The following is a 54,592-nucleotide window of genomic DNA, read 5'->3' on the forward strand; positions in this document are numbered from 1 at the left end:
GGGGGAGATGTCCGGCAGGACAGAGGGGGGTGCCTGGGCGCCCTGCCTGTCGTGACTACGCCATCGATAAACGTCCTCATCCGCCCCGGCCGCATCGAGGACGTCGAAACCATCCACGCCGCGATCCTGCGGCTTGGCGCGCATACAGGCGCACACCAGGAGATCACCTCTACAGCCAACGATCTGCGCACCTATGGCTTTGGCGAAAACCCTGCCTTCTCGACGCTGATTGCGGAAGTCGGCGGCGAATTCGCTGGCCTGTGCCTGCATTTCCCGATCTTCTCGACCTGGATGGGGCGGCCCGGCGTCTATGTGCAGGACCTCTATGTCGAGGACCGGTTTCGCGGCCGCAGGATCGGCGAACGCCTGCTGCGCCGTGCCGCGCGAGAATGCCGGAAGGACGGCGGCGTCTATCTCAGACTGTCCGTCGACACCGACAATGAAACCGCCAAGGCTTTCTACGAAAGGCTAGGCATTGCCTGGTCGAGCTACGAGCAGGTTCAGAAGATCGTCGGCGACGCGTTCTTTGCCTTCGCCGATGCGCCAGAGGAATGAGGGAAATTATGAAGGCCTTTTATGCCGACGAACAGAAGCGCCACGACCCCAAGGCGTTCCTGTCCAGCGGCGCCCAGAAACCCAATCCGGAAAAGCCGGAACGCGTCGAACGGCTGCTCGCCGGCGCCAAGGCAGCCGGCTGCACGATCGAACGGCCGAGGAATCATGGGCTTGGTCCGGTTGCCGCGGTGCATACGCCCGAATACCTTGATTTTCTCGAGCACATCTTCGCGCGCTGGCAGCGCATCGAAGGCGCTTCGGCGGAAGTGATCCCCAATATCCATCCAATCGCGCGGGACGGCTTCTATCCGGCCTCGGCGGTCGGCCAGGCCGGCTACCACATGGCCGACACCGCTTGCCCGATCTCCGGCGAGACCTGGCAGAGCGCACTGTGGAGCGCCTGGAGCGCGGTCGAGGCCGCCGACGCGGTGATGGCGGGCGCGCCGGCTGGTTATGCGCTGTGCCGCCCGCCCGGCCACCACGCCTTTGCCGATGTCGCCGGCGGCTTCTGCTTCATCAACAATTCGGCGATCGCGGCACAGGTGCTGCGCAAGCAAGCTGCGCGGGTGGCGATCCTCGACGTCGACCTGCATCATGGCAACGGCACGCAAGGCGTTTTCTATGCCCGGTCGGACGTGCTCACCGTCTCGCTGCATGCCGATCCGCTGCGCTTCTATCCGTTCTTCTGGGGTCATGCAGACGAGCGCGGCGAAGGGCCTGGTCTCGGCTACAATTTCAACCTGCCGCTGGTGCGTAAATCCGGCGATGCCGCGTTCCTGGAAGCACTCGACGTGGCGTTCCAGCGCATCCGCGCCTTTGCGCCGGAAGCGCTGGTGGTGGCGCTCGGCCTCGACGCCTTCGAAGGCGATCCGTTCGGCGGACTGTCGGTGACGACACCCGGCTTCTCGCGCATCGGCGAGGCTATCGCGGGCCTTGGCCTGCCGGCTGTCATCGTCCAGGAAGGCGGCTATCTCTGCGACGAACTTGGCGACAATCTTACCGCGTTCCTCACCGGCTTCGGCGGTGGCAGGAGGCGGTGATTTCGGCCGGATGTCGCGTCAGGAACGCTCCTGCCGCAGCATCGCGATGACACGGTGCACGCTCTCCAGCGTCTCATCGATTTCGGCCGCCGTATTGTAGTGGGCGATGCCGATGCGCACGACGCCCTGCTCGGCCGGAATGCCGAGCTGGTGGACGACCTCCCAGGCGTAGTTGTGGCCGGACCACAGGAAGATGTTTTCCGCATTCATCTGCCGCACGATCGTTTCGGGTACGATGCCGTCGATCGTGAACGAGACCGTCGGCACGCGCTCTCCGACACGCGCCGGATCAGTGATCCCATGGATGGTCAGTCCGGAAATAGCCGACAGCCCGTTGATCAACCTTTGCGTCAGCGGATTTTCGTAAGCGGTGGATATTTCGAACGCCTTGGCGATCTTGGCGCGACGCGACGCGTTCTCGCCTGGCGGTCCGCCCAGCTCCGCAAAGTAATCGACCGCTGCCGTCAGTCCCGCCATCAGTTCGATCTGCGGTGTGCCGAGCTCGAATCGTTCCGGCAGAGCATTGGACGAACAGCGGCATTTGTACGGTTTCAGCGCGTCGATGACATCCAGCCTGCCCCACAATATGCCCATATGCGGCCCGAAGAATTTATAGGCCGAGCAGACCAGGAAATCGCAGCCAATGTCCTGCACGTCGATCAGACCGTGCGGTGCGAACTGCACGGCGTCGACATAGACCAGCGCGCCGGCCTGCTTGGCGACGCGGGTCAGCGCCTTCACCCGGTTGATCGAGCCGGTCAGGTTGCTGGCGTAGTTCAAGGCGACCAGCCGCGTCCTGTCGGTGAGCAGCGCAGCAAGCGCCGCCTCCTCGATCTGCCAGCTCTGCTCGTCGAAAGGCAGCCAGCGCACGACAAGACCGAGGTCTTCGGCGAGCTGCAGCCATGGCGACACGTTGCCCTCGTGATCCATGCGGGTGAGAATGATCTCGTCGCCGGGTTTCATCATACGACCGAGGGTGCGCGACATGTGATAGGTCAGTGTCGTCATGTTGGCGCCAATGATGATTTCCTGCGGGCTTGCAGCACCCAGGAAATCGGCCATCGCCGCATGGGCGTCGTCGACGATCTGTTGCGCCGCAATCGTGGTTTCGAAGAAGCCGCCGAGATTGGCGTTTGTGGTCAGCAGGCAGTGCGACACCGCGTCGGCAAGCGCCTGCGGCACCTGTGTGCCGGCAGGGTTGTCGAGATAGATGCGGCGACGGCCCTTGTCGGTCAGCGACAGGGCTGGAAATTTCTCGCGCACGACCTCAATCGGAAAGTTCACTTTTTCTCTCTCTCTGTTGTAATCGTTTAGCAATCGTACCTTGCAGTGCCGGGAAGCAGCTCACGGACACGGGTTGCCGACACGCTGGTGAATTGCATCGACCGCCTTCTGCATGTCTTCGCTCCAGACGACAGCGGCGGAAGACAGCGCCATATCGAGCTGCGGAAGGGTGGTCGCGCCGATGATGCTCGAAGTGACGAAGGGACGGCTTGTGACATAGGCGTTGGCAAACAATGCCGGCTCCATGCCGAAAGAGCGCGCCAGTTCGTTATACTCGAGCTGCGCCTCCGCGGCATTGGGCGTCTCGTAGCGCTGGCCGCGGTTGAAAAGCTGAGAACGCGAGCCTTGCGGCCGCGCGCCATGATCGTATTTGCCGGTCAGGTAGCCCTGCGCCAGCGGCGAATAGGCGAGCAGGGAAACCTGTTCGCGCTCGCAGACCTCGGCAAGGTTCACCTCGAAGCCGCGGTTGACGAAATTATAGGCGTTCTGCAGCGACGCCAGGCGCGGGCCGACGCCTTTGTCGGCTTCGGCGATGAACCGCATGACGCCCCAGGAACTCTCGTTCGACAGGCCGAAATGGCGGATTTTTCCTGCCTTCACCAATTCATCGAAGACGGCAAGCGTTTCGGTGATCGGCGTCTCGCTGTCCGGTGCACCGGCGGAATCGGCCCGCAGCGGCACGGCACCGACGCGGTTCGGATTGGCGCCCCACGGCACGGCGCGCTCCGGCCAGTGGATCTGGTAGAGATCGAGATAGTCGGTATTGAGCCTGGTCAGCGATTTTTCGACGGCATCGAAGATGTCGGCGCGCACCAGCTTCGACGGGCGATCGCCGCGAAACCATGTGTTGGCGGTGCGCCCAACCACTTTCGAGGCGAGGATCACCTGATCGCGGTTGCCCTTTGCCCTCATCCAGCTGCCGATGATCCTCTCGGTCCAGCCTTGCGTCTCTGCCTTGGGCGGGATCGGGTAGAGCTCGGCAGTGTCGATGAAATTGACGCCGCACGAAAATGCCAGATCCATCTGCGCGTGGCCATCCGCTTCGGTGTTCTGCTGGCCCCAGGTCATCGATCCCAGGCAAATCTGGGAAACAAGAAGATCGGTCCGACCGAGGCGGCGTTTTTGCATTGAATTTTCTCCGGCGGGAAGTCTTTTGCGCGGCTGCGCGGGAAGGAAGCCGCAGCATACAGGAATGCGTGGGCTGTCTCCAACCCCGCCGCCCGTGGCCAGCGACACTTTTCCGCGAGACCGAAGCAGGGCGCTCGGCGAAGTCAAAAAATCAGTGCAGCATGGCTGCCATGCAAATGCTGCACTGCACAATTGTCATGATTTGCCTATATTGCGACTCGGGGAGGACCAATCAGGGGCTTCAATCATGGGTTTCCTCACTGAAATGTTCGCCCGTCCGCGTCCGCAGGAACATCTGCGCTACCGCGCGGCTCTGGCGCTGCTTCATTCGATGAACAATGCCGACCGTGCGGACATCGGCATCAAACCAGCCGATTTTCCGCGCGTCGCTCGCGAAATGTCCTCACGCTAATCGGATATCCCGGCTCGACCGGGATATCGCCTTGCCAATTCTTCAACGTGAACCGATGAAAGTCGCCTTGCTCAGCGGCACGCCGTTGTGGCGCAGGATGTCGTAGGCCGTGGTCACGTGGAAATAGAAATTGGGCATGGCGAGATGCAGCAGATACTGCATGCCGGCCATTGAGAATTCGCGCTGGCCAAGCTTCAGCTCGATCATTCTGTCATCGGAGCCGTCCATATCGGCAGCCGAGAATGTCGCCAGAAGGTCGACAGTCTTGGCGATGCGCGCCTGGAGATCGGCAAAGCTCGCCTCGCTGTCTTCGTATTTCGGCACCTCGCGACCGGCAAGCCGCGACGGCGCGCCCTTGGCGTGGTCGGTCGCGATCTGCACCTGTCTGGTCAACGCATACATGTCCGGCGCCAGCCTCGACGCCAAAAACACCTGCGGATCGATCTTGCGGTCGAGCGCATTCTGCTCGGCGATGTTCAGTACGTTGGATAGCGCCTTCAACCTGGCCGAAAACACCGGCACGGACGCTTCATACATCGATATGGTCACGAGACTCTCCTATCCGGCGGGAGCGCCGACGGCGGTGACCTAGCGCCTCCGCCGGCGATTCTTCAAGCGTCACCGCGTCGCCGCAATCGGTATGATAGGATTTCCCATCCGGTGGAGATTCCCGATGAGAAGCGCCCTTTTTGCAGCGACAGCTTTTTTCTCCCTTGCCGTGACAGTCCAACCAGTGCTCGCCGCCGAAGCGCCTTATGTCGACGACAGGTCGGACGCCGAAGCGGTCATCCGCTCGTTCTACAGCGCCATCAACCGGCAAGAATTCGCGCGCGCCTGGGACTATTTCGGCGAAACCAGGCCGGCCAAGGATTTCGACGCCTTCGTCAAGGGCTATGACGGCACCGAAAGGGTCGAGGTCAAAACCGGTGGCGTGTCCGAAGACGGTGCGGCCGGCAGCATCTATTACAATGTTCCGGTCGCCATCCGGGCGACAGCCAAGGACGGCAGCGAAAATGTCTTTGCCGGCTGCTACACGCTGCGCCAGGTCAACGCCTCGATCCAGGAACCGCCATTCCGCCCGATCTTCATCGACAAGGGCGCGCTGAAACCGACCAAGGCCGAATTCGAGGACGCTGTGCCGGAAAGCTGCGGCGACGCACCACCGCCGCCGAAGAAGGATGCGGCGCTGGAGCAGGCCAAGAAGGCGTTTGCGGCCGCCTATGGCGAACAATGCGACGAGGAAATGCCTGGCGGCGAGCCTGTGGCAGAGCCGGACGCCTACTCCCTCCGCTACAAGGACGCGGGCGCCGAGGCCGATCAGCCCGAACGCGAGACGCGGCTGTTTCGCTTCTTCTGTTCGATGGCTGCCTACAATGAGAGTGCCGTCTACTATGTCTACGACGATGTGTCAGGCGTCCGGCAGTTGCAGTTCGCCTCGCCGGAACTCGATATCCACTATGAGAACAACGATAGCGAAGGCAAGGTTGAGGCGATCAACGTCACCGGCTTCCAGACCGACGACCAGCTGGTCAATTCCGAGTATGACGACGCCACCAAGACGATCTCGTCGCTCAACAAGTGGCGCGGTGTCGGCGATGCCTCGTCGGCCGGCACCTATCTGTTTCGCAACGGCAATTTCTCGCTGGTGCAGTACGATGTCGACGCCTCCTACGACGGCGAGATCAACCCGCAGACAGTGGTGGACTATAACACACCGCCTTAAGGGGCCTCCGACAGCATCCAGTTGAGCGTGCCGCGCCAGTCGGTCATGCGGATCGGCGTGCCGTGCGTGCCGGTCTCGAAGCGGACAAAGCGGGTCGGATAGGTTTTCGTTTTGGCCAGGATCGAACGGAAGAAGGCTTCCTGTTTCTCGACTGGAAACACAGGGTCCTTGCTGCCCTGGCCAAAGAAGACCGGAACACGGCGCTTGAAAGCCGGGCTTGAGAAGAAACTTTCATCCCACAGCGAACCGAGCAGCAGCAGCCCGTCGATGCGGCCGCCAGTATCCTTGCGGGCGGCTAGCTTCCAGCACAATGCGCCGCCCATCGAGCCGCAGGCAACGAAGATCTTCGCGCCCGGCGACCGTTCGGCATAGTGGCCGATCAGCGCGGCGATCTGGGCCGCGCCGGTGTCGCCGAAATCAGAAAAGTCCGGCGACAGATAGAGGCCGCCATTGCCGGCCATCAGGTTCTTGATGCGGTTGAAATTGCCGCCGAAGGTGAAGTCGTCAACGCCCTGCTTGCGGCTGCCGCCCTGCCCGTGCAGATAGAGCACGATGATGCCGGCGGCTTGCATGCGGCCGACTGCGATGTGGCGGATATCGCCGGCGCCGCTCTTCAGCAGCAGATCCTGCTGCACCTTGCGTACACCGGTGTCGACATACTGCGCCTGCGCGCGGCGCTCCGGCACTTTGTCGCGGGCGTTGATATCGCGCAGCTCACGGTAGTCGACGACTGTATAGGCGCCCTCGGAAGAGAGGATGGCCGGATAGGCGAACAGGTCGTCCTTGAAGGGCTTTAGCGTGAGAACGTCGGCGTAAGCGGCGCGAGAAAACAAGAAAAATATTGAAGTCAGAAGGGCGCATAGGACGGTACGAACAGCCATCCCTCAGGCATGCGTTTTTCGGCCCCGGTTTGTCAATCCTGCAGCACGCCGCCGGCGCCTTCCAGCGCCTCGGGGGTGTCGACATCGATGGACGCTGCCTCGCCGATCTCGACATCGACGACATCGAGCCCTTCGGCCTCGACCAGATGGCGCGCGCCGGTATCGCCTTCGAGATGAGCGATCGCCGCAAACAGTGAGCGCGGCAACAGCACCGGGTTGCCTCGCTTTCCTTCATGCGAGGCGCGCACGACCGATCGGCCCTCGGATTTGCGGAATGCATCAATCAGCCTGTCGAGATCGGCTGACGCGATGCCAGGCATGTCGCCAAGCACGATCATGGCGCCGGCAGCATTGCCAGCAACCCGCGCGATGCCGGCCTTCAGCGATGAAGACAGGCCCTCAGCGAAATCCGGATTATCGGCGAAAGTTACATCCAGTCCCGACAACGCAGCGCGTACACGCTCACGCTGATGGCCGGTGACGACAATGGTATCAGAAGCTTTAGAGCCGAGCGCTCGTTGGGCGCTGCGGCGCACCAGCGGTTTGCCATCGAACAGCGCCAGCAGCTTGTTCGGGCCGCCCATTCGGCTGGAGCGACCGGCGGCCAGCAGCACGATATCGACCTTCAACTCGGCACTCAACGACTTTGGCGCCGGCAGCGGCTCGCGCGGCTGCGGCCGGGTCGGGATTTCCATCAACAGACCGCCGACACCCATGCCGGCAATATCCCTGGCCGTCACGTCCAGGCCGGCGATCAACCGGTCGAGAACCCAGTCGAAGCCGTTCTCCTTGGGGCTGCGGGCGCAGCCCGGTGCGCCGATGACGCGCTTGCCGGCAAGCGTGCCGAGCACCAGGAGATTGCCGGGATCGACAGGCATGCCGGCGCGGATGACGATGCCGCCGGCCTTCTCGATCGCCGCCGGGACGACGTCGCCAAAATCGCTCATCGCCGAGGCGCCGAAGATCACCACAATGTCGTTGTCACGCGCCAGCGAGGCCGCAGCCTCCGCAACGGCGCCAATTTCGTGCGGCGTGCGGCGCTCGGCCGTCAGCCGGCCACCTGAGCGCGCCAGACGGGCTTCGGTGACCCGCAACGTCTTGTCGAGCACACTCGTCTTGATGCCGGGCAGAACTGTCTGGATGACACCGACACGCACCGGCTGATAGGCATTGACGGCAAAGATCTCGCCGCTGGCGCAGATCCTTGCCACCGCATCGACCAGGGCGGAACCCACGGCGAAGGGAATGATCTTCACGGTTGCGACCATTTGGCCTTTTTCGACCGGTGCATGCTGCGCCAGCGTGGCGATGGTGATCGTCGGATCGACAGCGTTGATGGCGTCGACCATCGCTGCATCGACCGTGAAAATGCCGGCGGCCTGGGCGTGCAGGTTCACCCGGCCGGTCGCGGCGGGCTTCGCCTCGACGTTGCGGTGGATCATGCTTTCGGCGATTTTTTCGGCGGCAGCGTCCTCGCTGAGATCATCCGAAGCCAAGACAGCGGCAACTACCTCCGAAAACCCCGCCGCCTTGAGCAAAGACACATCGTCGGCGCTCAGCCTGTGTGCCTTGCGCAAGCGCCGTTCTCCGGCCGTGGTGGCGTGCGCCAGCACCGCGCCTTCGGCTGTGTCGATGGGGATTGGCCCAAACTTCACGCCGCCGCGTCCGTAGAGCGCCGCGCGTCCTTTTGGACGCGCAAAGGACGCTCTACCACTTTGAATCTACGCATCGTGCTTCTCCAAAATCGATTCCGATTTTCGGGCCGATGCGGTAGATTCGAGGCCACGCAAACGAAAGGCCTGGATCGCCTGCGCTAGAATAGCGACCGCGATCTCGGCCGGGCTCGCGGCGCCAATGTCCAAGCCGATCGGCGCGTGGATGCGCGCGATCTGGTCGGCTGTCGCGCCCAAAGCCAGCAGGCGCTCAACCCGCTTCGCATGAGTCTTGCGGCTGCCGAGCGCCCCGACATAAAAGCAGTTGGCGTCGAGCGCCGCCTTGAGCGCGAAATCGTCGATCTTCGGATCATGGGTGACGGCTGCCAACGCCGTATAGCTGTCGAGCGGCTGGCGCTTCAGGATATCCTCCGGCCATTCAGCATGCAGCGCGACATCGGGAAAGCGGTCTGCGGTGGCAAAGGCCGTGCGCGGATCGACGATTTCGACGGGATAGCCAGCGATCTTGGCCATCGGCGCCAGTGCCTGGCTGATATGGACTGCGCCAATCACCACCAGGCGCGGCTGCGGCAGATAGGCGTTGAGGAAGAAGGTTCGCCCTTCAGCCTCGACCGACCCGGAATTGCCTGATCGAAACGCCTTGGCGATCGCAGCACCCAATTCGCCGGCGACCTGATCGCCCTCCCGCACGATACGATCGCGGCCATCGCCGAGATCGGTGACCAGGATTACCGCGCGGCGGGCGCGGCGTTCGGCGTTCAGCGTCTTCAGCGCGTAGGGATCCATCGAAATATCTCTTGCTTAAGCATGATTCTTGTCCGCAAACCGGTTCCCACTTTGCGGGATCATGCTTCTAACCCAACCGCTCGACATAGACCTTGATGCGGCCACCGCAGGACAGGCCGACCTGCCAGGCGGTCTCGTCGGCGACGCCGAATTCCAGCATCTTGGCCTTGCCGCTGTCGATGACGTCGACTGCCTCGGTGACCACCGCGCCTTCCACGCAGCCACCAGAGACGGAGCCGTGGAAATTGCCTTCCGCGTCGATGACCAGGTGGCTGCCGACCGGGCGCGGCGCCGAGCCCCAGGTCTCGACCACGGTGGCAATGGCGACATCCTTGCCGTCTTTCATCCAGCCTTCCGCAATGATCAGCGGATCGCGCGCCTCATCGAGATAAATGCTGTTTTCCATCACCGTTTCTCCCGGAGAAAACATATGGCTATGCGGCGCTTCTCGCGCCACCCTCAATCCACCTGCGTGGGTCGACCGAGCGCGCCGAAGTCTTGTCCAGCGACGCGCACAGATCGGCGAGCGCCTCGAGATTGTGCACCGAGCGGAACTCGTCGACATGCGGCAGCATCGCCTTGACGCCGCGGGCGCGTGCTTCGAAGCCGTCGAAGCGCAGCAGCGGGTTCAGCCAGATCAGCCGCCGGCAGGATTTGCGCAGGCGCTCCATTTCCTTCGACAGGCCGGCAACGTCGTCGCGCTCCAGCCCGTCCGTGATCAGGAGAACCACCGCACCCTGCCCCAGCACACGCCGCGACCACAGCCGGTTGAATTGCGCCATCGTATCGCCGATGCGGGTGCCGCCCGACCAGTCCATCACCGCCGCCGAACAATCGGCGAGTGCCGCGTCTGGATCGCGATGGCGCATCTGCCGCGTCAGATTTGTCAGCCTGGTGCCGAAAACGAAAGCGTGCACGCGCCGGCGCTTTTCGGTCAGCGCATGCAGGAAATGCAGGAAGATGCGCGTGTACTGGCTCATCGAACCGGAAATATCGGCAAGCACGACCAGCGGCGGGTGAACCTCGCGGGCTGAACGGAATTTTGGCAGGATCAGTTCTCCGCCTGTTCGCGCGGCCGAGCGCATCATGGCGCGCGGATCGATGCGACGGCCATGCGCATTGGATTTGAAGCGCCGTGTCCTGACCATGTCGAAGGGCAGCCGCAACCCGGCGATCGCCTTCTTGGCGTCGGCCATCTCGGCGGCGTTCATTTGGGCAAAATCCTTGCCCCTCAGCACCTCGTGGCCGGAAAATGTGAAGCGGGCGTCGACCTCGATCTCGGGGATTTCCTGCGCCGGCTGGTTCTTCTGGTGGCCCTCGAACATCGCCTGGCTGACGCGGTTTTCCGCAGCGCGCGGCTTTTGCTTCTCTCTGAAATCAGGCGCAACTGGCGAAAACATCGCCAGCATCTTTTCGATCAGCTCGTGCGATTTCCAGAACAGCCGGAAAGTCTCGTCGAAGGTGGGGTGGTCCTCGTGCCGCGACACCAGCACGGCGTGCAGCGTCCAGTAGAAATCGTCGCGGGAACCGATGCCGGCGGCCAGCACCGCCTCGATGGCATCCTTGACCGAGGCCGGGCCGATCCGCATGCCGGCCTTGCGCAAGGTGCGGGCGAAATAGACGATGTTGTCGGCGATCCGCCCATCCGGCGTGGCCTCTTTCGGTTCGGGACGCGGCGTGGCCATCGCCTACTCCGCCGCCGAAAGCTCGGCCTTCACCTCGTTGAGGATGCGCCGGCCTTCGCCCTGTTCGATACGGGCAATGTCGTCCTGGTATTTCAACAGCACGCCGATCGTGTCGGAAACGGTTTCCGGATCGAGCGCCACCTTGTCGAGTTCGGTCAGCGCGCCGGCCCAGTCGATGGTCTCGGCAACACCCGGCACCTTGAACAGCTCGATCTGGCGCAACTTCTGGATGAACGAAACCACCTCGGCCGACAGCCGGCTGTTAGCCTGCGGCACTTTCCGGCGCACGATCTCCAGCTCGCGCTCGGCATTGGGATAGTCGACCCAGTGATAGAGGCAGCGGCGCTTCAGCGCGTCATGGATCTCGCGGGTGCGGTTGGTGGTGATGATGACGATCGGCGGTTCCTGCGCCTTGATCGTGCCGAGCTCGGGCACCGTCACCTGGAAGTCGGAGAGGATTTCGAGCAGGAACGCCTCGAAGGCCTCGTCGGTGCGGTCAAGCTCGTCGATCAGGAAGACCGGGGCGGCGCCCGCCTTGCCGGTCAGCGCGTCGAGCACCGGGCGGCGGATCAGGTATTTTTCGGAAAAGACGTTGCGCTCCATGTCGGAGCGGTCAACTTTGCCGACCGCCTCCTCCATGCGGATCTCGATCATCTGCGCGGCATAATTCCACTCGTAGACGGCCGAGGAGACATCGAGGCCTTCATAGCATTGCAGGCGGATCAACCGGCGGCCGAGCGCTTGCGCCAGCACCTTGGCGATCTCGGTCTTGCCGACGCCCGCCTCGCCCTCAAGGAACAGCGGCCGTTTCATGCGCAGCGACAAGAACAGCACGGTCGCCAGCGACCGGTCCGCCACATAGTCCGCATCGGTCAGGAGATCGAGCGTCTCGTCGATCGTCCGCGGCGTGGGGCGCGGTTTCAACCCGGTCATTCTCTCTCCGTGGGTGCGGCCGTCCATCCAGAGCCTCTACAGAGCGTGATAGCCGCGGTCGTGATAGATCAGCGGCCGCAAATTACCGCCGATACGAAGGCCTGTCACCTTGCCAAAAAGCACACGGTGGGTGGCCAGATCCTTGGTATCGATCAGTTCGCAGTCGAACACGGCTAGCGCGCCCTTCAGCGTCGGCGCGCCGGTCGAGATCATATCCCACTCACCGAGCGCGAAGCGTTCCTCGACGGGCAGGCCGGTGAGGCCGGAAAAGCCGATCGACAGCGCCTCCTGGTCCGAGGCCAGCGTGTTCAAGGCGAACCTGCCATTCTTCACGAACGGCTCGTTCTTGGGATTTTCGCGATTGAGGCAGACCAGGATGGTCGGCGGCGTGTCCGACACCGAACAGGCTGCAATGACAGTCGCACCGCGCCTGCCGGCGGGACCGTCGGTGGTGACCACATGGACGTGGCCGGCAAAATGGGCCATCGCGTCGCGATAGGCCTGCGGCCCTATGTCGTTCTTCTTCAGCACCGGCGATTTCCATTGGTTTAAAGCGAGATGAACCAAACCGTTATATATGGCGGCATATTGCATGCCACAAGCGAAGTGGTTGACATGCATCCGGAATTTCGCGTGTTGCGTGAAAGCTGACCAGCCTTTAGGTCTTGGCAGGAAGTGGCGCCGGCAAACACGCGACCGGCGCGGAGGAATTCTTCGCTCACATGCGCCCCCGGACAACAGCCACGACAACGACAATAGCGGTGCTGGCCTGGCTGTCTCTCGCCGGTGATGCGAACGCTGAGACGCTGCTGGTCGGCGTCGCAGCACCACTATCCGGGCCGTCGGCGATCCTTGGCAAACAGATCGAGGCGGGCGCCGGCCTGGCGGCAGCGGCGACCGGCGCTCAACCTAGGGTTGTCAACGACGCCTGCACGGCCGATGGCGGGGCTGCCGCGGCGAGGGAATTCGTTGCGGCGAAAGTCAGCGTGGTCGTCGGCTTCCTCTGCACCGACGCGATCGAGGCGGCACTGCCGATCCTGAAGGACGCCAACATACCGGTCATCACCGTCGGCGTGCGCACCGAAAGCCTGACCGACCGGCGCGCCAAGACCGGCTGGCGGATCTTTCGGCTCGGGCCGCGCGGCGATGACGAGCGCAACGCCGTCGCCTTCAATCTCACCCGCCGATGGCCGAACGAGCTGTTCGCCATCATCGACGACGGCACGATTTACGGCCGCGAAATCGCCGAGTCGCTCAGGGCGGCAGCCGAGCAGGCGGCGCTGAAACCGGTGTTCGTCGACACATTCAGGCCGCAGCTCGACAACCAGATCGGGCTGATCGGGCGACTGAGGAAAGCCGGTGCAACGCATGTCTTCGCCGGCGGCGACGGCGAAGACATCGCCATCATGGGCCGCAACGCCAGCCAGCTCGATGCCGGCATCATTTTTGCCGGCGGCGAAGCGCTGCGCACAGCGCCCGGCGACGTGCCTTATGCCACGGGCACGCTGATGATTGCACCGCCCGAATGGGCCGATGTGGCCGATTCCAGGGTGCTCGAAAGCTTTGCCGCACAAAATATCGTGCCGGAGGGCTACACGCTGCCGGCCTATGCGGCGGTCGAGATCGCCAAGGCGGCGACGGCCCTGGCGGAAACCTCGGGCAAGCCACTGGCCGATGCGATCGCCGCGCAAGACTTCAGCACCGCGATCGGGCCGATCCGCTTTGACGGCAAGGGCGACTTGACCGAAAACCTCTATCGGGTGTTCCGTTTCAACGGCGCAAATTTCGTGCCGGCGGAGGCCGAATGATGTTTCGCACAGGGCGGCGCAATCTCATCACCGATGTCGCCGGCCTGCGCGTCGGCAACGCTTCCGATGTGAGACTGAAATCCGGGGTGACCACGGTCGTCTGCGACGAGCCGGCGGTGGCCGGTGTGCAGATCCTGGGCGGCGCGCCGGGCACCCGCGAGACCGACCTGCTCGAGCCGCACAATTCGATCGAGGCGATCCATGCCGTGGTGCTTTCGGGCGGCTCGGCCTTCGGTCTCGATGCTGCCTCCGGCGTGCAGGCGGCATTACGCGAGAGGGGCATCGGCGTGGAGGTCGGTGGCTTTCGCGTGCCGATCGTGCCGGCGGCGATCCTGTTCGACCTGCGCAATGGCGGCGACAAGGACTGGGGCCGCTATCCGCCCTACCGCGATCTTGGCTATGCGGCGGCACAGGCTGTCAGCAGCGATTTTGCGCTGGGTACGGTCGGCGCGGGCACCGGTGCCCTGAGTTCCGGCCTCAAGGGTGGCCTCGGATCGGCCTCGACGGTGCTCGACAGCGGCGTCACCATCGGCGCACTCGCCGCCGTCAATCCGACCGGCTCGGTGACGATCGCCCGAAGCAGGCACTTCTGGGCAGCGCCCTTCGAGATCGGCGACGAATTCGGCGGGCTTGGTTATCCCTCGCCGATGCCGGAGAACGCGAAAAAAATTCTGCTGAAATTTCGCGATAAGCAAGTGGGAGGCAACACGACCATCGCGGTCATCGCCACGGACGCCCTTCTCACCAAGGCCGCCGCCAAACGCCTGGCGATATCAGCGCATGACGGCTTCGTGCGCGCCATTTGGCCGACACATACGCCGGCCGACGGGGATCTGGTTTTCGCGCTGGCGACCGGCAAGAGCGGTATCGAGCTCGCGCCCAACGACGCCATCGACCTCTACGCCGCGGCCGGCGCCACCATGGCGCGCGCCATCAGCCGCGGCGTCTTTGCCGCGACGCCTGCCAAAGGCGACGTGTTTCCGGTCTGGTCGTCGCGCTGAATGCGCGCTGCGGTTATCAAAGGGGCCCGTAATCAAATGGGCCGCAATCACATGGGCCGTGATCAGGTGGGGTCGGATTTTTCTTCCTCGAATGTGACCGCAACATCCGAATTTGCCGACAGCCGCACTTTCTGGCCCTCGACTTCGGCTACGAGGCTGAGCGGAATATAGTGGTGATGCCCCCTGTGAGCGCCCTCGCCGCTGTCGCGCTTGGTCAGCTTGATTCGTTGGCCCTCAACTTTGTCGACGGTGCCGACATGGACGCCGTCGGCGCCGATCACTTCCATATGTTCGCGAATGCTGGCTGCATCGGTCATTGTGGGTTCTCCATTCCAAGCTGCCAACATAAACAACTGAGGGCACGATTGGATGCATCGGGTTTGCGTTTCAGAGGGCACGACGTTTTGATGATGTCGTGATAGTGATCGAAACAACTCTGGCTGCCTAAACGGAAATCCGATGCGCACCCTTGTTGTGTTTGCTGTGTCCCTCCTTGCCCAGTTTGCAACTTCGCTCGCCGCGCATGCCGGCGATGTCGCCGAGCTTGAAATCCTCGGCTTCACTGCGGATGGGGGCGCCTTCGCTTTCGAGGAATATGGCGTCCAGGACGGATCGGGATTTCCCTATGCCAATCGCTATTACATCAACACGGCCGACGACAGTTTTATCAAGGGCACGCCGATCAGGGTGCGGCTTGACGACGAGAACGCAACGCTCGACGCGGCGCGTCTTGCAGCTCGGCAAAAAGGCGAAGCTATCATCGAACAGGCGGATTTGACCGCGAATCGCGGCGTCACCGCCGGCTTCAACCCGGTCACCGAACTTTCGGCCGATCCATTCCGCATGGTGGTCAACCCGCGGCCGATCTTTTCGCCGGTCGACGATCCGCTCGAGTTCCGGCTCGACGAGATCGGCATGAACGACACGGAAGCCTGCCAGAGCCTTGGCGAGATCAACGGCTTTCGCTTGCTGCGCATCGAGGCGAAAGACGGCGGCAAGACTGAACTCCTGCACGAAGACAAGTCGATCCCCAAAAGCAGAGGCTGCCCGAACGGCTATCGGATCGGCGCGGTGCAGACATTTTCCATGCAGGGCCTCAGCGCCTATGCCGTGCTGATCGCGGTGCGCCAGTACGGCTTCGAAGGGCCGGATTTTCGCTGGATCGCGGTGACCGGCCGACTGTGACGCCGCTTCCCGTCATACGCAACCGGGTCCTGGATCGCATCCGCAACGCCTTGCCGTCGCCGCGCGCCGCGGTTTGCGGCGCCCTGCTATGGGCCGCAGCGATGGGCGCCAGCGCGCTTGTCAATCTGCTGCTGGACGACTGGGTGACCCCGGCAAATATTCGCTTCGTCTCGTTGCTCTATGCGGCGGGCGGTGCGCTGGCCTATCCGGTTGGCCTGTTCCTGGCGCGGCTCGTCTCGCTCGGAAGGCATTGGCAAGTTGCCTTGGCGGCCGCGTTTGTCTGCCTTCTTACCACCACGATCGGCTTCACCGGTGGGCTCTTTGCGCTGCAATACCGTTCCTACTATGCCCAGTGGCATGAACCTGCACTGACCATCGCCTGGTCCATCCAGTTCGTGCACACCGTAGCAACCGCGTTCTATCAATTCATCGTGCTGGGCATCCGGCTTTATTTTCCGCTCGGGTTCATCGCGCTTGCACTCGCCAGCATCTGGTTTGCGCGGCAGCAGCGTTGAGCATTTTGTCTGCCTCTGTTACGACGCGGGCGAACGCCCTCGCAAGTCAGGATTGACCGATGATCCCTCGCTACTCCCGGCCGGAAATGGTGGCCATCTGGTCGCCCGAGACCCGGTTCCGCATCTGGTTCGAGATCGAGGCCTACGCTTGCGACGCGCTGGCCGAGCTCGGCGTGATCCCGAAGGAAGCCGCCAAAACCATTTGGGAAAAAGGCGGGGCCGCGAAGTTCGACGTCGAGGCCATCGACGAGATCGAGCGCGTCACCAAGCACGACGTCATCGCCTTTCTCACCCACCTCAGCGAATTCGTCGGGCCGGACGCCCGCTTCATTCATCAGGGCATGACATCCTCGGACGTTCTCGACACCTGCTTTGCCGTGCAGCTCACCCGCGCCAGCGACATCCTTCTGGCCGACATCGACGGCCTGCTTGCGGCGCTCAAGCGCCGCGCTTTCGAACACAAGGACACAATCACCATCGGCCGCAGCCACGGCATCCATGCCGAGCCGACCACCTTCGGTGTGAAGCTGGCGCAGGCCTATGCCGAATTCTCGCGCTGCCGCGAACGGCTGGTGCACGCGCGTGAGGATATTGCGACGTGCGCCATATCAGGTGCTGTCGGCACCTTCGCCAACATCGACCCCTATGTCGAAGAGCATGTGGCGAAGAAACTCGGATTGAAGCCGGAGCCAGCGTCGACGCAGGTGATCCCGCGCGACCGACACGCGATGTTCTTCGCGACGCTCGGTGTCATCGCATCGTCGATCGAACGGCTAGCGATCGAGATCCGCCATCTGCAGCGCACCGAGGTGCTGGAGGCGGAAGAGTATTTTTCGCCCGGACAGAAAGGCTCGTCGGCGATGCCGCACAAGCGTAACCCGGTGCTTACCGAAAACCTCACCGGGCTTGCGCGCATGGTGCGTTCCTTCGCGCTACCGGCGATGGAGAACGTGGCGCTCTGGCACGAGCGCGATATCTCGCATTCGTCGGTCGAGCGCATGATCGGCCCGGATGCGACCGTGACGCTCGATTTTGCGCTGTCGCGGCTGACCAGTGTCATCGACAGATTGCTCGTCTATCCCGACAACATGCTGAAGAACATGAACAAGTTCCGCGGCCTCGTGCATTCGCAGCGTGTGCTACTGGCGCTGACCCAGGCCGGTGTCAGCCGTGAGGAAGCCTACCGGCTGGTGCAGAGAAACGCCATGAAAGTGTGGGAGCAAGGCGCTGATTTCCTTGAGGAACTTTTGGCTGACAAAGAGGTCACCGCAGCCTTGCCCGAAGCCGAGATTCGTGAAAAATTCGACCTCGGCTATCATACCAAGCATATCGACACGATCTTCAAGCGGGTGTTCGGAGAAGCGTGATGATTTCGGCGGCCGGCGATTTCGATTTTCTCGCCCTGCCGGGGCGCGGCAATTCCGGGCCGGATCACTGGATGTCGCATTGGTGCCGGGCGTTCCCCAACTCGAGCCGCGTGCTGCAGGCCGAATGGGACAGGCCGGCACCTGAGGACTGGATCGGCCGGGTGGACGGTCGAAGGAAGGATCAGGATCCTCGACATTGGTTGCAGCGACCAGCAACGCGCCCGCAACCTTGTTGAGCTGGCTTTCGCTGGCGCCGGCCGCCCACTTCACCGCCGTCGCCACCGCCAGCGAGTGCGCAAGCAGCACAACACGCCGAGGTGCCGCGGCAATCGCGGCCTTGTTCGTCCCTTTGCGCCGATGCCGCTGAAACGCTTGCCGTTTCCGACCCTGGTGGTGGCAAGCCCCACCGATCCGCGCGTCACCTTCGACCAGGCAACGGCCTTCGCTGCTGCCTGGGGCGCGGACCTCGCCGATGCAGGCGATCTCGGCCATATGGGAAACGAGACCCACCTCGGCCTTTGGCCGGCGGGCCTGCTCATGCTCGGCCGCCTGCTGGAAAAGGCTCGGCTCTAACAGGCTTCCATAACGCTCAAGCCTTGCCGGGAACGGTCCTGATCACCGTTCCCCATGGGTCCTCGCGGGTTGTTGCATCAGTCACGTTGTCCGACCGCATTTCGACCCAGGCCAGGCCGGACCGAGACGGATCGCGACGGCCGGCGCCGGCGCTCTGCCACGCATTGGCGCCGATGTGGTGGTGATAGCCGCCTGAGGACAGGAAAACCGCCGCGCTGCCATATTTCGCCACCGTGTCGAAGCCGAACTCCTGGTGCCACCAGGCCTCGGCGTCTTCCGGCCGACCGACGCGCAAATGGACATGGCCGATGATGCTGTTATCCGGCATGCCCTGCCAGCCGGAATCGCCGGCCGGCAATTCGGCGACGACCGACGAAATATTCAGCCGTTCGGTCGCCATCGCTATCTTGTCACCATTCCACTTCCAGTCCTCATGGCGGCGGTCGGCATAGATCTCGATGCCGTTGCCTTCAGGATCGGTCAGGTAGAGCGCCTCGCTGACCAGATGGTCGGAAGCGCCGTCGATGCCGATATTGCTGGCGATGGCGTGGTTGATCCAGCGCCCGAGGTCGGCCCGGCTGGGCAGCAGGAAGGCAGTGTGGAAGAGGCCGGCGCTGCGCGGATCGTCGGGCTTTGCCGCTGCATCCGCCTCGATGTCGAGCAAGGGACGATTGGCGGCGCCCAGCGTAATCGTGCCGCCGGCGCGGCTCAGTTCCCGCAGACCGACGACGTCGTGATAATAGGCAGCGAGATTTTCGGCATCTCGCGCCCGCAACCCGACGCGGGCAACGCTGACCGGGGTCGTGGCGGCAAAAGGCAATTCGCTCATCGAAGTCTCCGTCTGGGCGGCCTTCGACGAGATCCCCAAAGCCAGGAGCCCGGCGCCACCTACCATTGTACGTCGTGTCAGTTCCAAATCCTGGGTCTCATGTACACGGCTGTTTCTTTTCCCGATGACAGATCGTCGTTCGCGATCGTTCACACAAGACGCCAAGAAGCGAACATGGTGTTCACTATTGTGAGCAATCGCAAATGATCAGACCCAGTTGCGCATGATCTTATCCAAAAACCGCTTCACACTTTTTGGGATCATGCGTGGTTGCACGAAACTGTGTCCTTCGTTACATGCGCGCCATGAAAGTCAGGGATGCAGACATTCTCATCGTGCCGGGCTACACCAATTCTGGCCCCGACCATTGGCAGAGCCGCTGGCAATCGAAGTTGTCGACGGCGCGGCGCGTCGAGCAGGCGGAATGGTCGAAGCCAGTGCGCGAGGATTGGACGGCGAGCGTGGCGAAGGCGGTGAACGAGGCCGAGCGGCCGGTCGTCATCGTCGCGCACTCACTCGGCGTCGCCGCCGTGATCCAGGCAATGCCCCAGTTCCAACGCCCGGTCGCCGGAGCCTTCTTCGTGGCGCCGCCCGACGTCGCCAACCCCAAGATAAAACCCAGGCACCTGATGACCTTCGGCCCTTATCCACGCGAGCCGCTGGCATTTCCCTCGGTGATGATCGCCAGCCGCAACGACCCGTTCTGCACGTTCGAGGTGGCCGAGGACATCGCCGGCGCCTGGGGTTCACTGTTCATCGACGCTGGCGAGGCCGGACATCTCAACGCCGATTCCGGCTTCGGCCCATGGCCGGAAGGCTCGATGACGTTCGCCAAATTCCTGACGGGTCTTTAGGATTCTTCGATCGAGTCCCTCACGCTCTTCAGCAGGGTCTTTGCCCCCAGACCGATCAGCGCGTGCTCGGAGCCCATCGCCAGCAGCCGGTAGCCCATCGACACCACACGGCCGGCGATGGCCGGCTCGATGACGTAGATCGCGGCATGCTTGCCGGCCTTGCGTGTCCGCTCGGCGATCGAGGCAACTGTTTCCATCATGCTTTCGAGCGTCGAGTTGACGGCGGCGCCGTTCGACCAGGCAATCGAAAAATCCGATGGGCCGAGGAAGATGCCATCGATACCCGGCGTGTCGAGGATGCCGTCGAGCGCATCGAGCGCGGCGCGCGTTTCGACCATGGCGAAGGCCATGGTACGCGCGTTACTGTCGCGCAGCCAGTCGGCATAGTCGCCCTTGCCATGACGCGGAAAGGCATAGGTCGGGCCCCAGGAACGCTCGCCGAGCGGCGGATACTTCATGGCGGCAGCGAACAGCCTGGCATCTGCCACCGAATTCACCATCGGCGCAATCACCGCCTCTGCTCCGAAATCGAGCGCGCGGCTGGCCATGTCGAAGCGGCCGACCGGAATGCGCACCAGCGCCGGTTTGTTGGCGGCCAGCACCGGCCCAAGGCCGCGCAGCACGCTGTCCTCGTGATGTCCGCCATGCTGCATGTCGAGCGTGACGGCATCGAAACCTTGTCTGGCAAGAATCTCGACCGTCAGGGCATCAGGCACGCCGGACCAAGCGGTGCACAAGGTTTCATCGGCCAAAAGGCGTGACTTGAGGGACATGGGCGCCTTCCTTAATTCAATCTCGCATCGGCCCAAAATCGGCCCGATGCGAGGAGTCAAAGTTTGAGAGCGTACTTCGTGCGTCCGAATGGATGCATGTCGCTCTAATGCAGTTCAGCCGGAAACAGCTGCAAAGGCAAAGAAAAACCGCCCGGAGGGGCGAGGCGGTCGATTGGTCCAGCGTTCGATTGGCTCAGAGCAAGGATCAGGTGTTCTTGATCTGCTCGATTGCCTGCGCCATCAGATCGTCCATGGTGCGGCGAATCTGGTGGTCCGACTGGACGACCCCGGCTTCGTCGAAATCCTTGCGGATCTTGCGGAAAACGTCGTGGTCGCCGGCTTCCTCGATATCGGCGAGGACGACCTGGCTGGCATAGGCTTCGGCGTCGGCCCCGGCCTTGCCGAGCTTTTCGGCGGCCCACAGGCCGAGCGCCTTATTGCGGCGGGCCGCGGCTTTGAACCGGAGTTCCTCGTCGATTACGAATTTGCGCTCGAAGCCCTCCTCGCGATCTTTCATGCTGCTCATGGCATCCCTCCGGTCAAATCCGATTTGGTTGGCAGTCGAAATATGTGTATCGCCCTGCACAAACCAAAAGGCCGCGGGCCGGTCAATATGCTACGTCACTTGCTGCGCTGCGGCATTTCATTCCGGAAAGCGGTGATTGAAAGGATTTGCCGATTGAGCAAACAGTGCGATTGGGATAGACACCGGCATTGAACCCCTACCGTTGCCGCACTAATTTAGGCGGACGGACAGGAACTGGTCGCTTGCCGCCTGCCCGGAAATCCAGAGAAAACATCAGATGAAAAATCGCCGCCGCATTTATGAAGGCAAGGCCAAGATCCTCTATGAGGGCCCTGAGCCGGGAACACTGATCCAGTTCTTCAAGGACGACGCGACCGCTTTCAACAAGAAAAAGCACGAAATCGTCGATGGCAAGGGTGTGCTCAACAACCGCATTTCCGAGCACATCTTCAACCATCTCAACCGGATGGGCATTCCGACCCATTTCATCCGCCGGCTCAACATGCGCGAGCAGCTGATCAAGGAAGTCGAGATCATCCCGCTCGAGGTGGTCGTGCGCAACGTCGCCGCCGGCTCGCTGGCCAAGCGTCTTGGCATCGAGGAAGGCACCGTGCTGCCGCGCTCGATCATCGAATTCTATTACAAGGCCGATGCGCTCGACGACCCGATGGTGTCTGAAGAGCACATCACCGCTTTCGGCTGGGCAAGCCCGCAGGAGATCGACGACGTCATGGCGCTGGCCATCCGCGTCAACGACTTCCTCTCCGGCCTGTTCATGGGCGTCGGCATCCAGCTCGTCGACTTCAAGATCGAATGCGGCCGGCTGTTCGAAGGCGACATGATGCGCATCGTCGTTGCCGACGAGATCTCGCCGGACTCGTGCCGTCTGTGGGACGTGGCGACCCAGGACAAGCTCGACAAGGATCGTTTCCGCCGCGACATGGGCGGCTTGGTCGAAGCCTATCAGGAAGTCGCCCGCCGCCTCGGCATCATGAACGAGAACGAGCCGCCGCGTCCCGCTGGACCAGTGCTCGTCGCCTCGACCGATGGCGTCAAAGGCAAGCCGCACTGAGATTTTTTGCCGCTCAATACTGCGAACAGGAGCATGTCCAGCGTGATCAAGGCCCGCATTACCGTCACCCTCAAGAACGGCGTGCTCGACCCGCAAGGCAAGGCGATCGAACACGCATTGTCCGGGATGGGCTTTGACGGCGTCGGCCAGGTGCGGCAGGGCAAGGTTTTCGATGTCGAGCTTGCTGAGAGCGACAAGGCCAAGGCCGAAGCCGATCTCAAAGCTATGTGTGACAAGCTTCTGGCGAATACGGTGATTGAGAACTATAGTGTGGCCATTACCTGAGGTTGTGCCGGAGGGTATATGACTGAGGCCACGAACGAGTTGATGTACGAACTCCTGAATCGCGTACACCACGAAGTTGCTGAACTTCGACAAGATGTTTCCGGAGTGAAGCGGGAGTTGAACGTCGTTCGGGGTCACATGGTCGCAACCCAAAACGACATCCATAACATTTACGGCATTCTTGGCCGTCAGGACGATCGTCTCGAACGCATAGAGCGCCGTCTCGAATTGCGCGAACTCGCCGAAGCCCAGAGGCCTTTCGAACCGAAATGAAATCAGCAGTAGTCCTCCTCCCTGGCCTCAACCGTGACCGCGACATGATCGCGGCGCTGACCAAGATTTCGGGAACGCCGCCGGTCACCGTCTGGCAGACCGATAGCGAAATCCCCGATGTCGACCTGATCGCCATTCCGGGGGGCTTCTCCTTCGGCGATTATCTGCGCTGCGGCGCCATTGCCGCGCGCATGCCGGTGATGCGGGCGGTCTCCGAAATGGCGGCCAAGGGGGTCATGGTCATCGGCGTCTGCAACGGCTTCCAGATCCTGGTCGAGGCCGGCCTGCTGCCGGGCGCCTTGATGCGCAACACGTCGCTGAAATTCGTCTGCCGGCAAGTCAAGCTGCAGATCGCCAACGCCAACACGATGTTCACCCGCCGCTATCAGCCGGGCCAGATCATTCGCTCGCCGGTGGCGCATCATGACGGCAATTATTTTGCCGACGCCGAGACGCTTCGCAGGCTCGAAGGCGAAGGCCAGGTCGTGTTCCGCTATGCTGAAGGCACCAATCCCAACGGCTCGATCAACGATATTGCCGGCATCATCAACGGCCAGGGCAATGTGCTCGGCCTGATGCCGCATCCCGAGAATCTGATCGAAGCGGCGCATGGCGGCAGCGACGGCCGGGCACTGTTCGAAAGTGCCCTTGGTATCGCCGCTTGATATCTTCAGCGTTCGTCTTTTTCCGAATTCGACATAGGCGACGCATGAGCCCGAGACAGACGATCGCCCGCCTCGCACTCGTCGCCACCGCCGGCCTTGTGCTCGCCTCCTGCCAGTCGAAGCCGAAAAGCGCGCCGGCGCCTTCTGGCAAGAGTGCGGCGCTGCTTGCCATGGAACAGGTGGCGATCGCCGCCCACAAATGCTGGATTGCCAGCAAGGATCCCGCCTTCAAGCCCTATCAGATGGCCAACGAACTGAATTCGTTCACCGGCACGCCGCGCTTCCTGCTGGTTCCGGTCAAGCATTATGGCGGAAAGCCGTTGCTGGTCGTGCAGGCGCAAGGCAATTCACGCCGGGTGGACGTGTACGGTCCGCTGATGAACGAGGCGCTCGGTGCACGCATCGGCTCGGATATCGCGCGTTGGCAGACAGGCAATCCGGCCTGCGGTGCGGCTGCATAGGGCTGTGAGCCGGTTCCTGCAGATCGCCGGTCTGATCAGAGGCCTGGCCGCGCTTGTCCTGCAATTCTGCATCGCCGTTGCGGCGTCGATGGCGGCTGAGACGGGGGCACGCGAGGCGTGTTCTCAGTCCCAGAACGGCCTCAGGCCCTCACGGTGGGCGTCGGCACGCGAGATGCCGATATCCTTGAGCTGATCGTCGGTCATTTCCAGCAAGACCAGCCGGCTGCGCCGGCGATCCAGCAGGCTGTTGATGCGGTTTGCGAGTGAGCTGACCGTTCGCACCAGGCGACGGACATAGCCTTGCCGGCCTGACGGGCGGACTCCGAGCAATTCAGCTCTCGTGTGACGGATTGTATCGATTGCAGCCATTTTCTTGCTACCAAATTCGAGATTGTACCTATTTATCGCGCAGTCACATATGTATTGACTCTCAAAACGGTGCAATATAAAAAATTGTCACCATGACAAATTGGCTTCCCGACCTTTCCGCCGGCTCCGGGCCCCTCTATCAGCGGCTTGCAGATTCCATCGAAACGGACATCGACCGTGGCGTGATCGCCGCTGGGGCGAAACTGCCGCCGCAGCGCGATCTGGCATACGACATCGGCACGACCGTCGGCACGGTCGGTCGGGCCTACCAATTGTTGCGCGAGCGGGGGCTCGTAAGCGGCGAAGTCGGACGCGGAACCTATGTCCTGGGCCGGCATGACACCAAAACCGATCTGCTGGCGCCCGACCCGCAGGTGGAAGGCACGCGCTCTATCGATGCGCCTCGCGGCAAACTGCGCTTCGACAGCACGGCCGCGCCTGATACTGGCCAGGGAGCCATCGTCGCCGATGTGCTGTCGCGAACGGCGCAGGACCATCCGTATGAGATTTCAAGCTATACGCGGGATTTTCCCGACCGCTGGTTCGAGGCCGGCTGCAGCTGGCTGTCGCGAAATTCGTTTCGTCCAAGCCGCGATGGCATCGTTCCGACGCTCGGCACCCATGCCGCGGTTATGGCGGCGATTGCCGCGCTGACCACGCCTGGCGACTACATCGTCTTCGAGCACCTCACCTATTCGCAGATTTCACGCAGCGCCGGCCTGATCGGCCGCCGCACCGCGCTGGTGACGTCGGACGCGGAAGGCATAGATCCAGAGGATTTCGAGCGCGTCTGCGCGCAAAAACACCCGAAAATGATGTTCCTGATGCCGACGGCCCAGAACCCCACACTGGCGACCTTGTCGGCAACGCGCCGCGAGGCCATCGCGCGCGTCGCGCGCGAATACAATGTCATCCTGATCGAGGACGATCTCTATGGCGATCTGACCGACGACCCGACGCCGCTCCTGGCCGAATATGCCCCCGAACGGACCATCGTTGCCGGCGGCCTGTCGAAATCCGTTGCGGCGGGCGTTCGCGGCGGCTGGCTCGCCTGCCCGCCGGCCTATCGCCACCGGATCCGGGTCGCTCACAAGATGCTGACGGGTGGCCTCCCCTTCCTGCTGGCGGAAGTGTGTAGCCGGCTGGTTCTGTCCGGCCAGGCCAGCGAAATGCGCAAGCGCAGCATCGTCGAGATCAACGCGCGCATGGCGATCGTACGCGAGACGCTGGCCGGGTTCGACTTCAAGGCAGTGGACAATGTGCCCTTCGTCTGGCTCACCCTGCCCGATCCATGGCTTTCCGGCACCTTCAAGAATGCCTGTCTCGAACATGGCGTGCTCATCGACGACGAGGACGAGTTCAAGGCGGGCCGTTCCGAGCAGGTTTTCCACGGCGTGCGTTTCGGCGTTTCACAGCCGAGTCGGCGAGAGGACATCGCGGGCGGCGTCGGCGTGATCCGGCGGCTGCTGGACGAGGGCCGCGCCGGCTACGACAGCTTCTCCTGAACCGGCTTGAAACCGGCGGGCCGAGTGGCGATCTTTCGCTACTTGCTGCACCCTTTCCATCGTTTTTCGTCGCTTGATGGGTGTATCGGCTGCAAAGCTTGCGATAAGACGGGACTCGATCCCAAGGATATAAATTGCCGCCCATGACCATTTCCAATTCCGTGCCGATCACTCCGGAACTCATTGCCGCTCACGGGCTTAAGCCCGACGAATATCAGCGCATCCTCGACCTGGTCGGGCGCGAGCCGAGCTTTACCGAGCTCGGCATCTTCTCGGCGATGTGGAACGAGCACTGCTCGTATAAATCCTCGAAAAAGTGGCTGCGCACGCTGCCGACTACCGGGCCGCAGGTCATCCAGGGGCCGGGCGAGAATGCCGGCGTGGTCGATATCGGCGACGGCGACTGCGTCGTCTTCAAGATGGAGAGCCATAACCACCCCTCCTTCATCGAGCCCTATCAGGGTGCGGCGACCGGCGTCGGCGGCATCCTGCGCGACGTCTTCACCATGGGCGCGCGGCCGATCGCGGCAATGAACGCGCTGCGCTTCGGGGCGCCGGACCATCCCAAGACCAGGCATCTGGTTGCCGGCGTCGTTGCCGGCGTCGGCGGCTACGGCAATTCGTTCGGCGTGCCGACGGTCGGCGGGGAGGTCAATTTCGACGCGCGCTACAATGGCAACATCCTGGTCAACGCCTTTGCGGCGGGGCTGGCCAAGACTGATGCCATCTTCCTGTCGGAAGCCAAGGGCGTCGGCCTGCCGGTCGTCTATCTCGGCGCCAAGACCGGCCGCGACGGTGTCGGCGGCGCCACCATGGCCTCGGCCGAATTCGACGACAGGATCGACGAGAAGCGGCCCACGGTTCAGGTCGGCGACCCCTTCACCGAAAAATGCCTGCTCGAAGCCTGCCTCGAACTGATGGCGTCCGGTGCCGTCATCGCCATCCAGGACATGGGTGCTGCCGGCCTCACCTGCTCGGCGGTCGAGATGGGCGCCAAGGGCGACCTCGGCATTGAGCTCGACCTCGACAAGGTGCCGGTGCGCGAGGAGCGCATGAGCGCCTATGAGATGATGCTGTCGGAGAGTCAGGAGCGCATGCTGATGGTGCTGCGCCCCGAAAAGGAAAAGCAAGCCGAGGCGATCTTCCACAAATGGGGCCTGGACTTCGCCATCGTCGGCAAGACCACCGACGATCTGCGCTTTCGCGTGCTGCACCAGGGCGACGAGGTCGCCAATCTGCCGATCAAGGACCTTGGCGACCAGGCCCCGGAATATGACCGTCCCTGGGCCGAGCCGAGGAAGCCGGTGCCCCTGGCGGCCGGCGATTCACCTCAAGCCGACGTCGCCGAGTCGCTGTTGAAACTGCTCGGCGGACCCGACCTTTCCTCGCGCCGCTGGGTATGGGAGCAGTACGACACGCTGATCCAGGGCAATTCGCTGCAGCTTCCGGGCGGCGATGCCGGCGTGGTGCGCGTCGAGGGTCATCCGACCAAGGCGCTTGCCTTCTCCTCCGACGTGACGCCGCGCTATTGCGAGGCCGACCCTTACGAGGGCGGCAAGCAGGCGGTGGCCGAATGCTGGCGCAATCTTACCGTCACCGGCGCCCTGCCGCTCGCGGCCACCGACAACCTCAATTTCGGCAATCCGGAACGACCCGAGATCATGGGCCAGTTGGTCGGCGCCGTGAAAGGCATCGGCGACGCCTGCCGCGCGCTCGGCTTTCCGATCGTCTCCGGCAATGTCTCGCTCTACAACGAAACCAACGGGCAAGGCATCTTGCCGACGCCGACCATCGGCGGCGTCGGACTGATCGCTGACTGGTCCAGGATGGTGCGGATCGGCTTTGCCGCCGAGGGCCAGATGATCCTGCTGGTCGGCGCGCCGTCGATGTGGGGAACGCATCTCGCCCAGTCGGCCTATATGCGCGACATTCATGCCCGCACCGACGGCCCGCCGCCGCCGGTCGATCTCGACCATGAAAAGCGCGTCGGCGACCATGTACGCGCGCTGATCGCCTCCGGCGTCGTGACATCAGCGCATGACGTTTCCGATGGCGGCATTGCCGTCGCGCTGGCCGAAATGGCGATGGCGTCCGGCATCGGCGCGACCGTCCCCGGCCTGGTCGGGACCGACCCGATCCCGGTCTGGTTCGGCGAGGATCAGGGCCGCTATCTCTTGACGCTGTCGATCGATCCGCAGAGCGACGAATGGGACGCCATTCGCGAACAGCAAAGCAAGCTCGGTATTTTCGCGCCGTGGATCGGCTCGACCGGCGGCCGTGAGTTGAAACTCGGCGAGGCACGGGCGATCCCTGTCGGCGAATTGACCGCTGCCCACGAATCCTGGTTTCCTCGCTTCATGGCAAATGAGGTCGTGGACCCCTGATTTGATCGAGCGGGCCCGTTTCGGTGTGGTTCATCCGCCATTTCGATCATATCTATGAGATCACGACATGAACAAGGAATCCTCGCATGGCAATGGACGCGCACGACATCGAACGGTTGATCAAGGAAGGCATTCCGGACGCCAAGGTGACGATTCGCGACCTGGCCGGCGACGGCAATCATTATGCGGCCGAAGTGGTGGCCGAAAGCTTTCGCGGCAAAAGCCGCGTCCAGCAGCATCAGATGGTCTACGACGCGCTGAAGGGCAACATGGGCGGCGTGCTGCACGCGCTCGCACTGCAGACCAGCGTGCCGGAATAAGCTTTTTTAGGGCTTTGCTGGCTTGGGAAGATAGCCGTCCGATGCTCTTGGCCCAGGCCATCCTTTGCGCCATTTGCGTGACGAGGCGGCAAACGTCTTGTTTCAGGCAACCTATGGGTTTATTTGAAAGGGTATGTTTCGAGCCCGACTCCCACGGGCATGAAAGGATTTTCTATGAGCGGTATCAACGACTACATCGACAGCGAAGTGAAGGCCAACGACGTCGTTCTCTTCATGAAGGGCACGCCTGGTTTCCCGCAATGCGGATTTTCCGGTCAGGTCGTGCAGATCCTCGACTATATCGGGGCCGACTACAAGGGCGTCGACGTGCTGACCTCGGCCGAGCTGCGGCAAGGTATCAAGGAATACTCCAACTGGCCGACGATCCCTCAGCTCTACGTCAAGGGTGAGTTCGTCGGCGGTTGCGACATCGTCCGCGAGATGTTCCAGGCTGGCGAACTGCAGACGTTCCTCGTCGAAAAGGGCGTCAGCGTCAAAGGCGCCGCCTGAATTTCTTGTTTGCGCATGATCCTTTCCGAAATCGATCCCGATTTCGGGGTCATGCGCTAAACGCCGGGCCAGCCCCCATCTCGGCAGACTGATTACCTCCCCGGTATCGGGGCACAAGACGAATGAATGCGCCGGTGCGCCGGCGCTTTTTCGTTTGAAGATCGGACTTTGCCGTGGATCAGCATGCAGACGCGCAGCAACAGGCGGATACCTTGCCTATTCCGCGCTGGGAATTCATCGCGCTGTGCGCGGCGTTGATGGCGCTCAACTCGCTGGCCATCGACATCATGCTGCCGGCGCTGCAGCAGATCGGCGCCTCGCTCGGCGTGGAAAATGAAAACCACCGCCAATATGTGATTGCCGCCTATATTCTCGGCTTTGGCGGCGGGCAGCTCTTCTTCGGGCCGATCTCTGACCGCTTCGGACGCCGTGCTCCGCTGGTCGTCGGACTGGTGATCTATGTCGCGGCGGCGGCTGCGGCGGCAGTCGCCCCGACATTCGCCATTCTTCTTCTGTGCAGGCTGGTGCAAGGCATTGGTGCGGCGGCCACGCGCGTCATCGCCGTCTCGATCGTGCGCGACACGTTCGAAGGCCGGCGCATGGCCGAGGTCATGTCGCTGATCTTCATGGTGTTCATGGCCATTCCGGTGGTGGCGCCAGGCATCGGCCAGTTCATCATGCTGTTTGCCTCCTGGCACTGGATCTTCATCACCATGGCGGCAGGCGCCCTGATCGTCTCGGCGTGGTCGCTGCTGCGGCTGCCGGAAACGCTGCATCCCGAATATCGCCGGCCGCTGACGGCATCATCCGTCCTTGGCGGGTTCCGCATCGTGCTGACCAATCGCATGGCGCTCTGCTACGCCTTTGCCAGCACCTTCATCTTCGCGGCCATGTTCGGCTTCATCGCCTCGGCACAGCAGATCTACGTCGATGTGTTCAAAGTCGGCGAGATGTTCCCCGTCATTTTCGCAGGGATAGCCGGCGTGCTCTCCTTTTCGAGCTATCTGAATTCGCGCCTCGTCGGCCGCATTGGCATGCGCCGCCTGTCGCAGAGCGCGCTGCTCTTGTTTCTGGCCATCAGCCTCGCCTGGCTGGTCGTTTCCATCCAAATGAAGATGCCGCTCTGGCTTTTCATCACCTTCTTTGCCTGTGCGATGGTCCCGTTCGGCGCGCTCGGCGCGAATTTCAACGCGCTCGCCATGGAGCCGCTCGGCCAACTGGCCGGCACGGCATCGTCCATTCTGGGTTTCATGCAGACCTTCCTCGGCGGCGTGCTGGGCACGCTGATCGGCCAGGCCTTCAACGGCACGGTGACTCCGTTGGCCGCCGGATTCTGCAGCGTGTCGCTTGGCGCACTGGTGATGGTGCTGATCGCCGAGCGCGGCAAATTCTTCCAGCCGCAGAACCCGCCGGTTTAATGCCGGACGCGGTTTAGGATTCACCCTCACTTGCTGCTGTGAAGCGAGGGAACAGCATACGCCCTGCGATCGCTCCACCCATGCTGTCTGAAACGGGCAGTGGCAGAGCCTTGTTGAGAGCATCGAGGACGGAGGCGACGAAGGCCCGGTTGAGGCTGCCATCATCCCCTAGACGGGAGTAAGTGGCGCGAGGCTTGCCGATAAGCGTGCCGTTTCGGCGAATTGAGAACTGCAGCGTCAGGGTCATGCCCGCGGTTCCGGGCGGCGGCTCCCAGCAGGCGACGATCGCAGAGAACATCTCGTTTATGGTGTCGACGGGATCGGGACTGCGACAGCCGCGTTCCTGCGATGTTGCCGCGTCAGGACCGGCAACCAGGGCAAGGGCAAGGCCGACAATTGCGGACCGAGGTTTCATTCCGGATCTCCGGTTTCGCGCGCATAAATGTAACGTAGGCAAATTTTTCAACGAAAGCCTCCATCGATATCCGCGCGGCGGATGGATCCTTTCAGACGTCGGCGTCGATAACGGCCAGCGCCGCATCGATGCCTCTGCCGACCGCGAGTTTCTGGCCCAAGGCATTCATCGCGCCGCCAAGTGCCGCCAGCGCCGCGATCGCATAGATCGGCTGGGCGGTCGGGCCCATATGGCCGATGCGTGTCAGCTTGCCCAATGTTTCGCCGCGGCCAGACGAAAACACCACGCCGTAGCGGGCGCGCGCGGCCTGGCGAAGCGCCTCCTCGTCGATGCCTTCGGGCGTCCTGACGGCAGTCGTGGTCGGCGATGCGAAGGTGTCGCTGGCCGCCCAGATCGACAGACCCATCGCGGCGACGCCAGCGCGCATGGCCTTGGCGGTGAGTGCGTGACGTGCCCACACCGCCGGCGGGCCCTCGCTGAGGTAGAGGTCGAGCGCGACGTCGAGCCCGTTCATCTGCGCAACGGACGGCGTGAACGGAAACGGCTTGTCCCTCGACCACGCATGCTCCCAGTCGACGATGCTGAGCATCGACGCGCGCGGCGCCAGGGGATTGGCCTTCATCTTGGCCCAGGCCCGCTCGCTGACGCCCATCATCGTCAGGCCGGGAGGCGCGCCGAGGCATTTGTTCGGGCCGGTGACATAGATATCGGCCTTGCAGTCCTCCGGATGCGTTTTCATGCCGCCGAAGGACGAAACGGCATCGACGATCAGATAGGCGCCATGCGCCGAAACCAGCGCGCCGATGGCGTCGATGGGGTTGATGGTGCCCGACGGCGTGTCGTGATGGCAGACGGAAACGATGCTGATTTTCGGATGCGATTCCAGCATTGCCGCAACCGCCTGCGGGTCGATCGCCTCGTTGTAAGGCACCTCGATTTCGAGCAGATGCGGCGAATAGCGCTTCGCCCAATAGCCAAACCCCTTGCCGTAGACACCGGAGGCAAGGTTGAGCACGACGTCGTCGGGCGTGATCAGGGAGGCTGCCGCCGCCTCCAGGCCAAGCACCGGCTCGCCATGCAGAATGACCGGCTTGTTCGACAGCCGCATCGTCTTCTGCGCCTTGTCGACCACACGCTCGTAAAAGAGCTGGAATGCCGGATCGTGATCGTAGAGCACGGTGCGGCCGAGGCCGCGCAGCACATCGGGATAGGCGTTCACCGGCCCGGCGGTAAGCGTGATGACCGGTTCGGCGTGTTCGAGATAGCGCATCGTCTTGTCTCCGCATCGGCGGCGATCAGCCGTAGAACTGCGTGCCGGTCCGATAGGTCTTGAAGTTCTCCATGCCGTGCGAATACATCAGCTCGGCGCCACAATCCTCGGCCAGCTTCATCCGGATCGATGCCAAACGGCCTATTCCGCCCAGAGTTCCCGGCGCAGTTCGCGCCAGCTTGCTTCGTCCGGTGCGACAAGAAGGCCGCCGCCGACATCCGAAGGCCGATAGGTGCTGCCATCGAAACGCGCCGCGTAACCACCTGCCTCGGCATGGATCAGCACACCGGCCAGATGATCCCACGGCATCAGCTTGTTGTAGACGACGAAGTGGGCGTGGCCGCTCGCCAGCAGGCGGTATTCGTGTGCCGCGCAGCGATAGCCGAATTGCGACAAGGATTTCGTCTGGTTGCGCGCCAGCCGTGACCGTTCCGGCTCGGGCATATATTGCCAGGAAACCGCGCCGGTCATTTGCGAGATCGGCGCAGGCTCGGCGACATGCACCTTCTCCAAAGTGCCATGCGCATGCCGTATGTGGCTGCCAGCACCCCTGGCGCCGATCAGCCAGTCCTTGCCGACGGGATCGTGAATGATGCCGGCGACGGTCTCACCCTTCACCACGACGCCGAGCATGACGCCGAACAGCGGCACGCCTGAGGCGAAATTGAAAGTGCCGTCGACGGGATCGATGACGAAGGCGAGATCGGATTCGCCGAGGCCCTGGAGCAGCGCCGGGTCGTCGGAGCAGGCTTCCTCGCCGACGATCATCGCCTGGGGGTAGCGCTCACGCAGCCTGACGGTGATGAGCCGCTCGGCACTCACATCGGCCTCCGTCACCAGATCGGCTGCCGAGGTCTTCTGGCGGACGTCGCCCTCGTCCAGCCGGCGAAAGCGCGGCATGATCTCGGCAATGGCGGCGTCTGACAGCAGCTTGGCGAGCCAGTCGATCGCGGTATCGTCAAATGTCATCGGGAACGTCTTGCCTTGCGGTCAGGGCCTCGTTGAGAGCGGCGAAATCGAACAGCTTTCTGTCGAGCAGATGCGAGGGCCGCACATTGGTCATGGCGTGGATCATCGTGTCCTTGCGGCCGGGCATGCGCTTTTCCAGGTCGTCGAGCATCGCCTTCATCGCATTGCGCTGCAAGCCGTCCTGGCTTCCGCACAGATCGCATGGGATGATCGGGAACTTCATGGCGCCGGCGAATTTTTCGAGATCGGCCTCGGCGCAATAGGCGAGCGGCCGCAGCACCATGACGTCGCCGTCGTCGTTGAGCAGTTTTGGCGGCATGGCGGCGAGGCGCCCGCCATGCAACAGGTTCATGAAAAAGGTTTCGAGAATGTCTTCGCGGTGGTGGCCGAGCACCAAAGCCGAGCAGCCCTCCTCGCGCGCGATGCGGTAGAGATGGCCGCGCCTGAGCCGCGAGCACAGCGAACAATAGGTACTGCCCTGGGGAAGCTTTTCAGTCACCACCGAATAGGTGTCCTGATATTCGATGCGGTGCGCAATGGCGTATGTGTTGAGATAATCGGGCAGAATGTGTTTCGGAAAATTCGGCTGGCCCTGGTCGAGATTGCAGGCCAACAGGTCGACCGGCAGCAGCCCGCGCCATTTGAGGTCGAGCAGCAACGCAAGCAGGCCGTAGGAATCCTTGCCGCCAGACAAGGCGACCAGCCAGCGATGGCCGGGCCTCACCATCGAAAAATCGTCGATCGCCTGACGGGCGAGACGCAGCAGCCGCTTGCGCAGCTTGTTGAATTCGACGGAGGACGGCACATCGGCAAACAGCGGATGAAAGCCGCCTGCGGCGTCAGTGATCGGTTCGATGGTTTCTGGCAGCATGTTCATGGCGCGGCGGCCCCAAAAGTCTTTTGTTGCTGCCCGGATTAGCGCATCGGCCCGAAAATCGAAATCGATTTTCAGAAGCCCAAAAGAAAAGGCCGCCTCGAGGGCGGCCTTCGATGATGTCGCAGATGAAGAAATCGATCAGCGCGAATAGAATTCGACGACCAGGTTCGGTTCCATTTGCACGGCGAAGGGAACGTCCGACAGCCCGGGGATGCGCCCGAAAGTCGCGGTCATCTTGTTGTGGTCGACCTCGATGTAATCGGGCACGTCGCGCTCGGCCAGGCCTACCGATTCCAGGACAATCACCAGCTGCTTCGACTTTTCGCGCACTTCGATGACGTCGCCCGGCTTGCAGCGATATGAGCCGATGTTGACGCGCTTGCCATTGACGTTGATGTGGCCGTGATTGACGAACTGGCGAGCGGCAAAAATGGTCGGCACGAACTTGGCGCGGTATACGACCGCGTCGAGACGCGACTCGAGCAGGCCGATCAGGTTTTCCGAGGTGTCGCCCTTGCGGCGGTTCGCCTCTTCATAGACCTTGCGGAACTGCTTTTCCGAGACGTCGCCGTAGTGACCCTTCAGCTTCTGCTTGGCACGCAGCTGCAGGCCGAAATCGGAAAGCTTGCCCTTGCGGCGCTGGCCGTGCTGGCCGGGACCGTATTCGCGCTTGTTAACCGGGGATTTTGGGCGGCCCCAGATGTTTTCGCCGAGACGGCGGTCGATCTTGTATTTCGCGGATTCGCGCTTGCTCATCGCATTCCCTTTCAAAAAGATACACCCGGAACCTCATGGTCCGGGTGAAGGAAACGCGCCCTCCTCTGGCCCCCGTTTTCGAGACCTGACAGGGTTCTCCCACGCAACGCGGCGGAAAACCCACGGGACACGTCATTCTAGACAAGATTCCGGGAAGAATAGAGCGGCTTCCCAAACGTCTTGCGCACATAAAGAAACCACCGGGCGTTGCGGCCCAGCGTTGGTGGGCTGATTAAACGGAGATTTAACTGGTGTCAAGGTCGGCGCAGGCGTCGTGATGGCAGCGGATACGCCGCGGTTCCCCGCGCTGTGTGCTGGACCGCGGCTATCCAACCATGGGACCCGACCTCGGCTGCGGACAAGCGGCTAGTGTTTCGACTTCTTCTCGGGCAGGCCCTTGCGCTTGGTCTCGGCGAATTCCTCGAGCTGCTTTTCGCTCATCGACTTGTACATTCCCTTCGAAGCGCCTTTGAGCTCGCTCTTTTTGGTCTCGCCACGCTTGGCCGACAATGCCGCGCCGGCGGCTTTCTGCTGGGCTTTTGAAGTGGCTGGCATGATCGTTTCTCCCGTCTTGCGATGAGGAAAAAACGCACCGGTCGCGGTGATGTTCCCGGATATCAGGAAATCGCCAGCCCAAACCCCTGCATCAGGCGGCGAGTCGGGAAATCGACCCGCTTCGAGGTGAAGACAGCAAGGTCGGCGCCTTCCGGCAACGCCTCGCCGCGGTGGCTGGCCTCGGTGCCCGCGAGCAGCGAGAGCGCGCGTCGCGCGATCGCCTCGGCGGGATCGAGCCAATCGACGGGCCAAGGTGCCGTCTTGCGCATGCGATTGGCCAGAAAGGGATAGTGGGTGCAGGCAAGCACGACGATGTCGGTCCGCAGTTCATCATGTTCGACGAAGCACGGCGCGATCTCGGCACGCACCGCCTCTTCATCGACAAAGCCATCGCGCATATAGACCTCGGCCAGTCCCGCCAGACTGTCACTGCCAACCAGACGGACATGGCATTTTTGCGCCCATTTGCCGATCAGGTCGCGCGTATACTGGCGCTTGACGGTGCCCGGCGTCGCCAGCACCGAAACCAGCCCGGAGCGCGTGCGTTCCGCCGCCGGCTTGATCGCCGGCACCGTGCCGACGAAAGGATGACCGGGAAATCTTTCGCGTAACGCGTCGATGACCAGTGTCGAGGCGGTGTTGCAGGCGATGACCGAAATGGCCGGCGAAAAACGGTCGAGCAGCTTGCCGAACAGCTCCAGCACATGTGCCCTCAGCGCCACTTCCTCCCAAGCGCCATAGGGGAAAGCCGCGTCGTCGGCGACATAGACGAAGCGGCGGTCGGGCATCAGCACCCGCGCTTCGCGCAGCACCGTCAGGCCGCCGATGCCGGAATCGAACATCAGGATCGGGCTGGCGCTTGAAGGATCGGTCATTGTCATCGTCTAGGAGGCTGCGGCCCGCGGCGGCAAGATGGTCACACATTCCTGATCCATCATTTTAGGACGATGGACCACACCAAATAACATTCGGTTACGGCGAGAGACTGTCTCTTAGGCCTGGTCCTTGTCTGTCCCCTTGGCGGCGCGCGCCGCCGCTGCCGGAAGCCGTCTTGGATCATCGCCCGGCGATCCGTCGCCGCGCGGCATGGCCGGCGAAAACCGGTCCAGCGATGATATTATGCCGCGCAGCACTTTGAGCTCCGGCTCGGCGAGGCCGGCACGCGTCAGCACCGCGCGCAGATTGTCGACCATTTTAGGCTTCTTCGGCGCCGGGCGGAAATAGCCGCGCGCTTCGAGCGCGCCCTCCAGATAGGCGAACAGGCCGTGCAATTGTTCCTTGGTCGCCGGCATCATGTCGGGACTGGAGAAATTGGTTTTGGTCTCATCTTCCAGGCCCGACTTCATCCATTCATAGGACATCAGCAGGGCCGCCTGAGCGATGTTGAGCGAAGAGAAGGCGGGATCGACCGGGAAGGTGACGATCTCGTCGGCGAGGCCGACCTCGTCATTGTAGAGCCCGAACCGCTCGCGGCCGAACAGGATGCCGGTGCGCTGTCCGGATCGCTGCCGCGCTCTCAGCGCCCTGCCCGCCTCGACCGGTCCGCGCACCGGCTTGAAATTGTCGCGCGCGCGCGCCGTGGTGGCGAAGACGAAGTTCAGGTCGGCGACCGCCGAGGCAAGATCGTCATATACCCTAGCGGCATCGATGACGTGATCGGCGCGGCTTGCGGCGGCGCGCGCCTTTTCGCTTGGCCAGCCGTCGCGCGGGGTGACGAGGCGCAGTTCGGACAGACCGAAATTCGCCATGGCGCGCGCGACCATGCCGATATTCTCGCCGAGCTGCGGCTCGACCAGGATGATCGCCGGGCCTGTGGCAGGAAGGATGTCGTTGCTGGCTTGCATTGTCTCAATGAACTGCTGTTTGCGGCATTTCAGCGTTCCCTGCCATATCCGGTCGCGAAAATGAAGCTTTCGCAAAGAGTGGCCGATGGCGATGGTCGAGCACGCCCGCGCGGATCGCCGTTTGCGCGGCCAAAAATGCTTTGATATACGGGCCGCATCCCGGCCGAAGCCATGCGGGCAAGGCCGTTCCGATCCCCAACAATGAGGCATTCTTTCCATGGCGAAGATCAAGGTGGCGAACCCGGTCGTCGAGCTCGACGGCGACGAGATGACCCGCATCATCTGGCAGTTCATCAAGGACAAGCTGATCCACCCCTATCTCGACCTCAAGCTTGAGTACTATGACCTCGGCGTCGAGCACCGCGACGCCACCAACGACCAGGTGACCATCGATGCGGCCAATGCCATCAAGAAGCATGGCGTCGGCGTGAAATGCGCGACGATCACGCCCGACGAGCAGCGCGTCGAGGAATTCGGGCTGAAGAAGATGTGGAAGTCGCCGAACGGCACCATCCGCAACATTCTCGGCGGCACCATCTTTCGCGAGCCGATCATCATGAAGAACGTGCCGCGGCTGGTGCCCGGCTGGACCAAACCGATCATCGTCGGCCGTCACGCTTTCGGCGACCAGTACCGCGCCACCGACTTCCGCTTCCCCGGCAAGGGCAAGCTGACGATCAAGTTCGTCGGCGAGGACGGCAAGGTGATCGAGCATGACGTGTTCGATGCGCCGGCCGCCGGCGTCGCCATGGCCATGTACAACCTCGATGAGTCGATCCGCGAATTCGCCCGCGCCTCGCTGAATTATGGCCTATTGCGCAATTACCCGGTCTACCTCTCGACCAAGAACACCATCCTCAAGGCCTATGACGGCCGCTTCAAGGACATTTTCCAGGAAGTCTACGAGGCCGAGTTCGAAGCCGAATTCAAGGCGAAAAAGATCTGGTACGAGCATCGGCTGATCGACGACATGGTCGCCTCCAGCCTGAAATGGTCGGGCGGCTATGTCTGGGCCTGCAAGAACTATGATGGCGACGTGCAGTCGGACACGGTGGCGCAAGGTTTTGGGTCGCTCGGCCTGATGACCTCGGTGCTGATGACCCCGGACGGCAAGACGGTGGAGGCGGAGGCCGCACATGGCACCGTCACCCGCCACTATCGCCAGCATCAGAAGGGCGAGGAAACTTCGACCAATTCGATCGCCTCGATCTTCGCTTGGACGCGCGGCCTCACCCATCGCGCCAAGCTCGACGACAATGCCGAGCTGAAGCGCTTTGCCGAGACGCTGGAAAGGGTCTGCATCCAGACCGTCGAGGCCGGCTTCATGACCAAGGATCTTTCGCTGCTGATCGGTCCCGACCAGCCATGGCTTTCGACCACCGGCTTCCTCGACAAGATCGACGAGAATCTGCAGAAAGCGATGGCCTGACCAGACTAGCGTTGTGTGCAGGCCCGTCGTCTACGGGGCGGACTACAGCGTCTATGTGCGCATCGTCCGCCTCACACTCGAGGAAAAAGGCATCGACTATGAACTCGTGCCGGTCGACATCTTTGCGGCGGACGGCATTCCAGGCTGGTATTTCGACCATCAGCCGTTCGGCCGCATCCCCGCCTTCGAGCATGACGGCTTTCGCCTCTATGAGACCAGCGCGATCGCCCGCTATGTCGACGAAGCCTTCGACGGCCCGGCGTTGCGACCGATCGAAGCCCGGCCTCGCGCGCGTATGAACCAGATCATCTGCATGCTCGACGCCTACGCCTATCGGGCCATGGTCTGGGATGTCGCCGTCGAGCGGCTGGAGAAGACGGCGCCTGACGAGACCCTGATCGCCAATGGGCTTCGGCAGGCGAGAACGACACTACAGGCGCTCTCATCGCTGAAAGCTGCGGGGCCATGGCTGTTGGGAGCACAACTGACGCTCGCCGACCTGCATGCAGCACCCATCATCGGCTATTTCGTCAAGGTTGCCGACGGACAAAACCTGTTGGCCGAGTTTGCCGATATCCAGGCCTGGTGGGCTCGCATCGCCGGACGGGAGAGTTTTGCGAAGACCGAAAAGGCTGAATGAACCGCTGCGAGGCACGGCAACTTGGCAGGACTTGGGTTCCTCGCCCCGCTTGCGGGGAGAGGTGGCTCGGCGAAGCCGAGACGGAGAGGGGAAATCGGCATACCCAGCCTCGAACGTCTTTTCATACGGCCGACACAGGCTTTCTTTTCGTGTGATTGCGCAGGCCCCCTCTCCGGCCGCTTCGCGGCCACCTCTCCCCCACTTCCGTGGGGGCGAGGAACCCGAGCCTTCATAGCAAAGCCCACCCAGCAACCGATCAAGCCGCCTCCAGTGCCGCCTTCACCGCAGCGATCGCATTTTCGGCTTTCGAGGCATCCGGGCCGCCGGCCTGGGCCATGTCAGGCCGACCGCCGCCGCCCTGCCCGCCCAATGCCGCGGACGCCACACGCACCAGATCGACAGCGCTGAAGCGGCCGGTCAGGTCGTCGGTGACGCCGACCACGACGCTTGCCTTGTTGTCCTCGCCGGCGCCGACGAAGACGACGACGCCGGAGCCAAGCGACTTCTTGCCGGCATCGGCCAACGGTTTTAGATCCTTTGGCGCGACGCCCGATACAGCCTTGCCGAGGAAGCCGACGCCGGCGATGGTCTCGTTTTCCGCAGGCACACCGGCTGGCGAGCGGTCGCCCAACGCCAGCTTCTTGCGCGCTTCGGTCAGTTCTTTCTCGAGTTTCTTGCGCTCGTCCAGCAGCGCCTCGACGCGCGCCGGCACGTCGGCCGGCGAAATCTTCAGCGCGGCCGCGACCGCCTTCAGCCGCTTGTCCTGCTCGTCGAGATGCTTTCTGGCCGCCTCTCCGGTCAACGCCTCGATGCGGCGAACGCCAGCGGCGACAGCGCTGTCCGACACCACGCGCACTAGACCGATGTCGCCGGTCGCCCTGACATGCGTGCCGCCGCAGAGCTCGACCGAATAGGGCCGGTTCGCCTTGGCGCCGTGCAAGCCCGTGCCCATCGAAACGACGCGCACTTCATCGCCATACTTCTCGCCAAACAGCGCCATGGCGCCTTCGGCAATGGCATCGTCAACCGACATCAGCCGCGTGGAGACCGGGCTGTTCTGGACGACGATCTCGTTCGCCATCCGCTCCACCTCTTCGAGTTCGTCGGGCGAGATCGGCTTGTTGTGCGAAATGTCGAAGCGCAGACGCTCGGGCGCGACCAGGGAGCCCTTCTGCGCGACATGGGTGCCCAGCACCTCGCGCAGCGCTTCGTGGATCAGATGCGTCGCGGAATGGTTCGCGCGCAGCCTGGAGCGGCGCGCATGGTCGACCTTCAGCTCGACGGTCGCGCCCGTGTTGACCGTGCCGTCGGCCACCTTGCCGAGATGCACGAAAAGCCCGTCCGCTTTCTTCTGCGTATCGGAGATCTCGATCAAGAACCCTTCGCCTGAAATGACGCCGGTGTCGCCCACCTGGCCACCGGATTCGCCGTAGAACGGCGTCTGGTTGACGACTACGGCAACCGCGTCGCCGTTGGCGGCACTGTCGACGATCTTGCCGTCCCTGACCAGCGCCTGGATGAGGCCTTCCGCCTGCTCGGTCTCGTAGCCGAGGAATTCGGTGGCGCCGTTCTTCTCGCGCACCGGGAACCACACTGTTTCGGTCGCGGCCTCGCCGGAACCAGCCCAGCTCTTGCGCGCCTCCGCCTTCTGCTGCTCCATCGCATTGGTGAAGCCGGCAAGATCGACCGAGATGTTGCGCCGACGCAGCGCGTCCTGCGTCAGATCGAGCGGAAAGCCATAGGTGTCGTAGAGCTTAAAGGCTGTCTCGCCATCCAGCATGTCGCCGGCACCCAGCTTTTCCGTCGCTTCCGAAAGCAGGCCCAAGCCGCGCACCAGCGTCTTGCGGAAACGGGTTTCTTCAAGCTTCAGCGTCTCGGTGATCATCTGTTCGCCGCGCACCAGTTCCGGATAGGCCTGGCCCATCTCGCGCACCAGCGCCGGCACCAGCCGCCACATCAGCGGATCACGGGCGCCCAAAAGCTGCGCATGGCGCATGGCGCGGCGCATGATGCGACGCAGCACGTAGCCGCGGCCTTCATTGGACGGCAGCACGCCGTCTGCCACCAGGAAGCAGGACGAACGCAGATGGTCGGCGATGACGCGGAACGAGGCGACGGTGTCGGCATCCGGCCCGCGGCCGAGCGCGGATGACGCGGCCTCGATCAGGTGACGGAACAGGTCGGTCTCGAAGACGCTCTCCACCCCTTGCATAATGGAGGCCATGCGCTCCAGGCCCATGCCAGTGTCGATCGACGGGCGCGGCAGGTCGATGCGCTCGTCCTTCGTCACCTGTTCGTACTGCATGAACACCAGGTTCCAAAATTCCAGGAAACGGTCGCCATCTTCCTCGGGGCTGCCGGGAGGGCCGCCCCAGATGTGCTCGCCGCGGTCGATGAATATCTCCGAGCACGGACCGCAAGGTCCGGTGTCGCCCATTGCCCAGAAATTGTCCGAGGTCGGAATGCGGATGATGCGATCGTCGGAAAAGCCGGCGATCTTCTTCCAGTAGCCGGCAGCCTCGTCGTCGGTGTGATAGACCGTGACCAGCAGCTTGTCCTTCTTCAGCCCGAACTCCCTGGTGATCAGGTTCCAGGCAAGCTCGATGGCGCGCTCCTTGAAATAGTCGCCGAACGAGAAATTGCCGAGCATCTCGAAGAAGGTCAGGTGGCGCGCGGTGTAGCCGACATTGTCGAGGTCGTTGTGCTTGCCGCCGGCGCGAACACTCTTCTGAGCGGTCGTGGCACGCGAATAGGGTCGCTTTTCCAGGCCGGTGAAAACGTTCTTGAACTGCACCATGCCGGCATTGGTGAACATCAGTGTCGGGTCGTTGCGCGGCACCAGCGGGCTCGACGCGACGACCTCGTGACCCTCCTTGCGGAAATAGTCGAGGAATGTCGACCGGATCTCGTTCACGCCACTCATGAATAACACTGCCTTTTAGCTTTTAGAGAGAGCCCTCGGCCCGGCCGACGGCAAATGGACATGGCCTTTTAGCCGCCGCGTTGCAGCCTGTCCAGAAACACGGAATTGGGCCAATTTGCGGGGCTTGTCGGTCATCTCGACGCCACCGCTGAAACGCAAACCGCCGGCGCTAGGCCGGCGGTTCGAACGCAACAATACAGAACTCGATTACATAGGCTGGAGGTGATGAGCGGGAATCATGGCCAAACTCCGCCCACTGCCGAAGCCTACATGGCGCCAGCTTCGTCCTCGAAACCATCGTCTCCGCCTTCGGAACCACCATTCTCGAGGAACTTCTCCGCAATCAGCCCGGCATTCTGCCGTAGTGCCAATTCGATTTCGCGCGCCGTGTCGGGATTGTCGCGCAGGAACAGTTTTGCATTCTCGCGGCCCTGGCCGAGACGCTGCGAATTGTAGGAGAACCAGGCGCCCGACTTTTCGACCACGCCGGCCTTGACGCCGAGGTCGACCAATTCGCCGGTCTTGGACACGCCCTCGCCATACATGATGTCGAACTCGACCACCTTGAAGGGCGGCGCCAGCTTGTTCTTGACCACCTTGACGCGGGTCTGGTTGCCGACGACCTCGTCGCGGTCCTTGACCGAGCCGATACGGCGAATGTCGAGGCGCACCGAAGCATAGAATTTCAGCGCGTTGCCACCGGTCGTGGTCTCGGGCGAACCGAACATGACGCCGATCTTCATGCGGATCTGGTTGATGAAGATCACCATGGTGTTGGAGCGCGAGATCGAGGCGGTCAGCTTGCGCAGCGCCTGGCTCATCAGGCGGGCCTGCAGGCCGGGCAGCGAATCGCCCATCTCGCCTTCGATTTCGGCGCGCGGCGTCAGCGCCGCGACCGAATCGACCACCAGCACGTCGATGGCGCCGGAACGCACCAGCGTGTCGCAGATCTCCAGCGCCTGCTCGCCGGTATCGGGCTGCGAGATCAAGAGGTTTTCGAGGTCGACGCCGAGCTTGCGGGCATAGACCGGGTCGAGCGCGTGCTCGGCATCGACGAAGGCGCAGATACCGCCCTTCTTCTGGGCCTCCGCCACAGTGTGCAGCGCCAGCGTCGTCTTGCCCGAGCTTTCCGGCCCGTAGATCTCGATGATGCGGCCGCGCGGCAGGCCGCCGACGCCGAGCGCGATGTCGAGGCCAAGCGAACCGGTCGGCACCGTTTCGATCTCGACGACCTGCTCGTTTGCGCCGAGCCGCATGATCGAGCCCTTGCCGAAGGCACGCTCGATTTGCGACAGCGCCGCATCCAGAGCCTTTGATTTGTCCACCGTTTTGTCCTCTACAAGCCGCAAAGAATTCTGAGCCATGATACATCACCCCTTGGTCGTCAATGAAGGCCGGACAATCCGTAATCCCTATCAGTTTGTACCTTTTTTGTTCTCGTTTGGCAAGGGGCGGCAAATGTCTGAAAAACAATTAATATCTACATTTGTTCTTTTTTTGTTTCGCCTTTTCAGCCCAAGATATATCCAGCTTCCCCCGCAGGATTCTGCTGGGCATGTCCCGAATCGCGGCTTCGGGTTGCCGGGTTCCGCCGGACAACCTAGTCTCCACCCGGGCAACAAGGTCATCGCGCCGGCATGATGAAGTCGCCGACAATCCTGGCCGTGGGCGGCGCCTATATCGAGCGGCGCGGCCAGGTTTTGGGCGCCTCCGTGCCGGCGGCGTCGAATCCGGGCACGATGCGCGAGGAAGTCGGCGGCGCTGTCTTCAATGCGCTGCGCTGCGCCGTGCGCCGTGGCGTCTCCGGCTCGCTGCTTTCGGTGCGCGGCGGCGATGTTCTGGCCGATACGATCGCGCGCGCCGTCGCTGCGGCCGGCATTGCCGATCTGTCCGTGGTGTTCCTCGATCGCACGACGCCGAGCAAGACGACGATATTCGACAGCAACGGCGCGCTGATCGTCGGTCTTGTCGACATGGCGCTCTATGATCTGGCGCTTGCCAAGCAGATCCGCCGTGCCAAGGTGCGCGAGGCAATCAGCACCGCCGATGCGGTTCTGTGCGACGCCAACCTGCCGTCGGCGGCGCTGGAGCGGCTGGTAGCGCTTGCCGCCGGCAAGCCGGTCTTCGCCCTCGCCGCTTCGCCCGACAAGGCGGCGCGGCTCGCGCCGGTGCTCGGCAGCCTGGCGCTGGCCTTCCTGGACCGGCGCGAGGCCATCGCGCTCGCCGATGTCGGTATCGACGCTGCGGAGCAAGATATCGCCGACGGCCTGAGGCGCGCCGGCCTTAAAGGCGGCGTCGTGACGGCGGATGACGGTTTGGTGCTGGGTTTCGAGGAAGCTGGCGCGTTCTCGATCCTGCCGCCACGAAAGATCGCGGACGGCGCCGCCGATGCGCTGGCGGGCGCGACGGTCGCCGCCCTGCTGCGCGGCCTGACGCTGCGCGCGGCACTGCGCGAAGGCGTTGCCGCGGCAATGCTTGCGATCGAAAGTGCCGAATTTGTGCCGGCTATTACGGCGGCGACACTTGCCGAGGCGCTGGGCCTTGTGCCCGAGCCGCAGGAATTGGCATGAGGTGACGACCAGTGGAGAGGCAGCCTACTTTCCGGCCCGCAGCCCCGCCTCATAGGCCCGGCGCGCCCAGACCGCCATCTCATCCGGATCCTCGAAGGCGCTGTCGGGAACGCTCCAATACGGCATCGACACCAGCTTGCCGTGCCGCGACCCCGTATAGGTCCATTGCCGGCAGCCGGCGGCTTCGAATTCGGGCGCGCTTTCTGCGTCGGCCTTCAGCATCAATTCGCCACTGATGACGATGGCGATGATGACGCCGTCGAAATAGATGCCCTTGCCGCCGAACATCTTGCGAATGCTGACCGGGCCGAGGCCTTCGAACAGTTCGGCAATGCGTTCATTGTCCATGCCGTGATCATGTCACCCGGATTTAGGCTTGTCATCGCCGCAACCGGCACCATCCTGACAAGTTGAAAACCACTTTCGTCGGAGTTTTTCATGCCGCTTCTGCTCAAAGGCTCGTGCCGGTGCAATGCTGTCCGCTTCGAGGTGGAAAGCCACACGCCGGTGCCGTTCATGCTGTGCTACTGCTCGATCTGCCGCAAGCAGCAGGGCGGCGGTGGCTTCGCCATCAATCTCGGCGCCGATTTCGAGACGCTGAAAATCAAGGGCAAGCGCAATCTTGGCGTCTACCAGGCCGAGATCGAGGACGATGAACATCCGCAATGCGAGATATCGACAGGCCAGCGGAATTTCTGCAGGAAATGCGGATCGGCACTGTGGCTCTACGACCCGACCTGGCCGGAACTGGTCCACCCCTTCGCCTCGGCGATCGACACAGACCTGCCGAAACCACCTGAAAAGGTGCACCTCATGCTGAAATACAAGGCGAACTGGGTCGAGCCCGCCATCGGCAAGGGCGACAAGACCTTCGACCTCTATCCCGAGGAATCGATCGCCGACTGGCACAAGCGGACGGGAATGTGGGTGGATTAGGTCCTTCTCCCCGTTTACGGGGAGAAGATGCCGGCAGGCAGATGAGGGGCGGCGCTAACGTCGCAGAAGCTGGCTCTGCCCCTCATCCGGCCCTTCGGGCCACCTTCTCCCCGTAAACGGGGAGAAGGAAACATCAGGCTGACGCGCGCGCTTCGGCCAGTGCCTTCAGATCGGCCGGCTTCAACTCGACCGATTCGCCGCAGCCGCAGGCCGAGCTCTGGTTCGGGTTGCGGAAGGTGAAGCCGGTGCGCAGCGTCGTCTGCTCGAAATCCATCTCGGTGCCGAACAGGAAAAGCGCTGCCTCAGGCGCGACATAGACATGGGCGCCGTCGCGCTCGATATGATCGTCCTTGGTGTTGGGCTCGGTCACCAGATCGACCGTATATTCCATGCCGGCGCAGCCGCCCTTCTTGATGCCAAGGCGAATGCCATGCGCATTCTCGCGGGTCGCGACGATCTCGCGCACCCGGTCGGCGGCCTTTTCGGTCATCGTAATGACGGCGAAGCGTCCCATTCTTTTTCTTTCTCCATTGCATGCAGGTTCAAGGCCTGCCGAATGATTCTTCACCTAAAATGGTGAAGTTTTCTGCCTGGCGCAAGTGCGCCTCAGTACCAGCCCACCGCGACCTGCGCCTCTTCCGACATGCGATCGGGCGACCACGGCGGATCGAAGGTCATGTTGACCTCGACGCCGGACACGCCTTCGACGGCGCCGACGGCATTTTCCACCCAGCCGGGCATTTCGCCGGCCACCGGGCAGCCGGGCGCGGTCAGCGTCATGTTGATCTTGACCGAGCGGTCGTCCTCGATGTCAATCTTGTAGATCAGGCCGAGCTCATAAATGTCGGCCGGGATTTCCGGGTCATAAACCGTCTTCAGCGCCGAGACGATGTCGTCGGTCAGCCGCGCCAGTTCGTCGGCGGGAATGGCCGAGGCGGAAACCAGACCGTTGGCAGTCGTGTCCGAAGTGGTCTCAGCGGTGCGGCCTGCATCATCCATGATCGTCATCCGAAGAACTTTCGCGCTTTTTCGAGCGCATCGGCCAAAGCGTCGACTTCGGCCCTGGTATTATACATGCCGAACGATGCCCTGCATGTGGAGGTTACGCCGAAACGTTTCAACAGCGGCTGGGCACAATGGGTGCCGGCACGGACGGCGACGCCTTGCCTATCGATCACCATCGACACGTCGTGGGCATGAATGCCCTGCAACTCGAACGAGATGATGGCGCCCTTGTCCGGCGCGTCGCCAAAGATGCGCAGCGAATTGACGGCGCGCAGCCGCTGATGGGCATAATCCCTGAGATCGGCCTCGTGCGCGGCGATGCGATCGCGGCCGATCTTTTCCATGTATTCCAGCGCCGCACCCAGCCCGATCGCCTGGACGATCGGCGGCGTGCCGGCCTCGAAGCGGTGCGGCGGATCGTTGTAGGTGACGAAATCTTCCGTCACCTCCTCGATCATCTCGCCGCCACCCATGAACGGGCGCATGCGCTCCAGCATGTCCTTCTTGCCATAGAGCACGCCGATGCCCGAGGGCCCATAGACCTTGTGGCCGGTGAAGACGAAGAAATCACAGTCGAGGTCCTGGACGTCGATCGGCATATGCACGGCGCTCTGGCTGCCATCGACCAGCACCGGAATGCCGCGCGCATGCGCGATGCGGACGATCTCCTTGATCGGCGTCACCGTGCCCAGCGCATTCGACATGTGGGTGATGGCGACCAGTTTTGTGCGGTCGCTCAGCCGTCTCTCGAACTCCTCGATGTGGAAGACGCCGAGATCATCGACCGGCACCCAGACCAGCTTCGCGCCCTGCCGCTCGCGGATGAAATGCCACGGCACGATGTTGGAGTGGTGCTCCATGATCGACAGGACTATTTCATCGCCCTCGCCGATATTGGGCATGCCATAACCATAAGCAACGGTGTTGATCGCCGCGGTCGTGTTCGAGGTGAAGACGATGTTGTCGGTGCTTGGCGCGTTGAGAAAGCTTTGCACTATCTTGCGCGCGTTCTCAAAGGCGTCGGTCGAGGCATTTGACAGGAAATGCAGCCCGCGATGGACGTTGGCATATTCGTGGGCGTAGGCGTGCTGGATGGCGTCGAGCACGGCCTGCGGCTTCTGCGCCGAGGCGCCATTGTCGAGATAGACCAGCGGTTTACCGTAGACTTCCCGCGACAGGATCGGGAAGTCGCGGCGGATCGCCTCGACGTCGTAGGGGATGTTTTCGACTTTCTGGTCCATCATAAGCTCTCTCGAGGCATCGCCTCATTCCGTCCAGCACCCCTCATCCACTCAACCGTGCGCCGCGAACCAGCCGTCGAGCCTCGTTTCCAGCGCCTCGACGATCGCCTCGTCGTCCAGTTCCTCGATCACCTCGGCGACAAACGCCTTGACCAGCAGCCCGCGCGCGGTCTTCTCGTCGATGCCGCGCGCCATCAGGTAGAACAGGTGGCTGTGGTCGATCTCGGTGACGGTGGCGCCATGGCCGCAAACGACGTCGTCGGCGAAGATTTCGAGCTCAGGCTTGGTCGAGAACTCGCCGTCATCCGACAGAAGCAGCGTGTTGCAGGCCATCTTGGCGTTGGTCTTCTGCGCGTATTGGTGGACGTTGATGCGCCCCTGGAAGACACCGCGCGCTCTTCCCGTCACCACGTTGCGGATCACTTCCGTCGAAGCGGTGTGCGGCACGGCATGGTCGAGCACCATGGTCACGTCGGTATGCGTGTCGCCGGCAAGCAGGTTGATGCCGCGCAGGGTGAAATCGGCGCCTTCGCCGGTCGTCCTCACCACGACCTCCTGGCGCACCAGCTTGCCGCCGGCATTCATCACGAACAGCGTCAGCTTCGCATCCTTGCCGAGATGCGCCTTGAACTGGGCAAGATGGGTCGCCGTATCCGGCTGCTCCTGCACGATCAGCCACGTCACCTCGGCGCCCTCTTCAAGCAGAAGCTGGCTGACCGAGCTGACCAGTGCGGCGCCCTCGCCCGCCTGGCGCTCAACGATGACAGCCTTGGCGCCAGCGCCGACGCGGACGCTGAGGCGCACATGCGTCTGACCGCCGGCCTGCAGGTTCTGCAATTCGATTGGCTTGTCCGGTTCGGTGCCGTCGGCGATGTCGACAAAATAGCCGTCGGCCACAAAAGCCGTGTTCAGCGCGCCGATGGCATCGTCGGCGCCATAGGGATCAAGGCCCGGTGCGATGCTGCCATCGGCCAGTTTCTCCGACAGGCGCTGCACGGCAATGCCCTCAATTTCAGGCAGTTTCGTGCTCGACACGCCGTTCAGCACCGGCAGAACAGCGGACCCTTCGACAACAGGCGCAATGGCTTTCGGGGCGGCTGCGGGATCGAAATCCGGCACCGTAGTCAGCAGGCGGCGCAGGTCGGTGTAGTGCCAGGATTCGATGCGCCGCGTCGGCAGCCCGCTCTTGATCGCCTCGATGGCGTCGTCGCGCTTCAGCATCACCGTGCCGTCGCCGGGCAGCAGCGACAGCCGGTCGCTGAAAGCGTCGATCAGCGCCGTTTCGGCCGGCGTTCGCTGGGGTGTCGTGTGTATATTCATCAGTTTCGCCTTGCTTGGCTTGCCTTCTGGGCCTTCTGGCATCTCACGCGGCTTGGCCGATCACGCCGGCATAGCCATTGGCTTCGAGATCGAGTGCCAGCGACTTGTCGCCCGACTTGACCACCTGGCCCCTGTAGAGCACGTGCACACTATCCGGCACGATGTACTGAAGCAGGCGCTGGTAGTGGGTGATGATGACGATGGCGCGGTCCGGCGCTCGCAACGCGTTGACGCCTTCCGAAACGATCTTCAGCGCATCGATGTCGAGGCCGGAATCAGTCTCGTCAAGCACACACAGTTTTGGCTCCAGAAGCTTCATCTGCAGGATCTCGGCGCGCTTCTTCTCGCCGCCGGAAAAGCCGACATTGAGCGGCCGTTTCAGCATCGCCATGTCCATGTCGAGCAAGGCGGCGGCATCCTTGACGCGCTTCAGGAATTCGGGGATCTTCAGCGGCTCCTCGCCGCGCGCCTTGCGCTGCTCGTTCATCGCCACCTTCAGGAATTCCATCGTCGCCACGCCCGGTATCTCCATCGGGTACTGGAAGGCGAGAAAAATGCCTGATGTGGCGCGCTCGGCAGGGTCCATTTCGAGGATCGACTGGCCGTTGTAGAGGATGTCGCCTTCTGTGACCTCATAGTCCTCGCGGCCGGCAAGGATATAGGACAGCGTCGATTTGCCCGAGCCGTTGGGGCCCATGATGGCGGCGACCTCGCCGGCTTTCACCGTCAGGTTCAGGCCGCGGATGATCTCGGTGCCGTCATCGACGATACGGGCGTGAAGGTTTCTGATTTCAAGCATTTTTTCTTTTCCTGAAAATTTTTGTCCGGTCAGCCGACCGAGCCCTCGAGGCTGATGCCGATAAGCTTCTGCGCCTCGACCGCGAATTCCATCGGCAGTTGCTGGATGACGTCCTTGACGAAGCCGTTGACGATCAGCGCGATCGCCTCTTCCTCGGGAATGCCGCGCTGCATGACGTAGAACTTCTGGTCCTCGGAGATTTTCGACGTCGTCGCCTCATGCTCGAACTGAGCCGTCGCGTTCTTGGCTTCCATGTAGGGCACGGTGTGCGCGCCGCACTGGTCGCCGATCAGCAGCGAGTCGCAATTGGTGAAGTTGCGGGCGTTGGTTGCCTTGCGGTGAGCGGAGACCTGGCCGCGATAGGTGTTCTGCGAAAAGCCGGCGGCGATGCCCTTGGAGATGATGCGGCTCGACGTGTTCTTGCCGAGATGGATCATCTTGGTGCCGCTGTCGACCTGCTGGTAGCCGTTCGACACGGCGATCGAATAGAACTCGCCGCTGGAATCGTCGCCGCGCAGGATGCAGCTCGGATATTTCCAGGTAATCGCCGAGCCAGTCTCGACCTGCGTCCACGAAATCTTCGAACGGTGACCACGGCAGTCGCCGCGCTTGGTGACGAAATTGTAGATGCCGCCCTTGCCTTCGGCGTCGCCGGGGTACCAGTTCTGCACCGTCGAGTATTTGATCTCGGCATCGTCGAGCGCGATCAGTTCGACAACGGCGGCGTGAAGCTGGTTCTCGTCGCGCTGCGGCGCCGTGCAGCCTTCGAGATAGGAGACGTAAGCCCCCTCCTCGGCGATGATCAGCGTGCGCTCGAACTGGCCGGTGTTCTTCTCGTTCATGCGGAAATAGGTCGACAGTTCCATCGGGCAGCGCACGCCCTTGGGCACGAAGACGAAGGAGCCGTCGGTGAACACCGCCGAATTCAGTGTGGCGTAAAAATTGTCCGAGGTCGGCACGACCGAGCCGAGATATTTCTTCACCAGCTCCGGGTGCTCGCGGATGGCTTCCGAGATCGAGCAGAAGATGACACCGGCCTGCGCCAGCTCCTTCTTGAAGGTGGTGACGACGGACACGGAATCGAACACCGCGTCGACCGCGACGCGGCCCGATTTATAAACGTTGTCGCTGGGTTCCTCGAGTTCCGACGCGTCGGTCTTCTGCACACCGGCGAGGATTTCCTGTTCCCTCAGCGGGATACCGAGCTTTTCATAGACCCTCAACAGTTCGGGATCGACGTCGCTCAGCGAGGTCGGTCCCGGCGTGCTCTTGGGCGCCGCATAATAGTAGAGGTCCTGGAAATCGATCTTCGGATAATGGACGCGCGCCCATTTCGGCTCGTCCAGCGTCACCCAGCGCCGATACGCTTCCAGACGCCACTCCAGCATCCAGGACGGCTCGTCCTTCTTCGCCGAAATGAAGCGGATAATGTCTTCGCTCAGGCCCTTTGGGGCCTTGTCCATCGCGATTTCGGTCTGGAATCCGTATTTGTATTGGTCGACGTCGATCTTTCGAACCCGATCGATCGTGTCCTGCACAGCAGGCATCAGCGTTCTCCATCCACGCCGGGGTCAAGGCCCGGCAGTTTTCAAACTATGGCACCGCGAAACCAGTACCCGCGAGGCACCCGAGGCGGCGTAAGTTCCATATAGTGCGTCCCTGCCGGGAATTCACCCGGCCACCACGAAACGCACGGCTCTACCAGGCCAGAAGGCCCGCATTTGTTGGCCGCGCTCACGCGGCTTCGTCCCTGCCTGCGCGGCGTGAGGCAATGCCTGCCAGCGCAGTGCGGAACAGTTCGATGTCCTCGGCGCTCGTTGCGTGGCCGATGGACACGCGCAAAGCGCCAAGGTTGTCATTGTATCCCATGGCTTTCAGCACATGGCTCGGGCCGACCTTGCCCGACGAACAGGCGGAACCGGCCGACAGCGCCACGCCCGCCAGATCGAAGGCGATCTGCGCCGTCTCGGCCTTGATGCCCGCAATAGCGAAGAATGTCGTGTTGGCAAGCCTCGGCGCGCCGGTTCCGAAGATTTCCGCATCCGGCACCAGCGTTCTCACGATGGCCTCGATCTCGTCGCGGCGGCTGCCGACCGCATCGATGCGCTTCAATCCGATCAGGGCTTCGCGTGCCGCTGCGCCAAAGCCGACAATCGCGGCCAGGTTCTCGGTGCCGCCGCGATGACCCTTTTCCTGGCCACCGCCGGCGATCAAGGGGTTTGGCATCATCAGATCCGAGGCGGCGACGATGGCGCCAATGCCCTTTGGGCCGCCAATCTTGTGCGAAGACAGAATCAGGTAATCGGCGTAACCCACTGACATATCGAGCGGAATGCGACTGGCAGCCTGTACGGCGTCGACGACCAGGATGCCGCCCGCCGCCTTGACAATTTTGGCGATGTGCTCGACCGGCTGGATAACGCCGGTCTCATTGTTGGCGGCATGGATCGCCACCAGCGGCAGGCCGTCTGCCTTGTCATGACGGCCAAGTGCCGTCGCCAGCGCGTCCAGCCTGACCAGGCCGTCGGCGTCGACGCCGATGTGACTTACCTGGGCTGCCGGAAAACGCCCGCCGTTCAGCACACAAGGATGATCGGCTTCGCAGACATAGAGCCGGCTCATGCGGACAGCGCCGCGGCCCATCTGCCAATCCGGCGTCAGCAACGTCGAGGCGGCTTCCGTCGCACCGGAGGTGAACACGACATGCTCGGCCCTGGCGTTGACCAGCAGCGCCACATCGCGCCTCGCGTTCTCGATCTGCCGCCGTGCGTCGCGGCCCTCGGCATGGACCGACGACGGGTTGGCGGCAGTATCGAGCGCGGCAATCATTGCCGTGCGCGCCGCGGCAAGCAGCGGCGCACTGGCATTGTAGTCGAGATAGGCGCGTCTTCCGGCCATTTTCGTTTCGATCGGTCCTTTCAAGAGCCATTCCGCGAGGATAGCGCGTTATTTCCTTGAAATTGCAAGGCAAGCCGTCCTATTTACGCGACTTGCGGCGCGGATGGCCGAACCACGACGTTTTGGCCACCCAGTTTTGAACAATTCTAAACTAGCTTCTAAGAAGACGCTCGCCCTGCGTCAAGGCCAGAGGAAGAGTTGTTCCGGGCGCCGCGCATTCATATGCCATGTGGAGTATTTTATGCCTGAGGTCATTTTCACCGGTCCGGCCGGCCGTTTGGAGGGTCGCTACCAGCCTTCCAAGGAAAAGAGCGCGCCGATTGCCATCATCCTGCACCCGCACCCCCAGTTCGGAGGCACGATGAACAACAAGATCGTCTACGACCTCTTCTACATGTTTCAGAAGCGGGATTTCACCACGCTTCGCTTCAATTTCCGCGGCATCGGGCGCAGCCAGGGCGAATTCGACCACGGCACCGGCGAATTGTCGGATGCGGCCGCGGCACTTGACTGGGTGCAGTCGCTGCATCCGGATTCCAAGAGCTGCTGGGTCGCCGGCTATTCGTTCGGCTCGTGGATCGGCATGCAGCTTCTGATGCGCCGGCCGGAGATCGAAGGCTTCATCTCCATTGCGCCGCAGCCCAACACCTACGATTTCTCGTTCCTGGCGCCCTGCCCGTCGTCCGGCCTGATCATCCATGGCGACGCCGACAAGGTCGCACCGCCAAAGGACGTGCAGGGGCTGGTCGACAAGCTGCACACGCAAAAGGGCATCACCATCACCCAGAAGACCTTGCCCGGCGCCAACCATTTCTTCTCCAACGATGCGGACCTCCTGCTCCAGGAATGCGCGGACTATCTCGATCGCCGTCTGGCCGGCGAGTTGTCCGACCCGCGGCCGAAACGGTTGCGATAGGCGGCAAACAGCGATGTACCAACTCGCATTTCCAGGAAACGCGACAGGGTATCCTGCAACCGGCCATCGCCGTCCGTAGCGGTGTCGCCGAGGGGTTCGAGAGCGAGAGCCCGAATCCTACGGCGGATTCGACGGAGCGTGACGTTCGCCGTCGCCAGGTCGCTCAATCGACCTTGGTCATCGCCGCCTTGCGCTCGTTGGCGATCAGCCACAGGTTGCGGATATAGATGAACAGGCCTAGGGCCTGGCCGGCGATGAACACCGGATCCTGCCGCTGGATGGCGTAGATCAGCAGCAGGCTGCCGCCGAACAGCGAAAAGAACCAGAAGGCGATCGGCACGACGCTGCGCTTGGCTTTTTCCGATGCGACCCACTGCACGACGAAGCGCATGCTGAAGAAGAACTGGGCGACAAAGCCGAGCAGAATCCACGTATC

The 54,592-nt window shown here is 62.6% G+C and carries 61 protein-coding genes and 1 pseudogene (1 of these 62 cut by a window edge); 27 read left to right on the top strand and 35 right to left on the bottom strand.

Going from position 1 to position 54,592, the window contains the following annotated elements:
- The first annotated feature begins 51 nt into the window (after positions 1–51).
- Positions 52–555 (top strand): GNAT family N-acetyltransferase, encoded by a 504-nt coding sequence (locus tag NMG80_RS10545; RefSeq protein WP_254018030.1) that lies wholly within the window; start codon positions 52–54, stop codon positions 553–555.
- 8 nt (positions 556–563) lie between these two features.
- Positions 564–1,595: a histone deacetylase family protein gene (locus NMG80_RS10550; RefSeq protein WP_254018031.1), complete on the top strand. Its 1,032-nt coding sequence runs from the start codon at positions 564–566 to the stop codon at positions 1,593–1,595.
- Between the two features lie 18 nt (positions 1,596–1,613).
- Here the strand turns inward: NMG80_RS10550 and NMG80_RS10555 are convergent, their stop codons facing one another.
- Together NMG80_RS10555 and NMG80_RS10560 are read right to left on the bottom strand one after the other, a co-directional pair.
- Positions 1,614–2,879 (bottom strand): cysteine desulfurase-like protein, encoded by a 1,266-nt coding sequence (locus NMG80_RS10555; protein ID WP_254018032.1) that lies wholly within the window; start codon positions 2,877–2,879, stop codon positions 1,614–1,616.
- Positions 2,880–2,939: 60 nt separating this feature from the next.
- A complete protein-coding gene (locus NMG80_RS10560; RefSeq protein ID WP_254018033.1) occupies positions 2,940–4,007 on the bottom strand; it encodes an aldo/keto reductase in 1,068 nt (355 codons plus the stop codon).
- Between the two features lie 247 nt (positions 4,008–4,254).
- Between NMG80_RS10560 and NMG80_RS10565 the strand changes: the two genes are divergently transcribed.
- Positions 4,255–4,419 carry a hypothetical protein gene (locus tag NMG80_RS10565; RefSeq protein WP_254018034.1) on the top strand — a complete coding sequence of 55 codons (165 nt, stop codon included), beginning with the start codon at positions 4,255–4,257 and terminating at the stop codon, positions 4,417–4,419.
- A 42-nt stretch (positions 4,420–4,461) separates the two neighbouring features.
- Here the strand turns inward: NMG80_RS10565 and NMG80_RS10570 are convergent, their stop codons facing one another.
- The gene (locus tag NMG80_RS10570; RefSeq protein ID WP_254018035.1) at positions 4,462–4,968 is read right to left on the bottom strand and encodes a DUF1993 domain-containing protein; all 507 of its coding nucleotides are present in this window, start codon (positions 4,966–4,968) and stop codon (positions 4,462–4,464) included.
- A 124-nt stretch (positions 4,969–5,092) separates the two neighbouring features.
- On the opposite strand from NMG80_RS10570, the gene NMG80_RS10575 reads away from it, so the two are divergent.
- Positions 5,093–6,142, top strand: a complete 1,050-nt coding sequence (locus NMG80_RS10575; protein ID WP_254018036.1) for a DUF1176 domain-containing protein — start codon at positions 5,093–5,095, stop codon at positions 6,140–6,142.
- On the opposite strand, the gene NMG80_RS10580 is transcribed toward NMG80_RS10575, so the two are convergent.
- The 7 genes from NMG80_RS10580 to NMG80_RS10610 form a co-directional block, all read right to left on the bottom strand.
- Positions 6,139–7,023 (bottom strand): alpha/beta hydrolase, encoded by an 885-nt coding sequence (locus NMG80_RS10580; RefSeq protein WP_254018037.1) that lies wholly within the window; start codon positions 7,021–7,023, stop codon positions 6,139–6,141. The genes NMG80_RS10575 and NMG80_RS10580 overlap by 4 nt on opposite strands.
- 32 nt (positions 7,024–7,055) lie before the next feature.
- Complete coding sequence (locus NMG80_RS10585; RefSeq protein WP_254018038.1) at positions 7,056–8,678, bottom strand: NTP transferase domain-containing protein; 1,623 nt, start codon at positions 8,676–8,678, stop codon at positions 7,056–7,058.
- A 66-nt stretch (positions 8,679–8,744) separates the two neighbouring features.
- Positions 8,745–9,482: an XdhC family protein gene (locus tag NMG80_RS10590; RefSeq protein ID WP_254018039.1), complete on the bottom strand. Its 738-nt coding sequence runs from the start codon at positions 9,480–9,482 to the stop codon at positions 8,745–8,747.
- Between the two features lie 67 nt (positions 9,483–9,549).
- Entirely contained in the window at positions 9,550–9,888 is a 339-nt protein-coding gene (locus NMG80_RS10595) for an XdhC family protein (RefSeq protein WP_254018040.1), read from the bottom strand.
- 28 nt (positions 9,889–9,916) lie between these two features.
- Positions 9,917–11,167 (bottom strand): vWA domain-containing protein, encoded by a 1,251-nt coding sequence (locus NMG80_RS10600; RefSeq protein ID WP_254018041.1) that lies wholly within the window; start codon positions 11,165–11,167, stop codon positions 9,917–9,919.
- 3 nt (positions 11,168–11,170) lie between these two features.
- On the bottom strand, positions 11,171–12,100 hold the full coding sequence (locus tag NMG80_RS10605) for an AAA family ATPase (RefSeq protein WP_254018042.1): 930 nt from the start codon (positions 12,098–12,100) through the stop codon (positions 11,171–11,173).
- A 36-nt stretch (positions 12,101–12,136) separates the two neighbouring features.
- Positions 12,137–12,631 (bottom strand): flavin reductase, encoded by a 495-nt coding sequence (locus NMG80_RS10610; protein WP_254018043.1) that lies wholly within the window; start codon positions 12,629–12,631, stop codon positions 12,137–12,139.
- A 191-nt stretch (positions 12,632–12,822) separates the two neighbouring features.
- On the opposite strand from NMG80_RS10610, the gene NMG80_RS10615 reads away from it, so the two are divergent.
- Both NMG80_RS10615 and NMG80_RS10620 read left to right on the top strand, forming a co-directional pair.
- Positions 12,823–13,908, top strand: a complete 1,086-nt coding sequence (locus NMG80_RS10615) for a branched-chain amino acid ABC transporter substrate-binding protein (RefSeq protein WP_254018044.1) — start codon at positions 12,823–12,825, stop codon at positions 13,906–13,908.
- On the top strand, positions 13,908–14,909 hold the full coding sequence (locus NMG80_RS10620) for a P1 family peptidase (protein WP_254018115.1): 1,002 nt from the start codon (positions 13,908–13,910) through the stop codon (positions 14,907–14,909). Before NMG80_RS10615 ends, NMG80_RS10620 begins: the two co-directional genes overlap by 1 nt.
- 62 nt (positions 14,910–14,971) lie before the next feature.
- Here the strand turns inward: NMG80_RS10620 and NMG80_RS10625 are convergent, their stop codons facing one another.
- Entirely contained in the window at positions 14,972–15,226 is a 255-nt protein-coding gene (locus tag NMG80_RS10625) for a DUF2171 domain-containing protein (protein WP_127208947.1), read from the bottom strand.
- 142 nt (positions 15,227–15,368) lie between these two features.
- On the opposite strand from NMG80_RS10625, the gene NMG80_RS10630 reads away from it, so the two are divergent.
- The 4 genes from NMG80_RS10630 to NMG80_RS37285 are packed head-to-tail and all read left to right on the top strand — an operon-like array spanning position 15,369 to position 18,212.
- A complete protein-coding gene (locus NMG80_RS10630; RefSeq protein ID WP_254018045.1) occupies positions 15,369–16,094 on the top strand; it encodes a DUF2259 domain-containing protein in 726 nt (241 codons plus the stop codon).
- Positions 16,091–16,609, top strand: a complete 519-nt coding sequence (locus NMG80_RS10635; protein WP_254018046.1) for a hypothetical protein — start codon at positions 16,091–16,093, stop codon at positions 16,607–16,609. The genes NMG80_RS10630 and NMG80_RS10635 overlap by 4 nt, the downstream gene beginning before the upstream one ends.
- 59 nt (positions 16,610–16,668) lie before the next feature.
- The gene (gene purB / locus NMG80_RS10640) at positions 16,669–17,976 is read left to right on the top strand and encodes an adenylosuccinate lyase (RefSeq protein ID WP_254018047.1); all 1,308 of its coding nucleotides are present in this window, start codon (positions 16,669–16,671) and stop codon (positions 17,974–17,976) included.
- Entirely contained in the window at positions 17,976–18,212 is a 237-nt protein-coding gene (locus NMG80_RS37285; protein WP_436798583.1) for an alpha/beta hydrolase, read from the top strand. The genes purB and NMG80_RS37285 overlap by 1 nt, the downstream gene beginning before the upstream one ends.
- Here the strand turns inward: NMG80_RS37285 and NMG80_RS10650 are convergent.
- A pseudogene (locus NMG80_RS10650) lies at positions 18,211–18,282 on the bottom strand (alpha/beta hydrolase); the annotation flags it as partial. The gene NMG80_RS37285 and the pseudogene NMG80_RS10650 overlap by 2 nt on opposite strands.
- Between NMG80_RS10650 and NMG80_RS10655 the strand changes: the two are divergent.
- The gene (locus NMG80_RS10655; RefSeq protein ID WP_436798584.1) at positions 18,268–18,549 is read left to right on the top strand and encodes an alpha/beta hydrolase; all 282 of its coding nucleotides are present in this window, start codon (positions 18,268–18,270) and stop codon (positions 18,547–18,549) included. The pseudogene NMG80_RS10650 and the gene NMG80_RS10655 overlap by 15 nt on opposite strands.
- 16 nt (positions 18,550–18,565) lie before the next feature.
- Here NMG80_RS10655 and NMG80_RS10660 read toward each other — a convergent pair whose 3' ends face one another.
- Positions 18,566–19,378, bottom strand: coding sequence for a VOC family protein (locus tag NMG80_RS10660; RefSeq protein ID WP_254018049.1), 813 nt, complete (start codon positions 19,376–19,378; stop codon positions 18,566–18,568).
- A gap of 305 nt (positions 19,379–19,683) precedes the next feature.
- Between NMG80_RS10660 and NMG80_RS10665 the strand changes: the two genes are divergently transcribed.
- Entirely contained in the window at positions 19,684–20,232 is a 549-nt protein-coding gene (locus NMG80_RS10665) for an RBBP9/YdeN family alpha/beta hydrolase (RefSeq protein ID WP_254018050.1), read from the top strand.
- On the opposite strand, the gene NMG80_RS10670 is transcribed toward NMG80_RS10665, so the two are convergent.
- Together NMG80_RS10670 and NMG80_RS10675 are read right to left on the bottom strand one after the other, a co-directional pair.
- Positions 20,229–21,005 carry an HpcH/HpaI aldolase family protein gene (locus NMG80_RS10670; protein WP_254018051.1) on the bottom strand — a complete coding sequence of 259 codons (777 nt, stop codon included), beginning with the start codon at positions 21,003–21,005 and terminating at the stop codon, positions 20,229–20,231. The two genes, NMG80_RS10665 and NMG80_RS10670, sit on opposite strands and share 4 nt — an antisense overlap.
- Before the next feature lie 205 nt (positions 21,006–21,210).
- Positions 21,211–21,531, bottom strand: a complete 321-nt coding sequence (locus NMG80_RS10675) for a DUF1476 domain-containing protein (protein WP_091591813.1) — start codon at positions 21,529–21,531, stop codon at positions 21,211–21,213.
- Between the two features lie 277 nt (positions 21,532–21,808).
- Between NMG80_RS10675 and purC the strand changes: the two genes are divergently transcribed.
- Genes purC through NMG80_RS10700 form a run of 5 tightly spaced genes read left to right on the top strand, consistent with a single transcriptional unit; the run spans position 21,809 to position 24,287 of the window.
- Positions 21,809–22,603: a phosphoribosylaminoimidazolesuccinocarboxamide synthase gene (purC, locus tag NMG80_RS10680; RefSeq protein ID WP_023674725.1), complete on the top strand. Its 795-nt coding sequence runs from the start codon at positions 21,809–21,811 to the stop codon at positions 22,601–22,603.
- Between the two features lie 42 nt (positions 22,604–22,645).
- Positions 22,646–22,888, top strand: coding sequence for a phosphoribosylformylglycinamidine synthase subunit PurS (purS, locus tag NMG80_RS10685; protein ID WP_023798246.1), 243 nt, complete (start codon positions 22,646–22,648; stop codon positions 22,886–22,888).
- Between the two features lie 18 nt (positions 22,889–22,906).
- Positions 22,907–23,161: a hypothetical protein gene (locus NMG80_RS10690; RefSeq protein ID WP_254018052.1), complete on the top strand. Its 255-nt coding sequence runs from the start codon at positions 22,907–22,909 to the stop codon at positions 23,159–23,161.
- Positions 23,158–23,826, top strand: coding sequence for a phosphoribosylformylglycinamidine synthase subunit PurQ (gene purQ / locus NMG80_RS10695; protein ID WP_254018053.1), 669 nt, complete (start codon positions 23,158–23,160; stop codon positions 23,824–23,826). The genes NMG80_RS10690 and purQ overlap by 4 nt, the downstream gene beginning before the upstream one ends.
- A gap of 44 nt (positions 23,827–23,870) precedes the next feature.
- Positions 23,871–24,287 (top strand): hypothetical protein, encoded by a 417-nt coding sequence (locus tag NMG80_RS10700; RefSeq protein ID WP_254018054.1) that lies wholly within the window; start codon positions 23,871–23,873, stop codon positions 24,285–24,287.
- A 123-nt stretch (positions 24,288–24,410) separates the two neighbouring features.
- Here NMG80_RS10700 and NMG80_RS10705 read toward each other — a convergent pair whose 3' ends face one another.
- Positions 24,411–24,656, bottom strand: coding sequence for a DUF1127 domain-containing protein (locus NMG80_RS10705; protein ID WP_254018055.1), 246 nt, complete (start codon positions 24,654–24,656; stop codon positions 24,411–24,413).
- Between the two features lie 92 nt (positions 24,657–24,748).
- On the opposite strand from NMG80_RS10705, the gene NMG80_RS10710 reads away from it, so the two are divergent.
- The 5 genes from NMG80_RS10710 (at position 24,749) to NMG80_RS10730 (ending at position 30,793) form a co-directional block, all read left to right on the top strand.
- Positions 24,749–26,161, top strand: coding sequence for an aminotransferase-like domain-containing protein (locus NMG80_RS10710; protein ID WP_254018056.1), 1,413 nt, complete (start codon positions 24,749–24,751; stop codon positions 26,159–26,161).
- Between the two features lie 143 nt (positions 26,162–26,304).
- Positions 26,305–28,545 carry a phosphoribosylformylglycinamidine synthase subunit PurL gene (gene purL, locus NMG80_RS10715; RefSeq protein WP_254018057.1) on the top strand — a complete coding sequence of 747 codons (2,241 nt, stop codon included), beginning with the start codon at positions 26,305–26,307 and terminating at the stop codon, positions 28,543–28,545.
- A gap of 86 nt (positions 28,546–28,631) precedes the next feature.
- Positions 28,632–28,865 (top strand): BolA/IbaG family iron-sulfur metabolism protein, encoded by a 234-nt coding sequence (locus tag NMG80_RS10720; protein ID WP_077371549.1) that lies wholly within the window; start codon positions 28,632–28,634, stop codon positions 28,863–28,865.
- 174 nt (positions 28,866–29,039) lie between these two features.
- On the top strand, positions 29,040–29,375 hold the full coding sequence (grxD, locus tag NMG80_RS10725; RefSeq protein ID WP_023798253.1) for a Grx4 family monothiol glutaredoxin: 336 nt from the start codon (positions 29,040–29,042) through the stop codon (positions 29,373–29,375).
- 257 nt (positions 29,376–29,632) lie between these two features.
- Positions 29,633–30,793: a multidrug effflux MFS transporter gene (locus NMG80_RS10730; RefSeq protein ID WP_436798586.1), complete on the top strand. Its 1,161-nt coding sequence runs from the start codon at positions 29,633–29,635 to the stop codon at positions 30,791–30,793.
- A 13-nt stretch (positions 30,794–30,806) separates the two neighbouring features.
- Here the strand turns inward: NMG80_RS10730 and NMG80_RS10735 are convergent, their stop codons facing one another.
- The 8 genes from NMG80_RS10735 to NMG80_RS10775 form a co-directional block, all read right to left on the bottom strand.
- The gene (locus NMG80_RS10735) at positions 30,807–31,208 is read right to left on the bottom strand and encodes a TonB C-terminal domain-containing protein (protein ID WP_254018058.1); all 402 of its coding nucleotides are present in this window, start codon (positions 31,206–31,208) and stop codon (positions 30,807–30,809) included.
- Positions 31,209–31,299: 91 nt separating this feature from the next.
- Positions 31,300–32,478, bottom strand: a complete 1,179-nt coding sequence (gene ppaT / locus NMG80_RS10740) for a pyridoxamine--pyruvate transaminase (protein WP_254018059.1) — start codon at positions 32,476–32,478, stop codon at positions 31,300–31,302.
- Between the two features lie 141 nt (positions 32,479–32,619).
- Entirely contained in the window at positions 32,620–33,447 is an 828-nt protein-coding gene (locus NMG80_RS10750; RefSeq protein WP_254018060.1) for an inositol monophosphatase family protein, read from the bottom strand.
- The gene (ttcA, locus tag NMG80_RS10755) at positions 33,437–34,324 is read right to left on the bottom strand and encodes a tRNA 2-thiocytidine(32) synthetase TtcA (RefSeq protein ID WP_254018061.1); all 888 of its coding nucleotides are present in this window, start codon (positions 34,322–34,324) and stop codon (positions 33,437–33,439) included. Before ttcA ends, NMG80_RS10750 begins: the two co-directional genes overlap by 11 nt.
- 138 nt (positions 34,325–34,462) lie before the next feature.
- Positions 34,463–35,080, bottom strand: coding sequence for a 30S ribosomal protein S4 (gene rpsD, locus NMG80_RS10760; protein ID WP_127317332.1), 618 nt, complete (start codon positions 35,078–35,080; stop codon positions 34,463–34,465).
- Between the two features lie 366 nt (positions 35,081–35,446).
- Positions 35,447–35,635, bottom strand: coding sequence for a DUF3008 family protein (locus NMG80_RS10765; RefSeq protein ID WP_023717374.1), 189 nt, complete (start codon positions 35,633–35,635; stop codon positions 35,447–35,449).
- Between the two features lie 62 nt (positions 35,636–35,697).
- The gene (murI, locus tag NMG80_RS10770; protein ID WP_254018062.1) at positions 35,698–36,510 is read right to left on the bottom strand and encodes a glutamate racemase; all 813 of its coding nucleotides are present in this window, start codon (positions 36,508–36,510) and stop codon (positions 35,698–35,700) included.
- A gap of 117 nt (positions 36,511–36,627) precedes the next feature.
- Entirely contained in the window at positions 36,628–37,479 is an 852-nt protein-coding gene (locus NMG80_RS10775; protein WP_254018063.1) for an RNA methyltransferase, read from the bottom strand.
- Positions 37,480–37,696: 217 nt separating this feature from the next.
- Between NMG80_RS10775 and NMG80_RS10780 the strand changes: the two genes are divergently transcribed.
- Together NMG80_RS10780 and NMG80_RS10785 are read left to right on the top strand one after the other, a co-directional pair.
- The gene (locus NMG80_RS10780) at positions 37,697–38,908 is read left to right on the top strand and encodes an NADP-dependent isocitrate dehydrogenase (protein ID WP_254018064.1); all 1,212 of its coding nucleotides are present in this window, start codon (positions 37,697–37,699) and stop codon (positions 38,906–38,908) included.
- Positions 38,909–38,921: 13 nt separating this feature from the next.
- On the top strand, positions 38,922–39,548 hold the full coding sequence (locus NMG80_RS10785; RefSeq protein WP_254018065.1) for a glutathione S-transferase family protein: 627 nt from the start codon (positions 38,922–38,924) through the stop codon (positions 39,546–39,548).
- A 256-nt stretch (positions 39,549–39,804) separates the two neighbouring features.
- Here NMG80_RS10785 and alaS read toward each other — a convergent pair whose 3' ends face one another.
- Both alaS and recA read right to left on the bottom strand, forming a co-directional pair.
- Positions 39,805–42,471, bottom strand: a complete 2,667-nt coding sequence (alaS, locus tag NMG80_RS10790; RefSeq protein WP_254018066.1) for an alanine--tRNA ligase — start codon at positions 42,469–42,471, stop codon at positions 39,805–39,807.
- A gap of 266 nt (positions 42,472–42,737) precedes the next feature.
- Positions 42,738–43,835 carry a recombinase RecA gene (gene recA / locus NMG80_RS10795; protein ID WP_023798282.1) on the bottom strand — a complete coding sequence of 366 codons (1,098 nt, stop codon included), beginning with the start codon at positions 43,833–43,835 and terminating at the stop codon, positions 42,738–42,740.
- 273 nt (positions 43,836–44,108) lie between these two features.
- Between recA and NMG80_RS10800 the strand changes: the two genes are divergently transcribed.
- Positions 44,109–45,041 carry a PfkB family carbohydrate kinase gene (locus NMG80_RS10800; RefSeq protein ID WP_254018067.1) on the top strand — a complete coding sequence of 311 codons (933 nt, stop codon included), beginning with the start codon at positions 44,109–44,111 and terminating at the stop codon, positions 45,039–45,041.
- A 24-nt stretch (positions 45,042–45,065) separates the two neighbouring features.
- Here the strand turns inward: NMG80_RS10800 and NMG80_RS10805 are convergent, their stop codons facing one another.
- Positions 45,066–45,389 carry a TfoX/Sxy family protein gene (locus NMG80_RS10805; RefSeq protein ID WP_254018068.1) on the bottom strand — a complete coding sequence of 108 codons (324 nt, stop codon included), beginning with the start codon at positions 45,387–45,389 and terminating at the stop codon, positions 45,066–45,068.
- A gap of 90 nt (positions 45,390–45,479) precedes the next feature.
- Here NMG80_RS10805 and NMG80_RS10810 point away from each other — a divergent pair, with 90 nt between their 5' ends.
- On the top strand, positions 45,480–45,977 hold the full coding sequence (locus NMG80_RS10810) for a GFA family protein (protein WP_254018069.1): 498 nt from the start codon (positions 45,480–45,482) through the stop codon (positions 45,975–45,977).
- 133 nt (positions 45,978–46,110) lie between these two features.
- Here the strand turns inward: NMG80_RS10810 and sufA are convergent, their stop codons facing one another.
- The 7 genes from sufA to NMG80_RS10845 all read right to left on the bottom strand — a co-directional run bounded on the left by sufA (position 46,111) and on the right by NMG80_RS10845 (position 53,240).
- A complete protein-coding gene (sufA, locus tag NMG80_RS10815; RefSeq protein WP_006206001.1) occupies positions 46,111–46,491 on the bottom strand; it encodes a Fe-S cluster assembly scaffold SufA in 381 nt (126 codons plus the stop codon).
- Positions 46,492–46,583: 92 nt separating this feature from the next.
- The gene (locus NMG80_RS10820) at positions 46,584–46,976 is read right to left on the bottom strand and encodes an SUF system Fe-S cluster assembly protein (RefSeq protein WP_254018070.1); all 393 of its coding nucleotides are present in this window, start codon (positions 46,974–46,976) and stop codon (positions 46,584–46,586) included.
- A gap of 5 nt (positions 46,977–46,981) precedes the next feature.
- The gene (locus NMG80_RS10825; protein ID WP_254018117.1) at positions 46,982–48,223 is read right to left on the bottom strand and encodes a cysteine desulfurase; all 1,242 of its coding nucleotides are present in this window, start codon (positions 48,221–48,223) and stop codon (positions 46,982–46,984) included.
- A gap of 51 nt (positions 48,224–48,274) precedes the next feature.
- Positions 48,275–49,543 (bottom strand): Fe-S cluster assembly protein SufD, encoded by a 1,269-nt coding sequence (sufD, locus tag NMG80_RS10830; protein ID WP_254018071.1) that lies wholly within the window; start codon positions 49,541–49,543, stop codon positions 48,275–48,277.
- 43 nt (positions 49,544–49,586) lie between these two features.
- Positions 49,587–50,342 carry a Fe-S cluster assembly ATPase SufC gene (sufC, locus tag NMG80_RS10835; RefSeq protein ID WP_023798289.1) on the bottom strand — a complete coding sequence of 252 codons (756 nt, stop codon included), beginning with the start codon at positions 50,340–50,342 and terminating at the stop codon, positions 49,587–49,589.
- 29 nt (positions 50,343–50,371) lie between these two features.
- On the bottom strand, positions 50,372–51,889 hold the full coding sequence (gene sufB, locus NMG80_RS10840) for a Fe-S cluster assembly protein SufB (RefSeq protein ID WP_254018072.1): 1,518 nt from the start codon (positions 51,887–51,889) through the stop codon (positions 50,372–50,374).
- Positions 51,890–52,076: 187 nt separating this feature from the next.
- A complete protein-coding gene (locus NMG80_RS10845) occupies positions 52,077–53,240 on the bottom strand; it encodes a cysteine desulfurase family protein (protein WP_254018073.1) in 1,164 nt (387 codons plus the stop codon).
- Positions 53,241–53,481: 241 nt separating this feature from the next.
- On the opposite strand from NMG80_RS10845, the gene NMG80_RS10850 reads away from it, so the two are divergent.
- Complete coding sequence (locus NMG80_RS10850; RefSeq protein ID WP_027154148.1) at positions 53,482–54,156, top strand: alpha/beta hydrolase; 675 nt, start codon at positions 53,482–53,484, stop codon at positions 54,154–54,156.
- Positions 54,157–54,319: 163 nt separating this feature from the next.
- Here NMG80_RS10850 and NMG80_RS10855 read toward each other — a convergent pair whose 3' ends face one another.
- Positions 54,320–54,592, bottom strand: partial view of a lipid-A-disaccharide synthase N-terminal domain-containing protein gene (locus NMG80_RS10855; protein ID WP_254018074.1) — the 3' portion only. Its footprint extends 60 nt past the window's final position; only the last 273 of its 333 coding nucleotides appear in the window; its start codon lies off the right edge, out of view; the stop codon is at positions 54,320–54,322.

Origin of the sequence: Mesorhizobium escarrei, from assembly GCF_935825525.1 — a bacterium.
GTDB lineage: Bacteria > Pseudomonadota > Alphaproteobacteria > Rhizobiales > Rhizobiaceae > Mesorhizobium > Mesorhizobium escarrei.

Coding starts and splice junctions, on each gene's coding strand:
- sufD (WP_254018071.1), bottom strand. CDS start 49,543: ATGAATATACACACGACACCCCAGCGAACGCCGGCCGAAACGGCGCTG.
- NMG80_RS10805 (WP_254018068.1), bottom strand. CDS start 45,389: ATGGACAATGAACGCATTGCCGAACTGTTCGAAGGCCTCGGCCCGGTC.
- ppaT (WP_254018059.1), bottom strand. CDS start 32,478: ATGCGCTATCTCGAACACGCCGAACCGGTCATCACGCTTACCGCCGGG.
- NMG80_RS10730 (WP_436798586.1), top strand. CDS start 29,633: ATGGCGCTCAACTCGCTGGCCATCGACATCATGCTGCCGGCGCTGCAG.
- NMG80_RS10675 (WP_091591813.1), bottom strand. CDS start 21,531: ATGAGCAGCATGAAAGATCGCGAGGAGGGCTTCGAGCGCAAATTCGTA.
- murI (WP_254018062.1), bottom strand. CDS start 36,510: ATGACCGATCCTTCAAGCGCCAGCCCGATCCTGATGTTCGATTCCGGC.
- NMG80_RS10575 (WP_254018036.1), top strand. CDS start 5,093: ATGAGAAGCGCCCTTTTTGCAGCGACAGCTTTTTTCTCCCTTGCCGTG.
- rpsD (WP_127317332.1), bottom strand. CDS start 35,080: ATGAGCAAGCGCGAATCCGCGAAATACAAGATCGACCGCCGTCTCGGC.
- NMG80_RS10845 (WP_254018073.1), bottom strand. CDS start 53,240: ATGGCCGGAAGACGCGCCTATCTCGACTACAATGCCAGTGCGCCGCTG.
- NMG80_RS10620 (WP_254018115.1), top strand. CDS start 13,908: ATGTTTCGCACAGGGCGGCGCAATCTCATCACCGATGTCGCCGGCCTG.
- NMG80_RS10765 (WP_023717374.1), bottom strand. CDS start 35,635: ATGCCAGCCACTTCAAAAGCCCAGCAGAAAGCCGCCGGCGCGGCATTG.
- purL (WP_254018057.1), top strand. CDS start 26,305: ATGACCATTTCCAATTCCGTGCCGATCACTCCGGAACTCATTGCCGCT.
- NMG80_RS10560 (WP_254018033.1), bottom strand. CDS start 4,007: ATGCAAAAACGCCGCCTCGGTCGGACCGATCTTCTTGTTTCCCAGATT.
- NMG80_RS10705 (WP_254018055.1), bottom strand. CDS start 24,656: ATGGCTGCAATCGATACAATCCGTCACACGAGAGCTGAATTGCTCGGA.
- recA (WP_023798282.1), bottom strand. CDS start 43,835: ATGGCTCAGAATTCTTTGCGGCTTGTAGAGGACAAAACGGTGGACAAA.
- NMG80_RS37285 (WP_436798583.1), top strand. CDS start 17,976: ATGATTTCGGCGGCCGGCGATTTCGATTTTCTCGCCCTGCCGGGGCGC.
- NMG80_RS10565 (WP_254018034.1), top strand. CDS start 4,255: ATGGGTTTCCTCACTGAAATGTTCGCCCGTCCGCGTCCGCAGGAACAT.
- NMG80_RS10820 (WP_254018070.1), bottom strand. CDS start 46,976: ATGGATGATGCAGGCCGCACCGCTGAGACCACTTCGGACACGACTGCC.
- NMG80_RS10600 (WP_254018041.1), bottom strand. CDS start 11,167: ATGGCCACGCCGCGTCCCGAACCGAAAGAGGCCACGCCGGATGGGCGG.
- NMG80_RS10775 (WP_254018063.1), bottom strand. CDS start 37,479: ATGCAAGCCAGCAACGACATCCTTCCTGCCACAGGCCCGGCGATCATC.
- alaS (WP_254018066.1), bottom strand. CDS start 42,471: ATGAGTGGCGTGAACGAGATCCGGTCGACATTCCTCGACTATTTCCGC.
- NMG80_RS10550 (WP_254018031.1), top strand. CDS start 564: ATGAAGGCCTTTTATGCCGACGAACAGAAGCGCCACGACCCCAAGGCG.
- purQ (WP_254018053.1), top strand. CDS start 23,158: ATGAAATCAGCAGTAGTCCTCCTCCCTGGCCTCAACCGTGACCGCGAC.
- NMG80_RS10595 (WP_254018040.1), bottom strand. CDS start 9,888: ATGGAAAACAGCATTTATCTCGATGAGGCGCGCGATCCGCTGATCATT.
- ttcA (WP_254018061.1), bottom strand. CDS start 34,324: ATGAACATGCTGCCAGAAACCATCGAACCGATCACTGACGCCGCAGGC.
- NMG80_RS10710 (WP_254018056.1), top strand. CDS start 24,749: ATGACAAATTGGCTTCCCGACCTTTCCGCCGGCTCCGGGCCCCTCTAT.
- NMG80_RS10625 (WP_127208947.1), bottom strand. CDS start 15,226: ATGACCGATGCAGCCAGCATTCGCGAACATATGGAAGTGATCGGCGCC.
- grxD (WP_023798253.1), top strand. CDS start 29,040: ATGAGCGGTATCAACGACTACATCGACAGCGAAGTGAAGGCCAACGAC.
- NMG80_RS10630 (WP_254018045.1), top strand. CDS start 15,369: ATGCGCACCCTTGTTGTGTTTGCTGTGTCCCTCCTTGCCCAGTTTGCA.
- NMG80_RS10605 (WP_254018042.1), bottom strand. CDS start 12,100: ATGACCGGGTTGAAACCGCGCCCCACGCCGCGGACGATCGACGAGACG.
- NMG80_RS10615 (WP_254018044.1), top strand. CDS start 12,823: ATGCGCCCCCGGACAACAGCCACGACAACGACAATAGCGGTGCTGGCC.
- NMG80_RS10780 (WP_254018064.1), top strand. CDS start 37,697: ATGGCGAAGATCAAGGTGGCGAACCCGGTCGTCGAGCTCGACGGCGAC.
- NMG80_RS10825 (WP_254018117.1), bottom strand. CDS start 48,223: ATGGACCAGAAAGTCGAAAACATCCCCTACGACGTCGAGGCGATCCGC.
- NMG80_RS10670 (WP_254018051.1), bottom strand. CDS start 21,005: ATGTCCCTCAAGTCACGCCTTTTGGCCGATGAAACCTTGTGCACCGCT.
- NMG80_RS10700 (WP_254018054.1), top strand. CDS start 23,871: ATGAGCCCGAGACAGACGATCGCCCGCCTCGCACTCGTCGCCACCGCC.
- NMG80_RS10850 (WP_027154148.1), top strand. CDS start 53,482: ATGCCTGAGGTCATTTTCACCGGTCCGGCCGGCCGTTTGGAGGGTCGC.
- sufC (WP_023798289.1), bottom strand. CDS start 50,342: ATGCTTGAAATCAGAAACCTTCACGCCCGTATCGTCGATGACGGCACC.
- NMG80_RS10590 (WP_254018039.1), bottom strand. CDS start 9,482: ATGGATCCCTACGCGCTGAAGACGCTGAACGCCGAACGCCGCGCCCGC.
- NMG80_RS10800 (WP_254018067.1), top strand. CDS start 44,109: ATGATGAAGTCGCCGACAATCCTGGCCGTGGGCGGCGCCTATATCGAG.
- purB (WP_254018047.1), top strand. CDS start 16,669: ATGATCCCTCGCTACTCCCGGCCGGAAATGGTGGCCATCTGGTCGCCC.
- NMG80_RS10750 (WP_254018060.1), bottom strand. CDS start 33,447: ATGACATTTGACGATACCGCGATCGACTGGCTCGCCAAGCTGCTGTCA.
- NMG80_RS10660 (WP_254018049.1), bottom strand. CDS start 19,378: ATGAGCGAATTGCCTTTTGCCGCCACGACCCCGGTCAGCGTTGCCCGC.
- NMG80_RS10735 (WP_254018058.1), bottom strand. CDS start 31,208: ATGAAACCTCGGTCCGCAATTGTCGGCCTTGCCCTTGCCCTGGTTGCC.
- sufA (WP_006206001.1), bottom strand. CDS start 46,491: ATGGGACGCTTCGCCGTCATTACGATGACCGAAAAGGCCGCCGACCGG.
- NMG80_RS10810 (WP_254018069.1), top strand. CDS start 45,480: ATGCCGCTTCTGCTCAAAGGCTCGTGCCGGTGCAATGCTGTCCGCTTC.
- NMG80_RS10720 (WP_077371549.1), top strand. CDS start 28,632: ATGGCAATGGACGCGCACGACATCGAACGGTTGATCAAGGAAGGCATT.
- purC (WP_023674725.1), top strand. CDS start 21,809: ATGAAAAATCGCCGCCGCATTTATGAAGGCAAGGCCAAGATCCTCTAT.
- sufB (WP_254018072.1), bottom strand. CDS start 51,889: ATGCCTGCTGTGCAGGACACGATCGATCGGGTTCGAAAGATCGACGTC.
- NMG80_RS10665 (WP_254018050.1), top strand. CDS start 19,684: ATGAAAGTCAGGGATGCAGACATTCTCATCGTGCCGGGCTACACCAAT.
- NMG80_RS10690 (WP_254018052.1), top strand. CDS start 22,907: ATGACTGAGGCCACGAACGAGTTGATGTACGAACTCCTGAATCGCGTA.
- NMG80_RS10580 (WP_254018037.1), bottom strand. CDS start 7,023: ATGGCTGTTCGTACCGTCCTATGCGCCCTTCTGACTTCAATATTTTTC.